Source organism: Microcoleus sp. S13_C3, from assembly GCF_036700905.1.
Classification (GTDB): Bacteria; Cyanobacteriota; Cyanobacteriia; order Cyanobacteriales; family Microcoleaceae; genus Microcoleus.
In genome coordinates, this window is the sequence record NZ_JAUBPT010000022.1 from 1 (window position 1) to 55323 (window position 55323).

General features: G+C 45.4%; 63 protein-coding genes. 38 read left to right on the top strand and 25 right to left on the bottom strand.

The genetic code is table 11. The features are described 5' to 3' along the window. Window positions 1-146 precede the first annotated feature (146 nt). Both secF and QUA16_RS08825 read left to right on the top strand, forming a co-directional pair. Complete coding sequence (gene secF, locus QUA16_RS08820) at window positions 147-1115, top strand: protein translocase subunit SecF (protein ID WP_333102753.1); 969 nt, start codon at window positions 147-149, stop codon at window positions 1113-1115. A 247-nt stretch (window positions 1116-1362) separates the two neighbouring features. Further along, entirely contained in the window at window positions 1363-1743 is a 381-nt protein-coding gene (locus tag QUA16_RS08825) for a hypothetical protein (RefSeq protein WP_333102754.1), read from the top strand. Between the two features lie 200 nt (window positions 1744-1943). Here the strand turns inward: QUA16_RS08825 and QUA16_RS08830 are convergent, their stop codons facing one another. From QUA16_RS08830 to QUA16_RS08840, 3 genes are all read right to left on the bottom strand, one after another. Further along, entirely contained in the window at window positions 1944-3428 is a 1485-nt protein-coding gene (locus QUA16_RS08830; RefSeq protein ID WP_333102755.1) for an ATP-binding protein, read from the bottom strand. Window positions 3429-4125: 697 nt separating this feature from the next. Further along, entirely contained in the window at window positions 4126-4305 is a 180-nt protein-coding gene (locus QUA16_RS08835) for a hypothetical protein (protein WP_333102756.1), read from the bottom strand. Between the two features lie 24 nt (window positions 4306-4329). Further along, the gene (locus QUA16_RS08840) at window positions 4330-4455 is read right to left on the bottom strand and encodes a hypothetical protein (RefSeq protein WP_333102758.1); all 126 of its coding nucleotides are present in this window, start codon (window positions 4453-4455) and stop codon (window positions 4330-4332) included. A 398-nt stretch (window positions 4456-4853) separates the two neighbouring features. Here QUA16_RS08840 and QUA16_RS08845 point away from each other — a divergent pair, with 398 nt between their 5' ends. Then, a complete protein-coding gene (locus tag QUA16_RS08845) occupies window positions 4854-5252 on the top strand; it encodes a DUF4342 domain-containing protein (protein WP_333102759.1) in 399 nt (132 codons plus the stop codon). Between the two features lie 604 nt (window positions 5253-5856). Continuing rightward, entirely contained in the window at window positions 5857-6699 is an 843-nt protein-coding gene (locus tag QUA16_RS08850; protein WP_333102761.1) for a hypothetical protein, read from the top strand. A gap of 446 nt (window positions 6700-7145) precedes the next feature. Here the strand turns inward: QUA16_RS08850 and QUA16_RS08855 are convergent, their stop codons facing one another. Together QUA16_RS08855 and QUA16_RS08860 are read right to left on the bottom strand one after the other, a co-directional pair. After that, the gene (locus QUA16_RS08855) at window positions 7146-8531 is read right to left on the bottom strand and encodes a hypothetical protein (protein WP_333102762.1); all 1386 of its coding nucleotides are present in this window, start codon (window positions 8529-8531) and stop codon (window positions 7146-7148) included. A gap of 955 nt (window positions 8532-9486) precedes the next feature. Continuing rightward, complete coding sequence (locus tag QUA16_RS08860) at window positions 9487-11016, bottom strand: YifB family Mg chelatase-like AAA ATPase (protein WP_333102763.1); 1530 nt, start codon at window positions 11014-11016, stop codon at window positions 9487-9489. Window positions 11017-11282: 266 nt separating this feature from the next. Here QUA16_RS08860 and QUA16_RS08865 point away from each other — a divergent pair, with 266 nt between their 5' ends. The 3 genes from QUA16_RS08865 to lnt all read left to right on the top strand — a co-directional run bounded on the left by QUA16_RS08865 (window position 11283) and on the right by lnt (window position 15424). Then, window positions 11283-11630, top strand: coding sequence for a histidine triad nucleotide-binding protein (locus QUA16_RS08865; RefSeq protein WP_172188364.1), 348 nt, complete (start codon window positions 11283-11285; stop codon window positions 11628-11630). A gap of 548 nt (window positions 11631-12178) precedes the next feature. Beyond that, window positions 12179-13261, top strand: a complete 1083-nt coding sequence (gene psbA, locus QUA16_RS08870; protein WP_333102764.1) for a photosystem II q(b) protein — start codon at window positions 12179-12181, stop codon at window positions 13259-13261. Between the two features lie 666 nt (window positions 13262-13927). Further along, window positions 13928-15424 (top strand): apolipoprotein N-acyltransferase, encoded by a 1497-nt coding sequence (gene lnt / locus QUA16_RS08875; protein WP_445252152.1) that lies wholly within the window; start codon window positions 13928-13930, stop codon window positions 15422-15424. A 214-nt stretch (window positions 15425-15638) separates the two neighbouring features. Here lnt and QUA16_RS08880 read toward each other — a convergent pair whose 3' ends face one another. Further along, window positions 15639-16544, bottom strand: coding sequence for a bestrophin family ion channel (locus QUA16_RS08880; RefSeq protein WP_333102765.1), 906 nt, complete (start codon window positions 16542-16544; stop codon window positions 15639-15641). Window positions 16545-16911: 367 nt separating this feature from the next. Here QUA16_RS08880 and QUA16_RS08885 point away from each other — a divergent pair, with 367 nt between their 5' ends. After that, a complete protein-coding gene (locus QUA16_RS08885; protein WP_333102766.1) occupies window positions 16912-19062 on the top strand; it encodes a DHH family phosphoesterase in 2151 nt (716 codons plus the stop codon). A gap of 118 nt (window positions 19063-19180) precedes the next feature. On the opposite strand, the gene psb30 is transcribed toward QUA16_RS08885, so the two are convergent. After that, the gene (gene psb30 / locus QUA16_RS08890; protein WP_333054512.1) at window positions 19181-19321 is read right to left on the bottom strand and encodes a photosystem II reaction center protein Ycf12/Psb30; all 141 of its coding nucleotides are present in this window, start codon (window positions 19319-19321) and stop codon (window positions 19181-19183) included. 350 nt (window positions 19322-19671) lie between these two features. Between psb30 and QUA16_RS08895 the strand changes: the two genes are divergently transcribed. The 5 genes from QUA16_RS08895 to QUA16_RS08915 all read left to right on the top strand — a co-directional run bounded on the left by QUA16_RS08895 (window position 19672) and on the right by QUA16_RS08915 (window position 22103). Beyond that, window positions 19672-20040: a YkgJ family cysteine cluster protein gene (locus tag QUA16_RS08895; RefSeq protein WP_333102767.1), complete on the top strand. Its 369-nt coding sequence runs from the start codon at window positions 19672-19674 to the stop codon at window positions 20038-20040. Window positions 20041-20216: 176 nt separating this feature from the next. Continuing rightward, entirely contained in the window at window positions 20217-20726 is a 510-nt protein-coding gene (locus QUA16_RS08900; protein ID WP_333102768.1) for a YcxB family protein, read from the top strand. 191 nt (window positions 20727-20917) lie between these two features. Beyond that, on the top strand, window positions 20918-21241 hold the full coding sequence (locus QUA16_RS08905) for a hypothetical protein (protein ID WP_333102769.1): 324 nt from the start codon (window positions 20918-20920) through the stop codon (window positions 21239-21241). Window positions 21242-21471: 230 nt separating this feature from the next. Further along, the gene (locus QUA16_RS08910; protein WP_333102770.1) at window positions 21472-21759 is read left to right on the top strand and encodes a YggT family protein; all 288 of its coding nucleotides are present in this window, start codon (window positions 21472-21474) and stop codon (window positions 21757-21759) included. 89 nt (window positions 21760-21848) lie between these two features. Beyond that, window positions 21849-22103 (top strand): hypothetical protein, encoded by a 255-nt coding sequence (locus QUA16_RS08915; protein WP_333102771.1) that lies wholly within the window; start codon window positions 21849-21851, stop codon window positions 22101-22103. 17 nt (window positions 22104-22120) lie between these two features. Here the strand turns inward: QUA16_RS08915 and QUA16_RS08920 are convergent, their stop codons facing one another. From QUA16_RS08920 to QUA16_RS08940, 5 genes are all read right to left on the bottom strand, one after another. Beyond that, a complete protein-coding gene (locus QUA16_RS08920; protein ID WP_333102772.1) occupies window positions 22121-22552 on the bottom strand; it encodes a hypothetical protein in 432 nt (143 codons plus the stop codon). A 107-nt stretch (window positions 22553-22659) separates the two neighbouring features. Next, window positions 22660-23655, bottom strand: a complete 996-nt coding sequence (locus tag QUA16_RS08925; protein WP_333102830.1) for a shikimate dehydrogenase — start codon at window positions 23653-23655, stop codon at window positions 22660-22662. Continuing rightward, on the bottom strand, window positions 23648-23779 hold the full coding sequence (locus QUA16_RS08930; RefSeq protein WP_333181099.1) for a hypothetical protein: 132 nt from the start codon (window positions 23777-23779) through the stop codon (window positions 23648-23650). Before QUA16_RS08930 ends, QUA16_RS08925 begins: the two co-directional genes overlap by 8 nt. Window positions 23780-23902: 123 nt before the next feature. Then, the gene (locus QUA16_RS08935) at window positions 23903-25267 is read right to left on the bottom strand and encodes a P-loop NTPase fold protein (RefSeq protein WP_333102773.1); all 1365 of its coding nucleotides are present in this window, start codon (window positions 25265-25267) and stop codon (window positions 23903-23905) included. A gap of 516 nt (window positions 25268-25783) precedes the next feature. Next, on the bottom strand, window positions 25784-26464 hold the full coding sequence (locus tag QUA16_RS08940) for a type 1 glutamine amidotransferase domain-containing protein (RefSeq protein ID WP_333102774.1): 681 nt from the start codon (window positions 26462-26464) through the stop codon (window positions 25784-25786). Between the two features lie 108 nt (window positions 26465-26572). Here QUA16_RS08940 and QUA16_RS08945 point away from each other — a divergent pair, with 108 nt between their 5' ends. Continuing rightward, window positions 26573-26941 carry a LysR family transcriptional regulator gene (locus tag QUA16_RS08945; RefSeq protein ID WP_333102775.1) on the top strand — a complete coding sequence of 123 codons (369 nt, stop codon included), beginning with the start codon at window positions 26573-26575 and terminating at the stop codon, window positions 26939-26941. Further along, complete coding sequence (locus tag QUA16_RS08950; protein ID WP_333102776.1) at window positions 26932-27255, top strand: substrate-binding domain-containing protein; 324 nt, start codon at window positions 26932-26934, stop codon at window positions 27253-27255. The genes QUA16_RS08945 and QUA16_RS08950 overlap by 10 nt, the downstream gene beginning before the upstream one ends. Before the next feature lie 67 nt (window positions 27256-27322). Here the strand turns inward: QUA16_RS08950 and arr are convergent, their stop codons facing one another. From arr to QUA16_RS08965, 3 genes are all read right to left on the bottom strand, one after another. Beyond that, window positions 27323-27757 (bottom strand): NAD(+)--rifampin ADP-ribosyltransferase, encoded by a 435-nt coding sequence (arr, locus tag QUA16_RS08955; RefSeq protein ID WP_333102777.1) that lies wholly within the window; start codon window positions 27755-27757, stop codon window positions 27323-27325. 31 nt (window positions 27758-27788) lie between these two features. Then, the gene (locus QUA16_RS08960) at window positions 27789-27980 is read right to left on the bottom strand and encodes a hypothetical protein (protein ID WP_333102778.1); all 192 of its coding nucleotides are present in this window, start codon (window positions 27978-27980) and stop codon (window positions 27789-27791) included. A gap of 81 nt (window positions 27981-28061) precedes the next feature. Beyond that, entirely contained in the window at window positions 28062-30839 is a 2778-nt protein-coding gene (locus QUA16_RS08965; protein ID WP_333102779.1) for a phycobilisome rod-core linker polypeptide, read from the bottom strand. A gap of 657 nt (window positions 30840-31496) precedes the next feature. Here QUA16_RS08965 and QUA16_RS08970 point away from each other — a divergent pair. Then, complete coding sequence (locus tag QUA16_RS08970; RefSeq protein ID WP_333102780.1) at window positions 31497-32723, top strand: class I SAM-dependent methyltransferase; 1227 nt, start codon at window positions 31497-31499, stop codon at window positions 32721-32723. A 582-nt stretch (window positions 32724-33305) separates the two neighbouring features. On the opposite strand, the gene QUA16_RS08975 is transcribed toward QUA16_RS08970, so the two are convergent. Next, a complete protein-coding gene (locus QUA16_RS08975; RefSeq protein WP_333181100.1) occupies window positions 33306-33617 on the bottom strand; it encodes a hypothetical protein in 312 nt (103 codons plus the stop codon). Window positions 33618-33745: 128 nt separating this feature from the next. Then, the gene (locus QUA16_RS08980) at window positions 33746-34027 is read right to left on the bottom strand and encodes a hypothetical protein (protein WP_333102781.1); all 282 of its coding nucleotides are present in this window, start codon (window positions 34025-34027) and stop codon (window positions 33746-33748) included. 253 nt (window positions 34028-34280) lie between these two features. Here QUA16_RS08980 and QUA16_RS08985 point away from each other — a divergent pair, with 253 nt between their 5' ends. The 8 genes from QUA16_RS08985 (at window position 34281) to QUA16_RS09020 (ending at window position 37670) form a co-directional block, all read left to right on the top strand. Then, complete coding sequence (locus QUA16_RS08985) at window positions 34281-34457, top strand: hypothetical protein (RefSeq protein ID WP_333102782.1); 177 nt, start codon at window positions 34281-34283, stop codon at window positions 34455-34457. Window positions 34458-34549: 92 nt separating this feature from the next. Beyond that, window positions 34550-34816 (top strand): hypothetical protein, encoded by a 267-nt coding sequence (locus QUA16_RS08990; protein ID WP_333102783.1) that lies wholly within the window; start codon window positions 34550-34552, stop codon window positions 34814-34816. Window positions 34817-35065: 249 nt separating this feature from the next. Next, a complete protein-coding gene (locus QUA16_RS08995) occupies window positions 35066-35821 on the top strand; it encodes a hypothetical protein (protein WP_333102784.1) in 756 nt (251 codons plus the stop codon). 236 nt (window positions 35822-36057) lie between these two features. Next, window positions 36058-36282 carry a DUF433 domain-containing protein gene (locus QUA16_RS09000; RefSeq protein ID WP_333102785.1) on the top strand — a complete coding sequence of 75 codons (225 nt, stop codon included), beginning with the start codon at window positions 36058-36060 and terminating at the stop codon, window positions 36280-36282. Next, window positions 36279-36611, top strand: coding sequence for a DUF5615 family PIN-like protein (locus QUA16_RS09005; protein WP_333102786.1), 333 nt, complete (start codon window positions 36279-36281; stop codon window positions 36609-36611). Before QUA16_RS09000 ends, QUA16_RS09005 begins: the two co-directional genes overlap by 4 nt. Window positions 36612-36734: 123 nt before the next feature. After that, window positions 36735-37100: a DOPA 4,5-dioxygenase family protein gene (locus tag QUA16_RS09010; protein ID WP_333102787.1), complete on the top strand. Its 366-nt coding sequence runs from the start codon at window positions 36735-36737 to the stop codon at window positions 37098-37100. A gap of 151 nt (window positions 37101-37251) precedes the next feature. Next, window positions 37252-37455: a type II toxin-antitoxin system HicB family antitoxin gene (locus QUA16_RS09015; protein ID WP_193972043.1), complete on the top strand. Its 204-nt coding sequence runs from the start codon at window positions 37252-37254 to the stop codon at window positions 37453-37455. Next, window positions 37452-37670 (top strand): type II toxin-antitoxin system HicA family toxin, encoded by a 219-nt coding sequence (locus QUA16_RS09020; RefSeq protein WP_333102789.1) that lies wholly within the window; start codon window positions 37452-37454, stop codon window positions 37668-37670. Before QUA16_RS09015 ends, QUA16_RS09020 begins: the two co-directional genes overlap by 4 nt. A gap of 37 nt (window positions 37671-37707) precedes the next feature. On the opposite strand, the gene moaA is transcribed toward QUA16_RS09020, so the two are convergent. After that, entirely contained in the window at window positions 37708-38697 is a 990-nt protein-coding gene (gene moaA, locus QUA16_RS09025; protein ID WP_333102790.1) for a GTP 3',8-cyclase MoaA, read from the bottom strand. A 176-nt stretch (window positions 38698-38873) separates the two neighbouring features. On the opposite strand from moaA, the gene QUA16_RS09030 reads away from it, so the two are divergent. From QUA16_RS09030 to QUA16_RS09070, 9 genes are all read left to right on the top strand, one after another. Then, window positions 38874-39323: a nitrate reductase associated protein gene (locus tag QUA16_RS09030; RefSeq protein ID WP_333102791.1), complete on the top strand. Its 450-nt coding sequence runs from the start codon at window positions 38874-38876 to the stop codon at window positions 39321-39323. Between the two features lie 469 nt (window positions 39324-39792). Further along, the gene (locus QUA16_RS09035) at window positions 39793-40254 is read left to right on the top strand and encodes an ATP synthase subunit I (RefSeq protein ID WP_333102792.1); all 462 of its coding nucleotides are present in this window, start codon (window positions 39793-39795) and stop codon (window positions 40252-40254) included. Window positions 40255-40309: 55 nt separating this feature from the next. Then, window positions 40310-41068 carry a F0F1 ATP synthase subunit A gene (gene atpB / locus QUA16_RS09040; protein ID WP_242717111.1) on the top strand — a complete coding sequence of 253 codons (759 nt, stop codon included), beginning with the start codon at window positions 40310-40312 and terminating at the stop codon, window positions 41066-41068. Between the two features lie 128 nt (window positions 41069-41196). Further along, window positions 41197-41442, top strand: a complete 246-nt coding sequence (gene atpE, locus QUA16_RS09045) for an ATP synthase F0 subunit C (protein ID WP_006631105.1) — start codon at window positions 41197-41199, stop codon at window positions 41440-41442. A 97-nt stretch (window positions 41443-41539) separates the two neighbouring features. Beyond that, window positions 41540-42025, top strand: coding sequence for a F0F1 ATP synthase subunit B' (locus QUA16_RS09050; RefSeq protein ID WP_333102793.1), 486 nt, complete (start codon window positions 41540-41542; stop codon window positions 42023-42025). Between the two features lie 87 nt (window positions 42026-42112). Continuing rightward, window positions 42113-42640 carry a F0F1 ATP synthase subunit B gene (locus tag QUA16_RS09055; RefSeq protein WP_333102794.1) on the top strand — a complete coding sequence of 176 codons (528 nt, stop codon included), beginning with the start codon at window positions 42113-42115 and terminating at the stop codon, window positions 42638-42640. A gap of 3 nt (window positions 42641-42643) precedes the next feature. After that, window positions 42644-43189, top strand: a complete 546-nt coding sequence (atpH, locus tag QUA16_RS09060) for an ATP synthase F1 subunit delta (RefSeq protein ID WP_333102795.1) — start codon at window positions 42644-42646, stop codon at window positions 43187-43189. Window positions 43190-43300: 111 nt separating this feature from the next. Next, window positions 43301-44818, top strand: a complete 1518-nt coding sequence (atpA, locus tag QUA16_RS09065; RefSeq protein ID WP_333102796.1) for a F0F1 ATP synthase subunit alpha — start codon at window positions 43301-43303, stop codon at window positions 44816-44818. A gap of 382 nt (window positions 44819-45200) precedes the next feature. Next, the gene (locus QUA16_RS09070) at window positions 45201-46154 is read left to right on the top strand and encodes a F0F1 ATP synthase subunit gamma (RefSeq protein WP_333102797.1); all 954 of its coding nucleotides are present in this window, start codon (window positions 45201-45203) and stop codon (window positions 46152-46154) included. A gap of 432 nt (window positions 46155-46586) precedes the next feature. On the opposite strand, the gene QUA16_RS09075 is transcribed toward QUA16_RS09070, so the two are convergent. Together QUA16_RS09075 and QUA16_RS09080 are read right to left on the bottom strand one after the other, a co-directional pair. Beyond that, the gene (locus tag QUA16_RS09075) at window positions 46587-47138 is read right to left on the bottom strand and encodes a Uma2 family endonuclease (RefSeq protein ID WP_333102798.1); all 552 of its coding nucleotides are present in this window, start codon (window positions 47136-47138) and stop codon (window positions 46587-46589) included. A gap of 172 nt (window positions 47139-47310) precedes the next feature. Further along, window positions 47311-47613 carry a DUF2442 domain-containing protein gene (locus tag QUA16_RS09080; protein WP_333102799.1) on the bottom strand — a complete coding sequence of 101 codons (303 nt, stop codon included), beginning with the start codon at window positions 47611-47613 and terminating at the stop codon, window positions 47311-47313. A 63-nt stretch (window positions 47614-47676) separates the two neighbouring features. On the opposite strand from QUA16_RS09080, the gene QUA16_RS09085 reads away from it, so the two are divergent. Continuing rightward, complete coding sequence (locus QUA16_RS09085) at window positions 47677-48051, top strand: hypothetical protein (RefSeq protein ID WP_333102800.1); 375 nt, start codon at window positions 47677-47679, stop codon at window positions 48049-48051. Between the two features lie 29 nt (window positions 48052-48080). Here the strand turns inward: QUA16_RS09085 and QUA16_RS09090 are convergent, their stop codons facing one another. The 3 genes from QUA16_RS09090 to QUA16_RS09100 form a co-directional block, all read right to left on the bottom strand. Further along, complete coding sequence (locus QUA16_RS09090) at window positions 48081-48293, bottom strand: helix-turn-helix domain-containing protein (protein WP_106149042.1); 213 nt, start codon at window positions 48291-48293, stop codon at window positions 48081-48083. A 146-nt stretch (window positions 48294-48439) separates the two neighbouring features. Then, window positions 48440-48652, bottom strand: coding sequence for a helix-turn-helix transcriptional regulator (locus QUA16_RS09095; protein ID WP_333102802.1), 213 nt, complete (start codon window positions 48650-48652; stop codon window positions 48440-48442). Window positions 48653-48706: 54 nt separating this feature from the next. Next, window positions 48707-48919, bottom strand: coding sequence for a helix-turn-helix transcriptional regulator (locus QUA16_RS09100; RefSeq protein ID WP_333102803.1), 213 nt, complete (start codon window positions 48917-48919; stop codon window positions 48707-48709). Window positions 48920-49115: 196 nt separating this feature from the next. Here QUA16_RS09100 and QUA16_RS09105 point away from each other — a divergent pair, with 196 nt between their 5' ends. Together QUA16_RS09105 and QUA16_RS09110 are read left to right on the top strand one after the other, a co-directional pair. Next, window positions 49116-49559 (top strand): hypothetical protein, encoded by a 444-nt coding sequence (locus QUA16_RS09105; RefSeq protein WP_333102804.1) that lies wholly within the window; start codon window positions 49116-49118, stop codon window positions 49557-49559. Window positions 49560-49632: 73 nt separating this feature from the next. Then, window positions 49633-49947, top strand: a complete 315-nt coding sequence (locus QUA16_RS09110) for a hypothetical protein (protein ID WP_333102805.1) — start codon at window positions 49633-49635, stop codon at window positions 49945-49947. A 36-nt stretch (window positions 49948-49983) separates the two neighbouring features. Here the strand turns inward: QUA16_RS09110 and QUA16_RS09115 are convergent, their stop codons facing one another. Further along, window positions 49984-53571: a tetratricopeptide repeat protein gene (locus QUA16_RS09115; RefSeq protein WP_333102806.1), complete on the bottom strand. Its 3588-nt coding sequence runs from the start codon at window positions 53569-53571 to the stop codon at window positions 49984-49986. A 168-nt stretch (window positions 53572-53739) separates the two neighbouring features. On the opposite strand from QUA16_RS09115, the gene QUA16_RS09120 reads away from it, so the two are divergent. Together QUA16_RS09120 and QUA16_RS09125 are read left to right on the top strand one after the other, a co-directional pair. After that, window positions 53740-54039, top strand: a complete 300-nt coding sequence (locus tag QUA16_RS09120; protein WP_333102807.1) for a BrnT family toxin — start codon at window positions 53740-53742, stop codon at window positions 54037-54039. Continuing rightward, on the top strand, window positions 54036-54236 hold the full coding sequence (locus QUA16_RS09125; RefSeq protein ID WP_333102808.1) for a hypothetical protein: 201 nt from the start codon (window positions 54036-54038) through the stop codon (window positions 54234-54236). The genes QUA16_RS09120 and QUA16_RS09125 overlap by 4 nt, the downstream gene beginning before the upstream one ends. A 31-nt stretch (window positions 54237-54267) precedes the next feature. On the opposite strand, the gene QUA16_RS09130 is transcribed toward QUA16_RS09125, so the two are convergent. Further along, entirely contained in the window at window positions 54268-55215 is a 948-nt protein-coding gene (locus QUA16_RS09130; protein ID WP_333102809.1) for a hypothetical protein, read from the bottom strand. Window positions 55216-55323: the final 108 nt, after the last annotated feature.

A 55323-nucleotide genomic window follows, 5' to 3' on the forward strand; every position in this document is an offset into this window, starting at 1 on the left:
TGTTGACTGTTGACTGTTGACTGTTGACTGTTGACTGTTGACTGTTGACTGTTGACTGTTGACTGTTGACTGTTTTTTAACTAACTTTTTCCTTCCGTTACATCGCGTATATTGCTCGTTGCCAAACTTCCTTCTTCCTTCAAATTATGAAATTCAGTGTAATCAAACAGCGATCGATCTGGTGGAGTATTTCCGCCGCTATAATCCTCGCAGGTATAGTGTCGATGGCGATTTCTTGGAGTCGTCCCGACATCCGGGCACCGCTGCGCCCAAGTTTAGATTTTGTCGGCGGCACTCGCCTGCAATTTGAGCTCGACTGCACGAAACCGGAAAATTGTAAACCCATCGATCTTGCTGCTGTCCGCGAAGTCCTGGACGCCCAAGGTTTGGCAGGCAGCAGCATTCAAGTTATCGGCAAAGAACAGCGCGGTTTGTCGCTACGCACGAAAACTTTGGATGTCGAACAACGTACTAAGTTGCAAACAGCATTGAACGATAAAATAGGCGCTTTTGCCCCGAAATCTACTCAAATTGATACGGTTGGGCCTACCCTCGGTAAACAATTATTTACTTCGGGATTGTTGGCTGTATTTCTTTCCTTTGCTGGAATTACTATTTACCTGACATTCCGATTTCAGTTAGATTATGCCTTTTTTGCTTTTGTAGCTCTGTTTCACGACGTGTTCATTACTGTGGGTATTTTCTCAATTTTAGGTTTAGTTCAAGGTGTGGAAGTTGACAGTTTATTTGTAGTGGCAATCTTGACAATTATCGGTTTTTCTGTTAACGATACAGTGGTAATTTACGATCGCGTGCGCGAAGTAATCAAGCTAAATCCGGGACAGTCGATCGATCAAATTGTCGATGATGCGGTCATGCAGACGCTGGGAAGGTCAATTAACACGACGATGACAACGCTGCTGACATTGTTTTCAATCTTTTTGTTTGGCGGCGAAACCCTCAAATACTTTGCTTTAGCATTGATTGTCGGCTTTATTGCGGGTGCGTATTCGAGTATTTTCATTGCCAGCACGCTGCTAGCTTGGTGGCGCAGTCGCACCGGCCACTCTATCCCCGTCCCCGCAGAAGGAATCAACCAGTCAGAGGAAGTTTAATTGACTGTTGACGGTTAACTGGTGACGGTTAACTGTTGACTGTTGACTGACTAATAATAAATCATCAATAATCAATCACCAATGATAAATGGCAAATGACAAATGACAAATAATATCATGTCGAATCGAGCGATTAAAAGGGCGGGTTTTTGAGATTGTCAATTATTGGCAGATATTTTTCGTGAACCCGCCCCTACCGTATTAGGGGTAATCGACCGGACATAATATAACAAATAACAAATAACAAATGACTACTGACCAAACTTTTGAAATTGAAGTCCAAAGGCTTCACAAACTAACAGTTTACGGCCGCTGGTTAACAGTGATAGTGCTGTGGATTAGCGTCGGTTCTTTGAGCATTTGGGGTTTGCGCCGCGAAATCGCTTTGTGGTTAGAACACTTCACTTGGGCGGCGGTGCGCTACGGTTTATCTTTTAATCGTTGGCCGACTCTCGGTTTGGGTTTGTGCTTGGGAATGACTTTAGCAGTGCTAACTTGGCAAAGTCGCAATATGGTGCGAGGATTGCCCCTGCGGGAAAAACAGGGTTTGGAACAACAAGTTCGCCGCATTCGCCAACAGGGGCCGAGTCATCCTTTGTGGAAGTGGGTTTGCAAAGGTTCGCGGTAGCCGACGGGCTTTATTCTTTAGTCTCAAGCCAGAGGAACCAAAATTTGACAAGAAGCGGTTTCAACAGCCGAGTCCCTAACTTTTATTGCTCCTTCCTTCTTCCTTCTTCCTTCTTCCTTCTTCAGACTTCCTTCGGACTGACATCCGTTACATCCGTTACATCCGTTACAAAATCCGTTGCCGAACTTCCTTCTGCTATATCACGCAAAGCGAGGCAAAATCTGTGCTAGGGAAGACTGTTGAAGCGGAATTTCGATCGCAAATTCTGCTCCTTTTCCCGGTTCCGAAAAGCACTTCAATGCGCCGCCGTGTTGGTTGACAACAATTTCATAGCTAATCGACAGTCCCAAACCCGTTCCTTGGCCGACCGGCTTAGTAGTAAAGAAAGGGTCAAACAACCGCTTCCGAACATCTTCTGTCATCCCAGGGCCGTTGTCAGAAATTTTAATTATTACCTTTTTTTTCTCAATTAACTCGGTGCGAATCAGAATCGTAGGAATCAGGCGGGTAGAGTTAGAAACTGATGATTGAGTCGTTGTACAAGACTGATTTGGGTCGCATAAGTGCGACTTTTTTTGGTTGTTTTTATCTACATTTTCGTATGTATTAGACTCAACAAGAGCGTAAATTGCATTAAGTAAAATATTCATAAAAACCTGATTTAGCTGTCCGGGATAGCACTGCACCAGCGGCAATTCGCTGTATTCTTTGTGAATTTCGATCGCCTCCTGTCCCGGTTTCGCTTTAAGCTGGCTTTGCAACAGCATAATCGTGTTGTTGATACCGTCGTGAATGTTGACCTGCTTCATTTCAGCTTCGTCTAATCTGCAAAAATTCCGCAGCGACAAAACGATGTCGCGCACTCTTTCTGCACCTTGCTGCATAGAATTTAAGACTTGCGGCAAGTCTTCTAGCAAATAATCGAGTTCGATTTTTTCTGCTTCCGCTTCAATTGCTGCGATGGGCTCGGGACAGTGCTGTCGGTAGATGTCAAGCATCTGCATTAAAGCTTGCGTGTACTCTTTAGCGTGGTGCAAATTGCTGTAGATAAAGCCGATCGGATTGTTGATTTCGTGAGCTACTCCTGCTACTAACTGCCCCAAAGAAGACATTTTCTCTGTTTGAATTAGTTGAGTTTGAGTGCGCTGAAGTTCCAGCAGGGCAAGTTCGAGCTGTTGGGCTTGATGTCTCAATTGCGCTTGCGACTCTCGCATCGCCACGGTTGATAACTCGTGAATTTGCAACTGAGAAAGCAGCAGTTGGTGTACGTCTAAAAGTTTGTAAGTTTCCGGTTCTACTTGTACTACAATTGGTTCGTGGATTAATTCGGGCGATCGCTCCAAAGACTGCCGCACTGCTGTCATAATTGAGGTTTCGCGATCGAGAACCAACATATCCGTTTTAGTAAAGCGGTAGAGTATGAACAAAGGCTGTTGAGAAAATAACTCCAAGCTGTAGGGGCGGCTCATGTGTTCAAAATAACGCCGCCGCGAAATCATCCCTATAAACTTTCCTTGCTGAGTGATGATGATGCCCGGAACTAAAGGGTTTGCTTGAAAAATTTTAGCAACTTCGTCCCCCTGACACTCAGATTCTAGGAAAAAGTCGTACAGGGTTAATTCCTGTAGAGTCGATCGCAAACCAAGCGGCGATTTTAGGGGACTCAACCCGTCAGTTTCATACACTGCTCCCTCCTTTGGTAATTGGCAGTTGCGGTTGGCTGCTGGAGTCTTGCCTACTATTTAGACGGCCTTTTCAACTCTTTTTATAGCTTAGTCATCAACTTCCGTCTGCTCCCTGGAATCCCGTTAATTCAGCAGGATTTTTTTTGTCTTAAATCGTGCTGGTGTCCCCCGAAACGATATTGCAGGTTAGATTGATTTAGCAGCAGACACCCCTTTGAAACTTGACTATGTAGTAAATTTTATATATCCAAGATTTTGCTAATCCGAATATAACAGTCATAACTATTTTTAATGTTTGATGACATTAACTTGGTTCAGATGGATAGACATCTGCGAACTGTGGCAGTACATTTCGTATTACCCCTTGCGTAAAATTATATTACAATAAGACAAGAATAGCGACAAATCAGCAGCAGATCGCCCGATTTTAAAATTCAGGCAAAACAGGTTTCCGGCAATTGCCAATTAATCTCAATTGTCAGTTTTTTTGCACAAATGCCGCACTCAACCCGAAGATTGTATTGTAGGTAGTCTTCCAGCCAGGGACAGCCGATTGCGAGCAATTTGTCAAGTTCGGCAGATTATACTTTAGCCGCATCGACACTCCAAAGCCTCACCGACGAAATTTTTCCCGGCAGATGCTAAAGTTGTGCGATCGCAGCTAAAACTCACATTCCACACATCCGCTTGATGTGCCTTAAAAGTTTCCAGAAAAGTACCGTCGGGCCACCAACTTGAGATTCAAATTCTGTCGCTGGCAAATCCGACACGGAGAATCAAGAGGAAGCAGAAAAAATAATTCTATTTTACCCGACTTTTCCCCAACTTCAACTTCAATTTGAGGAAGTTGGTTTGGTTGCGGTAATATTTCGATCATTATTTCTTCTCCTCCCCCTTGATTTTAGGCAATTCTCATTAGAAACTCTAAGATGTTGATTTGAGGAACATCGGGGGGTGGGGTTTGGTTGGGCGATCGCACTGAGCTAAATTGAAATGACATTGGAGGAAAGTAAGCGACGGTTTCCATGTGCGGTTTCCCGAACTAGAGGTGGTAACTGTATACACGGCGGGGCGATCGTACTTTCAGTACAATGTCAGTATTTCAACCTGTACACCTGTTGAGCCTCAGTCTGTGAGAGTGTGAAAGTCGCTCTCATCCTTTCGTTGTCTGGATTGGAAGTTTTCCAAGGGTTAGGTGGCGCGAGGGTTAGAAGCAGACAGTTAACTAAACGGCACAAGGGAAGTCGGCCGCTAACGCCCACTGAGGAAGGAGTTTAGACTCTCACCGTCAAATCTCAATAGAGAAAAGCACCATAGCACCCCCAGCAATATCACCCAAAAGAATGATTGATAGAAAAAAAGTTGCGTGTTATATTTTAATATAATTCTATACAAAAATACTTTTACCTAAAAGGAGAACAAAAAATGGACACACCTACAGATCGCGAACAAGAACCAGTCGGGACAAGAGAACTCGAATCAATACCTGTATCTGAAAAAGTTTCGTCCCAAAAAGTTAATGACGTTAATTTTGAAACGACTCCTTTAGAAACCCCTACTTATACTCAGGAAAAAGTTAGCGTCGAGGAGGTAAAAATTAACGGAGACGATTTGGTTGCTAAAGTTAAAGAACTGATTCACGAAGGAAATATCCGCCGCATCATTATCAAAAATGAAGAGGGACGGATCTTAGTAGAAGTTCCTTTGACGGTGGGAGTAGTTGGTGGAGTCATCGGTGCGGCATTGTTTCCCGTCATTGCAGCAGTAGGAGCGATAGGTGCATTAGTCGCTCACATGACCATCATCATTGAAAGAACAGAATAAAAAAAATTCAGTTGTTAGTAAGGCTCCTGTCCGGTTAATATCCCGTAATCAAGCTTGTTGGTAGTGAGTACGACTATCCTCTCTTGATAGATGAGAAAAAACTTGTCTTTACTACTAAAAACTTAATTGTGGTTATCTAACCGGACTTGAACAAATTTCAAGCACAAACTGGCTTTATAAATATAGCAAGCGTTGCAGGAGTAGTAAAATTTTTACTACTCCTGCAAGGCTTGCTATATGCTTGCACAGCAAGCATTATAAATAACTCATTTAGCGGGTATTCTTTGTTGAAGTCCGGCTAATCCTATTCCTTTGGAGACTTGGGCAATCACTCTGGGGGTAGAGCCTGGTTAATATATTGGCGAGTTAGATTGGATACAAATGAAGGAAAAACCAAAAGTTCTCTAAACTCCCGAAGCAGAAAGCTGTTAAGCATTTAAACTGGGTATGAGAAAAACGCCCAACGTTTACACGTGAATCTTGTCTGAATCTTGACAGTGAGTTGAAATAAGTGATTCAAATGCTCAACAGCTTAGCTCAAGTTTTCAAACCAGAGCATCTCCTACAGACAAATATTTTTTGAAGAGTTGTGGCGAAGATAATTATGAAACCTAACGAAGAAAATAGTTCTAGCCGTGAAATTCATCAAGAAGTTCACACCGATGCAACTAACGGTCACGTCAGTACAACGCGAACCACTACAAGTGTTCCGAGTACAACTGCGAAGGCTTCTAAAGAAGCAGCTCATCACCAAGGTTATGTACAGGGTGAAATTGCCGAAAACCACCGCCAACTTGGAGTCCAAGAAGTCCGCGATAACGAGAATGCTGGTCGCGGGTTACTGTTAGGGATTCTTCTTACTTCTTTGGTAGGCTTAGTTCTGGGCAGTGTATATTACTTCAGTCGGGGTGAGGAGGCTCCTACTCCTACTGCTGCTCCTGTGATTGTTGTACCGAAAGCGAATCAGCCCTCAGCAACACCAGCTCCGACTCGGACTATAGAGAGAGAAAAAACGATCATTCAAAAGATTGTTCCGGTTCCGGTTCAACCATCTCCAGTTCAAAAGGGTACGCCGAGTCCTCAACCAAGTCCAGCTCAAAAGGCAACTCCGGCTCCTCAAGCAAGTCCGGCTCCCAATATCAATATTACAATTCCAAATTCACAGCAGCAAGATGCACCCGATCAGCAAGCAGCGCCGTCTCCATCTTCGCCGTCAAATAATACCAATACTACGGTTCCGAATTCGCAGAGGGAGCCAGCTTCCACTCCGCCAACTGCTGCACCTGAGAGTTCAGCTACTCCATCTCCAACTCAAGGTGAGGGCGCTCCTGGAGCAGGTACCAGCGGCGACACTAATACCGAAAGCCGGAGCGATTCTAATCCTACGGATACGGTTGTACCTGATAGCAACTCCGGCGCAGAGGGTGCGACTGGTTCACCGCAATAGAAGTTGGATGTCGAATTAGTCAGCCTGGGGTTCAAACCCCAGACTGATAGCTCAAGTCCTTTAAAGCTGATATCTGGCACCAGTCTCAAGAACAGGCTTTCCGGCCTGTTCCACAAAGAGTAGATTTGCTTGTGGGGAGTAGGGGTTGGGCTTCTAGCCCGCCCAAAAAAGGATTATTGAGAATGGTGCAACATATTAGTTAAAGAGGACTTTTTTTTATGGTTTAAACTGAAATCTGGCACCATTCTCAATTAGCCTGCTATAGGCGGGATCTCCTGCCCAAAACCTACTCCCCACAAGAAAAGAAAACTCATTCTTTGTGAAACAGGCCGGAAAGCCTGTTAAGCGAGAATGGTGCAACATCTCAGACTAACCGGACATTGTGGCTGAACTCAAGAAACCTGGTTTCTGCGGTGGAAAACCTTTTAAGAGTGTGCCAACCTATCCTAAGAAACTGTTTGGTGAACTAATTTAACTTTCCCTAAAGCCGTCTTCCTGCTGTCAAAGAGTTTCATCACGCCGGAGGTGATGGTCTCGATGACATCGGGAGCGCAGTAAGAGAGAAACTCTTCCGAAGAACTAGGATCTGCAAAAAACTCTTGAGCTTTCTTCAAAAAGTTTTCTGTTTCAGCAAAGCCGATAGATTTGATAATAAACGTAGAAACCGGGGAGTTTTTAATATCATAGCGCGATTCTTGATTGCGTCCTATTTCTAGCAGGTCTAACACTTCTCTTTGCAACTGACTGTCTAAGGGGTAGGCGCTCTGTCTGTTGGGCAAGTAATCCTCCAAAACCGAGGTTTTAAATCCTGGTGTGCGTAATTCTCCCATCATAGTTGAAAGCGGAATATCGCGCCCCAAACGGTAGGAAAGAGCTTCTAAAATGGCGATGGTAATTAGCTTTACCCCCAGATAAAGTTTAGCAACTTCGATATTTTTGCGAGTTCGGGCAATCAGGTTAGCGTAGGTTTCCTCGTCCGGCTCTTGCATAAACTGCTGGAAAACCAGTTCGGGTTTGAGGAAGTTCAAAAATCCTTCCATTTTTTGCAGAGACCTGCGATATCCGGCAACAGTATAGGAATTAACATTGGTCAATTCGTGGTTGGTTTCTGGCATCAAATTCCAGGTATTGTCTAAAAAATTAGAGGAATTGGGAGAGGCAAAATTCTCGACATCTCTATTGGCTAACCTGACAGAACGCTTGACAATTTCTACAATTTCTGCATAGCTCCATCCCAAGTTAAAATCGCGATTCGCACTTGCCAAACGCTGGTGCAAAAGTTCGATCGCACTCAAACCGCTGGGCGAAACGGGACGAAAAGGAATAGTAGCTTCGATGCAAGCGGCGATTTCGGCGATCGTACTAGGTGGCAAAAAAGGCTCCAAAGATTTGGCAGCAATAACGGCACTCAAAAATTCGTTTTGGCCGCCAAACGGAGAGAGAGTCTTGCCGGGAATAAACCCAAATACTGAGGCCACTAGGTGATACATGGCATCGTCGGGCAGTTCGGTTTCATTTCTAATAACTAACTGCGATCGCACCTCTTTGACAAAAGGACAAAGGGCGCTGCTAATATTGAAACTAACGCCCTGATCGACTTGCACGTACACGAGGTCGTGAAACAGCGCAGCCAGCACCTCGATCGGATCGACTGACCCCCCAACCTCAAAAATGTGTTCCGACGTGTGAAAGTAGCGCCAAGGCCCTCTCATCGTTTGAATAATTAGCTCTGCTATCTGCTCGAGCTTTGGAATGTCTACTCGACCTCCCAATTGCTCGATCGAGCTTACCAAGCAATCCAAGCACCGTTTTTGTTCTGCGAAAAGCTCCATTTACACACCTCCAGTGCATTCCCTGATTGTCTTGCGTTTGATTGCATGGTATCAAAACGCGCTGCGATCGTGCCATAATTCGTCACTCAAAAATTTCAAATTTTAGGGTGAAACAGGGAGAGGGGGCGAGAGAAAGAGGAAGAGCGAGGCAGAGCGAGGGAGAGCGAGGGAGAGAGAGAGCGAGAAATTAAATATTAAAAATTCTGCCGTTGTGGATCTTCGGGCAACTTGGGCGATCGGTATCATAAATTACAGTAAAAATGACATAAACTGGGTATAAACTTGATGAATTTTTGATGAAATTATGATGGGTTTTTGACAAAAGCTGTGGGTGGGTGGCATTGACACCAGCTTCAAGCTGCAGTGGTCTAAATACTGCGTGTAGCCTCAGAATAAGATTCCTAGACGTGCTGATAAACCTCTTGATATTTGCGCTGATACAATTGAGTTGATTAGCTTTCGGGCAGTTGGTCTAAAGCTTCCTATCGCCACTTTAACTGCTGCCTTGGTTTGCTGTCGCCTCCCCCAATCTAACACAAACAGAACTTACACAACTGTCACCAGTGATCCTGGCACCATGCAGCACAAAATCAGATAATAAACATGGGAAAATCGGGGGGTTTCAGTGGCTCAATTAAATAATTGGACAACATCAATCGACCTTAAATACCCGCTTAATCCCTTAGTCCCCCTCTGCTGGGACTTCGTATGTTTAGAAGTGATTTCAATCGCCGAATCAACTGTTATATTCCCAACTTTTTTAAGAAGTCGGGGATCGGGGGATTGTGTCTTTTGAGCCGTTGCTGACCAAGAATTTCTTGATCGTACCCCCCACGTGATTTATCCGTGGAATCAATCCCAAATCGAAAATCGAAAATCCTCAAGAAAGAGCATTTATCCGTGGGGTCGCCTCTAAAATCTAAAATCTAAAATCTAAAATCTAAAATCGATTGACTTACTGCATCCGATCGATCGTCCGATACTGCACCGCCTCCGCCACATGATTCGTTTTCAAGCTTTCATCCCCCGACAAATCAGCAATAGTTCTAGCAACCTTCAAAATGCGATCGCTCCCCCTCGCCGACAGCCCCAACTTCCGAATCGCCATCTCCAATAAATTCCGAGAAGCATCATCCAACTGACACCATTTATTAATGTGACTGCTTTGCATCTGGGCATTACAGCGCAAACTAGATTCCGACTGAAAACGGCGAGTTGCGAGTTCTCGCGCCCGCTGCACCCTCACCCGCACAGGTTCCGACTCCTCCCCCGTCGGCTGTCGCGTAATTTCCTCGGGTTTCAAACGATTTACGGCCACTTGCAAATCAATCCGATCCATCAAAGGCCCCGAAAGTTTAGCCCAATATTGCTCCCTCTTTTGCGGCGAACAAGTACACTGTTGAATCGAATCGCCGTAATAACCGCAAGCACAAGGATTCGTACTTGCAACTAAAGTGAATTGCGCCGGAAACATCACCGATTGTCTCGTCCGAGAAATCGTCACATAACCATCTTCCAGCGGTTGTCGCAAAAACTCCAAAACATCTCTTTTAAACTCAGTTAATTCATCCAAAAAAAGAATGCCACGATGTGCTAAAGAAATTTCGCCCGGACGCGGAAAACTGCCGCCACCTACCAAAGAAGGGCCGGATGCCGAATGGTGAGGACTGCGAAAAGGTCGATCGCCCACCAAGCTTCCCTTATCCTTCAGCAACCCCGCCACCGAATGAATCTGAGTTACATCCAAAGCTTCATCAAAAGTCAGCGGCGGCAAAATACCCGGCAAACGCCTCGCCAACATCGTCTTACCGCTCCCTGGCGGCCCCACAAAAATTAAATTGTGTCCCCCCGCCGCCGCAATTTCCAAAGCCCGCCGCGCGTGAATTTGCCCCTTTACATCCTTTAAATCTAGACCAGAAAACCGGGTTTTGGCTAACTCTTCTCTACCGTTTACTTCTACAGGCGAATAAACTTCAGGATTGTTCAAAAAATCAGTAACTGCAAAAATATTCTCAAAACCATAAACAGATATTCCGTGCACCAAAGCCGCTTCTTGCGCGTTACCAGCCGGTACAACCAACCCCGAAATACCCATTCTTTGAGCAGCAGCGGCGATCGGCAAAACCCCAGCCACAGGGCGCAAACTCCCATCTAAAGAAAGTTCCCCTAAAAACAAATAATCTCCCAAAAGTTGAGCGCTGACTTGTTCTGATGCTGCTAAAATGCCAATGGCGATCGGCAAATCAAAACTCGGCCCTTCCTTCCGCAAATCCGCCGGAGTCAAATTAATCACAATACTCCGCATCGGAAAAGCATATCCAGAATTTTTTAGCGTAGCCTTAACCCTTTCTTTAGCTTCTTGCACCGCAGAATCGGGCAACCCCACAACGACGATTTTCGGTAGCCCCCCTGACACATCAGCCTCAACACCCACCTTTACCGCGTCAATTCCAACGATCGATGCACTCCAAACCCTAGCAAGCATTTTTCTTTATCCTTAATTTGCCTGTCCTTGATTCATCATCTATTATGATTAACAATGACTAATGAATATCGGGAGAGGCGAGAAAAACTTTTCCTTGCCTCTTCTTTTTCTCCTCTTCCCTCTCTCCTGCTGAGTCTTCCCTCTTCCCACTTCCCCTTCTCCCTTCCGCCTTCTGCCCTCTTCCTTCTGCCCTCTTCCGTCAAACTCCATCCGTTAAATCCGTTACATCCGTTACACAATCCGTTGCCGAACTTCGTTAACAACCCATGACAACTCAAGAAACGCTTTTCAGCAAAATCATCCGCAAAGAGATTCCCGCAGACATCGTTTATGAGGACGACTTGGCCCTCGCGTTCCGAGATATCCATCCGCAAGCACCCGTCCACATCCTCGTCATCCCCAAACAGCCTATTGCCAAATTAGCCGATGCCGAGTCTGAAGATCATGCTCTCATGGGACACTTGCTGCTGACTGTCAAGCGGGTAGCAGAACAACTCGGACTTAGCAACGGCTATCGCGTCGTCATTAATAGCGGCAGCGACGGCGGCCAAACTGTAGACCACCTGCACCTTCACATTCTCGGCGGACGGCAGATGAAGTGGCCCCCAGGCTAAAGGCTAATTTTTACGCACAACTTGCGGACTCATCCTCAGAAACCCGGTTGATTTCTATTGCCCAGCGCCTCAGAAACCGGGTTTCTTTTTTCGTCAATAAACCCGGTTGATTGGCTCTGATTGAGAATGCAGCCCGATCGCACTAGAAACCCGGTTTTCACTATTCTCCAGATAAAAATTTTCCCTCGCAGAATCCACAGGGTATATGTGAATAAATATTAAAAATTCTCTACCCCAGACGTAATTAACAGATATTTAAACAGAAAGAGAATCGACCTGAAAAAAATAATTTGCTAAAACTGCTGAACCCATCTACAGCTAATAGATTCAGTTCTTCAGGTCGCTATATTTAACCTGTTATGTGGGTAATATTGCTTTGTAAAAAACTACAAATATTTACCAATAATCCAGTTTTTGTAAATGTTTGTAAAATCTTTAAATTGTCAGCAGTAATCCCTTGGCAAACTAGAGTGAATGGTGTTACTAATATAAGCGTGGGGCATCCCCACAACGAACCTTGAAAATTCAATTAAGCCATCATAAACCAAATGACAACAACCGTACAGCGTCGCGAAAGCGGCAACGTTTGGGAACGGTTCTGCGAGTGGGTAACTAGCACTGAAAACCGGATTTACATCGGTTGGTTCGGCGTCTTGATGATTCCTACCTTGCTGAGTGCCACCATCTGCTACATCATCGCCTTCATCGCTGCTCCTCCAGTGGACATCGACGGCATCCGCGAACCAGTTGCAGGTTCCTTGATGTACGGCAACAACATCATTACTGGTGCTGTTGTTCCTTCATCGAATGCTATAGGCTTGCACTTCTATCCCATCTGGGAAGCAGCTTCCCTCGATGAGTGGTTGTACAACGGCGGCCCCTACCAATTGGTAGTATTTCACTTCCTGATTGGCATTTTCTGCTACATGGGTCGTGAATGGGAATTGTCCTACCGCTTAGGTATGCGTCCTTGGATCTGCGTCGCTTACTCTGCACCTGTTGCAGCAGCAACCGCAGTATTCTTGATCTACCCGATCGGACAAGGCAGTTTTTCTGACGGTATGCCCTTGGGTATCAGCGGCACCTTCAACTTCATGATCGTGTTCCAAGCCGAGCACAACATCCTGATGCACCCCTTCCACATGTTGGGAGTTGCTGGTGTCTTCGGCGGTGCTCTGTTCTCCGCCATGCACGGTTCCTTGGTAACATCTTCTTTGGTTCGCGAAACAACCGAAACTGAATCTTTGAACTACGGTTACAAATTCGGTCAGGAAGAAGAAACCTACAACATCGTTGCAGCCCACGGCTACTTCGGTCGGTTAATCTTCCAATACGCGAGCTTTAACAACAGCCGTTCTTTGCACTTCTTGTTAGGTGCATGGCCAGTTGTCGGTATCTGGTTTACCTCTTTGGGTATTTCCACGATGGCCTTCAACTTGAACGGTTTCAACTTCAACCAATCGATTATCGACTCGCAAGGTCGCGTCATCAACACTTGGGCTGATGTCATCAACCGCGCTAACTTGGGTATGGAAGTAATGCACGAGCGCAACGCTCACAACTTCCCCCTCGACTTGGCGGCCGGTGAAACAACTCCCGTAGCTTTGGTTGCTCCTTCCATCAACGGCTAAATTTAGCTTTTGATTAACAAAAAGCGCTCCTAGAAATAGGGGCGCTTTTTGTTTGAGCAAGTATAATTTGATAGATTTTTTTCTGTTAAATCCGTTAAATATCACATCTTGCACCATTCTCAGGAACAGGCAAGATGCCTGTTCCACAAAGAGTGAATTTTCTTGTGGAACAGGCATCTTGCCTGTTCATAAAAAGCTTATTGAGAATGGTGCAACTTCTCAGTTGAATCCGTTAAATCTATTAAATCTCGTACACTGCGCGTTTCCGAGCTTCCTTCTTCCCGATCGATCTGATATATTGATTAAGAATTATTATTTTTGGCAATCATCAAAGTGGCGATATTTAACAGGCACAAATTTGAAAAACTCGTGGTTCATAAATCCAAAACATTAGCCTGGGCGATCGCACTTTTCAGCGGCATTTTGATGGCATTGACAACCGCACCAGTAAATGCTTGGCTATTGGCTTGGGTAGCATTAGCTCCGCTGTGGGTTTTGGTTGTCAGTTATCAAAAGCCAAAAATAGAACAACAAAAACAAAAATTTCTCTTTCTTCCTTCTTTCCTCAAAATCCATCCGTTACATCCGTTACAGAATCCGTTGCCGAACTTCCTTCTTCCTTCACTGTGGGGAATTGGCTATCACGGATTAGCCTTATCTTGGATTATGGGAATTCACCCGATGACTTGGTTGGGAGTTCCTTGGTGGCCGAGTTTGGCGATCGCACTTTTTTGCTGGGCATTCATCACCCTCTGGGGAGCAGCCTTAGTCGCCGTTTGGGCGTGGCTATTTGCGATCGCAATTTCCAAAATTAGTGGCACAGGCATCTTGCCTCTGATTTCCCAAAAAATTAGTGGCACAGGCATCTTGCCTGTGATTTCCGAAAAAATTAGTGGCACAGGCATCTTGCCTGTGATTCCCCAAAAAATTAGTGGCACAGGCATCTTGCCTGTGATTCCCCAAAAAATTAGTGGCACAGGCATCTTGCCTGTGATTCGCGTTTTAATTGGCACAGCTTTGTGGTGCGCCTTAGAAAGTATTTGGAGTACAGGTTCGCTGTGGTGGACATCCCTATCATATACCCAAAGCCCGCACAATTTAGCAATATTGCACCTCGGTCAACTCTCCGGGCCCAGCGCAGTAACAGCCGCTATTGTAGCAGTAAATGGCTTAATCGCCGAAACTTGGCTCGAAGGAAGAAGTCAGAAAGAAGAAGTCAGAAGAAAGAAGTGGATTCCTTATATTTTGCCTGCGAGTTTGTGTTTAGTTTTGCATATTGCAGGATGGAGCTTATACAACCGCCCATTGAATCAAGAAGCTGCAACCGCTTTAAAGATTGGCATTATTCAAGGCAATATTCCTAACGAGATTAAGTTTGACTCAGCGGGTTGGGGGCGCGCTTTGGAAGGTTACACCACTGGATACAAACAGTTAGCCGACAGGAAAGTCGATGCTGTGTTAATTCCAGAGACGGCTTTGCCTTTTATCTGGACAAACGAGTATCAGCGTTCTACTCTTTCCTTTTACAAAGCTATTCTCGAACGCGGCGTTGTGGCTTGGGTTGGAGGATTCGGACAGCAAGAGAATAGTATCACTAACAGCTTATTGGCGATCGATCGCACTGGAGAAATTGTCGGTCGCTACGATAAACTAAAGCTAGTGCCTTTAGGCGAATATATCCCTTTTTACGAAATTTTAGGCGGGATTATTAATCGGCTTTCCCCCTTAGATGCTCATTTAGTAGCCGGCAATTCTCAACAATTGTTTGATACGCCGTTTGGTCGCGCCATTGTCGGAATTTGTTACGATTCGGCGTTTGCTGAAATTTTTCGATATCAGGCGGCGAAGGGAGGCGAATTTATGATCACAGCTTCCAACAATGCCCATTACAAACCCCCAATGTTGGCTCAACATCACGCTCTAGATGTGATGCGGGCAATTGAGACGGATAGATGGGCAGTTATCGCAACTAATACGGGTTACTCTGCTTTTGTAAATCCTCGCGGCGAGACGGTTTGGAAGTCTGGAATTAATACCTATGAAGTCCGAGATGCTACTATTTATCGGCGGCAAACTCGGACTTTGTACGTGCGGTGGGGAGATTGGCTGACGCCTGTATTGTTAGTATTGGCTGGGTTAATGCGGTTAATTGTTAGAAATTAACCCGTCGGTTATACGATTTTAGATTTTCGATACCAATCTAAAATCTAAAATCGTCGGACTTTGTACGTGCGGCGGGGAGATTGGCTGACGCCTTTATTGTTAGTCTTGCCTGGGTTAATGCGGTTGATTGTTCAAAATTAACCAGAAGATTTTAGATTTTATCTTTTATATACCAATCTAAAATCTAAAATCTAAAATCTAAAATCGAATGACTCTACTTATCTTTCACGCGCTCGTGAATGCTAGGAGATAAAGAAATTAAATCGTCGATATTGCGCTGCATGGTAGCACAAATATTGGTCAAAGGCAAATCATTGGTATCGTGCCCGAAGGGATTTTCTATTTCAATGCCGATTTCTTCGATGCCGAACAAAGTAAAACTAATTAAAGCCACAACTGGGCCGGTTCCCCAAGCCAAATCTTGCACCATTTGAAAGGGCAATGCCAAACAGTAAAGCAACAATAGTTGTTTCAGGTGAATCGCGTAAGCCAAAGGGATAGGCGTCTTCAAAATCCGCTCGCAGCCGCCTAATACATCAATCATAGAGTTGATCAAGTCCTTCATACCAGTTAACTGATAGACATCGAGGCAATTGCGCTCGTACTGATCGTGCAAGTAATCCTCAATCCAAAAGGCAATTTCTAACGGGGGATTGTGCATCGATTTGAGATGTTGGTACTGCGCGGAGGACATTAACGGCTCTAATTCTGGATTTACTGATTCTTGCCGCAAGTGCAGTTTCATCGCCACTGCAAAGGCAGGTAACAGGCGCAGGGCTGACTTTTTGAGTTGGATATCCTGCGGGTCTTTTTCCTCAATTGCTACCCAGATTTGGCGCGCCAAATTGCGGACGTTGTTGATTAAAGTACCCCAAGCTTTTCGACCTTCCCAAAATCTGTCGTAGGCTGTATTTGTCCGAAAAACTAACAGTAAACCCAGGACAATACTCGGTACAATACTCGACAAAGTTGGCAAGGAAACCGGCAACTTAAAAAAGTGCAGCAGGGAAATAAAAACTCCAAAGCCACCGCACAGCAAAACGCGGGGCCAAATTGACGGAATCACAGACACCCGAACCTGTAATGCACTTTTAAACCAAGGCGGTCGATCGCCACTCATGCAAGTCTCCTCATTAAATTAGTAGTCTGTCCCCTAGGGCGGGCAGCGCAAACGCCTGCTACACTTAGTTCTGCGGTTCCCGCCAGTCGATTTGAGATTCGAGATTTTAGACTGACTCCACAGATAAATCTGGGGGGTTTGAACTAGAGTCTAAAATTTTTTGGTCTTCACGACTGCTGTCAGGGCTTGTATCCCTCTTGGGGTGCGGTGAGAGCTTCCGAAAAAAGCTTTCCTACAAACAACCTTTGGATTTTACCCAAAAAACTCATCAGCATCAATCTAAAATCTAAAATCTAAAATCTACAATTGATTGACGCAGTGACTTAATTCGGTAAGATTAATCATGTATCTTTAAACCTCAGCTTCCGTGCAAGAGCTACCGACATCTGTGCCCCCGCATTTTCACCGATTGCCAAACCAACGGTGGCAAATTTATTCGCCTCAACCACAGCAAGCCGAACAGTTTGCCACTGAAATCGGTTTGTCGCCCTTGCTGGCACAGGTACTGATTAACCGGGGAATCGATTCGCTTAAAGAAGTCCAAGGGTTTATCGAACCGGAATCTCTGGTTTTGCCCCCACCAAAAGATGAGTTTCCCGATTTGGCTGCGAGTGTCAAATTGTTGCGGGAGGCGATTTCGGGAGGGCAAAAAATTGCGATTTGCGGCGACTACGATGCTGACGGGATGACGAGCACGGCTTTGTTGCTGCGAGCTCTCAGGACTCTGGGGGCGAATGTGGATTATGCTATTCCGAGCCGGATGCGAGAAGGTTATGGGATTAACGATCGCATTGTAGAAGAATTTCACTCCGAAGGTGTCGCTCTCATTCTCACGGTTGACAACGGAATTGCAGCCTACGGCCCGGTTGCCAGAGCGCGAGAACTCGGTGTCAAAGTTATTATTACAGACCACCACGATTTACCCCCAAAACTGCCGCCGGCAGATGCTATTCTCAACCCGAAATTAATTGCGGAATCTTCACCTTATCGCGGTTTAGCTGGCGTAGGCGTTGCTTATGTTTTGGCTATTACTTTGGCGATTGATATGCAGAAAGTTGGGGGGTTGGTGAATCCGCTGCTGGAGTTATTTACTTTAGGAACTATTGCGGATTTAGCGCCTTTGACAGGAGTTAATCGGCGCTGGGTGAAGCGGGGTTTGCGGCTGTTGCCTCACTCGCAATTGGCTGGTATTCAGGCTTTGATTCAGGTGGCTGGAGTGCAGCCGGGAAGTGCGGAAAGTTCATCTATTCTCAACTCAAAACTCAAGGGCGGGCACGGGGGCACCGCCCCTACTCAAAATTCCTTAAAGCCTGAAGATATTGGTTTTCGACTTGGGCCCCGGATTAATGCTGTGGGGCGGCTGGCTGATCCTCAAATTGTGATAGAGTTGCTGACTACGGACGATCGCGAATTAGCTCTCAAAAACGCGATGCAGTGCGAACAAATCAATCAGCGCAGGCAGGAGTTGTGCCAAGAAATTGAGCAAGAAGCCATTGCTTGGTGCGAGAAAAGTGAGCTAGACTTGCAGCAAGAACGAGTTTTAGTTGTGGTGCAACCGGGTTGGCACCACGGGGTGATCGGGATTGTAGCTTCTCGGTTAGTGGAACGCTACGGCGTACCTGTGTTTATTGGTACTTTTGAGGATGAGGGCGGGCACGGGGGCACCGCCCCTACAACCTCATCCTCCTCCGTGCCCCCGTGCCCGCCCGCTAAAATTATCAGGGGTTCGGCGAGGGGAATTCCTGAGTTTAATGTATTTGACGGGCTGAATTTTTGCGCGGATTTATTAACTAAATTTGGCGGACACAAAGCGGCTGGCGGTTTTTCGATGCCGGCCCAGAATCTCGAACAATTCCGCAATCAACTGTCAATTTTTGCCAATCAATGTTTGCAGCCGGAACACTTAAAACCGCTGGTTTCAGTTGACGTGCGAGCGGATTTGGCTGAGATTAATCTTGACCTTTACCGACAAATTGATGCTCTGGAACCTTGCGGGATTGAAAATAAGGCTCCTGTATTTTGGACGCCTAATGTTTGCATAACTGAACAGAAAATTGTGGGTAAAGGAGGTCACGTTAAACTAACTGCAAGTCAAGATGGAAATGTATCGGCTAGTGTGAAGGCGATTGCTTGGCGTTGGGGGGAATATTTTCCTTTGCCTCGGCGGGTTGATATTGCTTACCGATTGCGGGAAAATAGTTTTAATGGCAAGACATCGGTTGAGTTAGAATTGTTGGGCGCTCGGCTACCGGCAAATGCTGCTACTTCGAGGCTGCCGAGGTTCGGAAAAGTTGAGTTTGATTATTGCGATCGCACTTATTCTTGCAGTCTGTCTCCTGCAGGATCGATCGAAGAATTGAGAATTCGCAACTCTCAAGGGCAAGTTTTGGCTGTCGCACCCGGACAAAACATCGGTTTGTTAGGCAACTCCCGCAAAGATGCTAGAGAAGTGGATGTATCTCTACCTTTTTTTGAGAATTTGATTCAAACTGCTAAACACGCCCTGGGTATTGGATAACTCGGTATTTGATCGGAAATCTCGTGCAGCAGCGAAAATTGGCGATCGAGCGTTGTGAATTTTGCCTAATTTAAAACTCAAAACTCCCAACTATCGATCGCCGCCTAGCGTGCTATAATTACAGGTCGCCGCCTTTAGCAGCCAAGAGAAAAATCACGATCGGGCCAGAAAGCACGACGGCTGCGAGTAAAGCTACCTGAACAATGAGTTGGTAGTCTACACCACCCATACCACTGAAAAGATCGGTTATAAAGTCCATTTGTCCTCCTGACTGTAGTGATTAAGTCTAGATTGTTGCATTAGAAAATCCGCTTCTGATTTTACCGGGCGATCGACCATATTTTTTAAGGAACTTTACAAAATTCAACAAAATGTAAACTACGATCGACCTCTCAGTCACAGGAAACCAGGGATTTGATGCCCCTTCCCGGAAAGTCCCCCCAATCTCAAATCTCAAATCTAAAATCGAACCGCCCCTTCGGGATCTCCGTCCCCGGCGCTGGCAATTGATATACTTGAAGAGCCCAAATCTCCTAAAGTTTGGCATTTTCCACATAATGCTCCGAATCTAAAATCTAAAATCTAAAATCTAAAATCTAAAATCAAACTATGGCTACTTGGCGTTGCGTAAAGCAGTGCGGTGCTTGTTGTTACCTCGACCCAACAGAGCGCCCAGACTTAGACGAGTATTTATCAGAAGACGAATTAGCGCTCTATTTGAGCTTAGTCGGAGAGGACGGTTGGTGTATCAATTTTGACAGAGCGACGCGAGAATGCGGAATTTATGCCGATCGACCGCGCTTTTGTCGGGTAGACTCAGAGGTGTTTCAGGATATGTACGGCGTTGAGCCGACTGAATTGAACGATTTCGCGATCGAGTGCTGCTTGGAACACATTGAAGATCTTTATGGCGATCGATCTTTGGAAATGATCCGTTTCAGGCAAGAAGTCGGCATTCTGGCTCATCCTGGCAACTGATCGAGTCATCAAACAAGCAGGCGCGAAACACAAATCTTGTAGGGGCGGATTTTACAAATTGTTTGGGGGAACTGACTAATCATCTGTAAAACAAACTTATGGCTCTGTTTCTTTCAAAAATAGGAGTATAACTTCTGGATAGACTACCAAGTCTTCAATCAGGGAAAATTAAACTAATGATTACTTTACAATGTAAGTTAAAACCGGAAGACTACATTAAAGCACAGTATTTGCATATGCAACCAAGCCCCTGGTTAAAGTATCTTGGCATTACTTTGTTGAGTTTGTGCTTAGTTGTTTTGGTTGCTTCAGCGCCTTCATCAGTCTCCTTGACTACTACTTTTAGTGCTTTTGCTCCTATATTCCTTTTGGGTTTGTTGTATGCGTTTATTCTATTTGCTGTTATTCCTTGGAAGGTGCGTCGAATATTTGCACAACAGAAGACACTTCATGTTGAATATCAAACCGCGATCTCTCCCGAAATGATTGAAAGCACCTCTGAAAATGGAACTATGAGGATGCGTTTGTCTGATTTTCACAAGTACAAAGTTGGCAAAGACCTAATTCTTCTGTATCATTCTCAAGCGTTATTTCATATGTTTCCGCGTCGTTTTTTTGCATCAGAGGAAGATTTCAAAACTTTTCTTTCTTACCTTGAAGCTAATCTTGGTAGTCCAAAGCGTTAGTGGAGAGGCAATTATGCCAACAAAAGTTTGTGAAGGCTGAGTTAAAGAGTTAAATCGACTGAATCTTTTAAGATACAAGGTGCGGGTTTGGTTAAAATCTCGAATCGGAGCGGCTGTATGGTTGCAAAATCTGCCCCCTCGTCTCGTTAGAATAGAAAAATCAAGGAAATATAGCGCAGTTGAGTTGAGTAATGAGCAATCGAGACGGTTTTACAGGGGGATTTATTGCTGGGGCTGCGGTTGGTGGCCTAGTCGGCGCAGTTTTGGGGGCGGTGCTATCGAGGCGCGCTGCGGAGGCTTTGCTGAGTGAACCTTCAGAAGCAAAGACAAGAAAGATCCGCCAGAGGAAAGCCGGTCAACTCGAAGCCGACAGTATGGAAGTAGCAAGGCTGAGTTTAGAAGATAAAATTGCTCAGCTAAATCAGGCAATAGATGACGTGCGGCTGCAACTCGGCGACGTAAACGGGAATGCGCCGGCGCCCGGCAGCGAGGGTTCGACCGCCAAAGACTCCTGAATCCCTTTAAAATTTTAGATTAGTCGGGCCGATCGATGCGCGCTACTGACATCTTGCACCATTCTCGCTTCACAGGCCCGAAAGGCCTGTGAAGCCAAGAGTGAATTTTATTCTGGGCCGTTACTCTTCTAGCCCGCCCGTAAACAGCCTCATGCTCCCCCTCTCCCCCACCTATGCTAAACTTTAAGTTAAAGTGTCTGTAAACTTTACTCAAACTACAAGCAAAATTTATGAGTTCTTCCATAGGCCTTTTGGCAACCACGCTGTCCACATTTCTGCAAATCTATGTAGCCCTGATGATTATTCGGGTGCTGTTAAGCTGGTTCCCTAACATTAATTGGTACGACCCCCCGTTTTCGATTTTGAGTCAGTTAACAGACCCTTACCTCAATCTATTCCGATCGATTATCCCCCCCTTGGGAGGGATTGACTTTTCGCCACTAATTGCGTTTTTTGTACTGCAGTTCGGCTCGGAATTCTTGATCGGTCTTTTGACCAGCTTGCAAACATCCTTGTAGTTTGAAAAGCTTAAGTTTTTCAGCATCGAGCGTAAATTGTTTTGCCGACCTAGCTGCCGACAACTAAATTTTAGATTTGACATTTTTAGATGAACTCCCCGGTTGAAAAGGTGGGGAGTTCATCTTACATGAGAAATGAGAAATTGCCAGCCACTCAACAATCTCCTATCAATTCCGGTGTTACCGGAATGATGGGGAGTGGGGAGTGGGGAGTGGGGAAATGTGGAATTATTGACCTTGACTTTATCATTCCCATCCAACCAGAAACAATCTCAAATCTAAAATCTCAAACTGCATCGCAATTTCACGGCCAGCCAACCCAAAATCTCAAATCAGCAATCTAAAATCTCAAATAGTTTCGTTAGCGGCGAACCACGCCCGTAAAACCTGTAGCTTTAAATTGCTTGAGCTTCAAAGGTGTTCTCTGATTGGCTGCAACGGAAATTCTGAGCTGAAAATCGCTAACTCCGGGAGGAACTACTTCTATAGAACCCAACCGAGTCCGGTTTTGCATCACCGGATTGTCGTCAGCATCATAAATGCGGCCGAAAATATCGGCATTGACAACTGGTTTGCCCGTGCTATTTTCAGCTTTCCCAGTAATCAAAAAGCAGGTAGCTTCCATAGAACTGCCGCTGGTGACTGTTCCTTCTCCCATTTCGGCCGGACATTCGCGATAAGAAAGGTCGGAAAGTTTAATCTGCGTCAGAGCCCAAGCAGGTGGAGTGAATACCAAACTAAAAATTCCGATTAGGCAAGTAGCAAAAAAAAGGCTGATAGCTCGAAATTTCATAAATGGCGGGGGAACTATATTTTAATTCTCAGCTTAGCGCGAATTTGGCCTCAAATTCCTGCTTATAGGAATTATGAAAACTACAGCTACTTTTTGAAGAAATGGCATTAATCTAGACCTAAATGCTGACGTAAAGCTTGGCGCATCACATCAAGTGGGACGGATTCTTGATCCAGCCAAATTTTTAAGGCGGCTGCTCCTTGTTGAACTAGCATTTCGAGTCCGTCAATAGCTCGCGCTCCCCTAAGCTGTGCATCTTTGAGAAACTGGGTAGGATTAGGGGTGTAAATTAAATCATAGACGATCGCACCTGCTGAAATTCGATCGAGCGCACCAGCCGCAACCGGCGACTTTTCCCCCTGCGGATACATCCCCACAGGCGTCGTGTTCACCAGCAAATCTGCCTGCGAGATTAAGCTTGACAAATTATCCCAAGTATGCACCTGCAAATTATGCACGGGCATCGGAGAATTGACCCAACTCTGCTGAAATTCCGCTAAATTTTTTTCGTTGCGGCCGACAACGTGAATCTCTGCACATCCCAATTGAGCGCATCCAGCTACAACAGCTCTCGCAGCCCCGCCATTCCCCAAAATTACTGCTACTTTCTGACTCCAATCGGAACCCGGAGATCCCCCTAAATCCCCCTTAAGAAGGGGGACTTTGACACAATTCTCCCCCCTTTGTAGGGGCGGTGCCCCCGTGCCCGCCCTACGAGGGGGATCTGAATCTGATTGGAAAGTTTGAAAACCCCCCGTTTGCAGCGGCGCGAGAAAGCCTTCAACGTCAGTATTTGTGCCGCACCAACCTTTATCAGTTAGGTATACGGTATTGACTGCGCCGATCGATCGGGCGATCGGGGAAACTTCCGACAACAGTGGTAGGATTGCTTGTTTGTGCGGAATCGTGATGCTAAATCCCCGAACGCCGATCGCCGCAAATCCTGCAAGAGCAACCTTTAAATCCTCTGGTTTTACTGGAAACGGCAAATAAACAAAATCGACTCCCAAGTGGGAAATAGCAGCATTGTGCATCGCCGGCGACAGAGAATGTTCGACGGGATGACCAATTACTCCCAACAGTTTAGTAGTGCCTTTAATCATTGTTGTTAGTTGACTGTTGACTGTTGACTGTTGACTGTTGACTGTTAACGGTTGACTGTTGAGAGTTGACTGTTGATCGGGCAATGCTGTTGACTTTTGACTGTTGACTTTTGTTAGTTTTCATAGCACATCCTGCTACAATAACGCCCTTATTCTTTAGTCCGCTAGAAGTGAACTTCGTTTGACCGAAGAGCGATTTCAACCGTCAACTGTCAACTGTCAACCGTCAACTGTCAACTGTCAACGGTCAACTGTCAACTGTTTGTCGAAACTCTTTGGCGTCAGCCAAAATCGGATTGACATCAAACCAGTAATCCTCGCCGTAACGGTATTCAAACACCCAGAGACTCCGCAGCAATATTTGGTATTTAGTTTCCCCGTTCACAGTTTTGGTAGCGGATACTTGGCGCAGCAATTGCCACTCATCAGGTTCGATCGCCAAAGTAAGCTGGTGGCGGCGCTGGACGATCACATTTTCCAAAGTTTCCCGCGACAGAGGAGGGTCTTGTTTCTGCAGACAGCCATACAGTAGTTGCAGCAAATTGCGGACATGACCCCCGCTGACTCGACACAGGCGATCGAGAGTTTCCGCAGAGTCGAAAACTTGGCCCACCAAAGCATAGCGCTGCGAAGGATGCACCGTCGGAAAGGCACGCGCCAGAACCATCTGCCGCAGCAATTCCACACCCTCAGAGCACTCAGAACCGTCGCTCAACTGCACCGGCACCATCGGCAAAACCTTCGGATCTACCCCAAATCGATTGGTCAACTGGCCCAAATCGTTAGAGAAAATCAGCACCAAAGGAATTGTATACACGACGTGGCAATTTAGTCTTGCCAACTGTTCGCCGCGATCGACAAACAGGTATTCCGGCTGCAGTCGCCCCGTCGGTTTCGCGCACAGGTGTATGCGATCGAGATTGTCGATAATTACTACAAGTCCTTGTTTCCCCTGGCGTTTGAGTTCTTGATTAGCCGGCTCCAGCAACTCCTTATTCAGTGCATCTAAAATTACGTTAGTTCGCGGCTCCAAATATTGCCTCAACTCCGATCGCAGATTCGGAGCATCTTTCGCCTTAGCAGTAATTTTGCCAATTCCCAACGCCAGAGAAAATTCTCCCTCCGTGCTGGCATTTATTTCCCCTAAACCAGGGACATTAGCTTCAGCGCTCAAGTCTATTTGAGTTTGAAAAACATCAGCAACCCCTTTGAGCAAAGCTTTAAAACCCGTCGGTTGCAGCTTGATTTTCATTTTCTCAATGCTTTCGCTCACCTGACGAGCAACGCTCAACAAAATGTCAGTGATATCTACATCTGCCATGTCTAAGTCTTTACTCGACTCAAAGTAAACAACATGAAATCCTTGTTGCTGCAATTGAGCTTGCAGCCGCAGCAATTCTGTTGATTTACCAGAGCCGATGTGACCGGTGAATAGTTGACAGGTAGGTGCATCGGGGGACAGACGGCTGATGGTGCGCTCCAATTGTTCTACGATCGTGCCGCCCCGCACTGATGAGAAATCGATATAGTATTGTCGGTCTTCTTGATTTGCTACTGCCAGGGTGTAGCTGGGATTGCAGGCGCTATAAAATTTCTGTAAATTTAGTTCCATACCCTGTTCGCTCAAAACTACATTATGCCCTAATAGCTTATTCGTTTCGCTACTTTACGAATCAGAACAAGTGGCTTGTTTATTGGGCTGTTTTATTTTGCGGTCAATTTCTTGATGTAGCTCATACAATTTTAGATTTTAGATTTTAGATTTTAGATTTTAGATGGGTAAGGACTCATCACTATCGGGGTTTGGTTATTCCCTCCCTGGCTATTCTTTTTTTAAACTTTTATCATCATACGCACTCACCAATTATACCTAATTTTTGCCTACAGGGAATGAATGGAAGTCACTAATACCCCCATAAATAAGTAATTTATCCTCGTACAGCGAGCGCGACTTCATTGGCATCACAGACGAAAATTTGGCAGTAATGTTCTCGGATCACAGTTGCTATTTGAGTACGGTTAACCGAATACAAAAAGGGTCGGTGTTAGATCGATATACCCAGATCCCCGACTTCTCAAAGAAGTCGGGGATCTAATAGAAAAGCGTTTTACATTTAATTAGAGCGACCTACTTATTTTTGAGCAATTCTACCATTTTGTGACCGACACCTGCTGCAGAAGCGGGATTTTGGCCTGTGACGAGCCTCTCGCTCGCGACAACATGAGCCTGAAAATTAGGAACTTTCGTAAAATTAGCGCCGCGTTCAATTAATGTCGCCTCCAGCAAAAAGGGCACTATTTCAGTCAGTTCCACAGCGGCTTCCTCTTCATTAGTAAAAGCAGCCACAGTCTTATTTGCAACCAGGTATTCACCATCCGACAACTTAAGATTAACTAACGCCGCCGGCCCGTGACAGACAGCACCCACAATGCCACCTGCTTCGTAAATAGCAGCAGCAATCGCAGCAAGTTCCTGGTTATCGGCAAAATCCCACATTGTACCGTGTCCCCCAGCGTAGAAAATAGCGCCATATTCTGCGGGGTCAATTTGTGCAGGATTGAGAGTATTTTCCACTCGCGCCACCTGTTGCAAATCCTCTAAAAAAGCCTTATTTAGCGGATCTTCTAAATCAACCCCAACCATTGGAGCTTTACCGCCTTTGGGGCTGACAAAATCTACCGTTAATCCAGCTTTAGTAAATGCGTCCAAGGGATGCGTCACCTCTGGGAGATAAAAACCCGTTTCTTTACCAGTGTCGCCGAGAGTATCGTGGCTGGTTAAAACAATCAGAACTTTTTGGCTAGTCATCGTCTATTCCTCTTACTATCAGGTGTGTTTGTGCCTGTTGTTCTAATCCTAGGTGGAATTTATCTAAAATACAAATTATAAAATTTTAGAGCTGGTATAAATCTATTTATGATTAACTTTGAATGGTATCGCAGCTTTATCGAGGTTTACCGCGTGGGAACCGTATCGGGGGCCGCCCAAGTTCTCCACCTCACGCAACCGGCTGTTAGCCAACACGTCGCAGCAAGAGAGTCAGCTTTGGGAAATCCCTTGTTTCAAAGGACTCCGAGGCGGATGGTTCCCACGGAAGCGGGACAAAGACTTTATACTCAAATTGCTGGTGCGATCGAGAAACTCGAATCAATTCCCCACAAAAACTCAACATCCCAAACTCCGCAAACAATCAGAATCGGTACGCCCCAAGAATTTTTTACAGAGCAAATACTGGGTAAATTACCACAGGACGATCGCACTTTTTACACGGTACAATGCTGTTAACTCTACCTTGGATTGCTTACAGTGAAGAATTGCCGATCGCCCGCCGCTTTTGGCGCGTGGTGTTTGGCAGAAGAATCGACGTTCATCCCAAACTAATTATTCCCGATTTAAGAGCAATTAGACAAGCCGTTGAATCGGGATTTGGCTTTAGCGTTCTTCCCGACTACTTGTGTAGCGATCCGGTGAAAGAAAATCGCTTGACACTTGTGCTTAAACCTGCACAGGCTGTTACCAATCGCATCTGGCTGGCTTTTCGGAAATCTCAAAGACAGTTACCAAAAATCCAACGGATGTTAGAATTTTGCAAATTTTAATAAGTCTATAAAGTTTTAATCCCCTCGCGGGTAAAAGTGAATTGCGACTTTATTTTCACATTTTTGCTCAATCCTCGATTGCCTCAATACCAAGTTGCTTAAGTCGCTCAAGATGCTCCTTCATGGCTTTGAGCTGTTCTGGGGTGTGTCCCTGCCAATCTGTAACCTCACCAGAAACCCGTAGCGGATTCCGAGAACGGTATGACTTTGTTGGGTTTCCAGGGAACTTCTTGTCCGTCAAATTGGGGTCATCTTCAATCGGACCAGTCGGCTCTACTATATAAATTCTGTCTGGTCCTTCGCCCAAGGCAAGTTCAGCTCCCCAAATAGCAGCATCCAAGGTGGCGGTTAGATACACATAGGATGCCTTCTTCCTCTTACCGTAGTTTGAATTAAAGCCGGGTTCAATCAGGTCTCCCTGCTTCAGATTTGCCTTAGTGCCATGATAGAACTTTTGTGAACTTAGGTCTATTGACTTGTCCTCACTTCTGTTTGTTATCATTGTCGTTTCTTTGTGAATGTCTTTTCTTTTACTACACCTCAGCAGGCTGTTTTTCTTGAGTCTTGAGACACTCCGTTGCCGATTTCGATTCAGCCTGCGCTTCCTCCGACTGAGTAGCTAGCCCATCCTGATAAGCCTTTTCATCACCACCAAAGGAAGCTAGGGATGGAGCAAGGCGGTGAGCCTTGTTCAACCAGACATCTTCAGGTGTTAAAGGTAACATCACCAAAAATCCCCCGCTACAGCATTACCATAGCGAGGGATTTTTGTCAACCTAGAAAATCAACTTTCTTGCAGTTTGTTGTTAGCTTCTGTCAGTAGCAGCTACTGGTTCAAAGCTTGGAACCACCAACTCACCATTCTGCTTAGTGAGTTGATTGTACAGCCTTTCAGTATTCGGGAAATTCGCAGCCGGCAGAGTCGGGAAGCGACGGTAAGGAACAGTATCCTCGCCAAAGGCCTCGGCATATTCAACGCTGTTCAACATCGCGTTGATAAAGCCCTTAATCCCTTTACTTGCCAAGATTTGGTTGTACGTCCGAATCTCCGCTTGATTGCGGGGAGCGCGACCCAAGAAGTGCTTGGTTCCCAACTCAATCACCTTAGTATTGGGATAAGGTGCGTAGAACTGTTTGATGTACAGCGATGAGCAACCCAAAGCTTCAATGAACTCCTTGAGATTGATTTCATTGTTGCCCAGTTTGCTTTCCAGCGCCGTGAATTCATTCTTCACAACATACGGGTTGATGTCGCGCTCAAAAATTTGACGGTAAGCAGCTTGAATTAAAGTTTTCAAAGCTACCTTGTCCGAAGTAGTCGTCAGCTTGAACACCTTAGTTTGTTCGCGCCGCCTGCTGACACCTTGAGCGAGGCTATTTTGTAACTCGAATTCGCCGCGATCGAGCGCAGTGCCGAGTTCGATAAATCGAGGAGTTTCGGGCGTCTGAGCTTGGAAATTTTGCTCAGCGACGGAACCCGATCGCATCGTCCGCATCGACAAACCACCGGGAGTTACATAGCGCTCGTAGGGAACTGTATCTTCCCCAAAAGCTTCGTTGTACTCCATGCTGTCCATGATGCTATCGACGAGCGCGTAGAAACCCTTCTTGGCGCAAATGTCAAAGTAAGCGTTCATTTCCTGACGGCCATAGGTAGGGCGTCCCAGGAGTCGGCGGTGAATGTACTCGATCGCCTTACAAACGTAGAGCTTGCTCCAGTACATATTGCGGAACACGTCAGACTTCGCCAACATCCGAATAAACTCGCGCATCGGAATCTCGCCGTTTTCCAGCTTAATTTCCGCCACCTTTTGGCGCTGGCCGTCGAACACGTCGCGACCAAACACTTGCAGGTAAGCAGCCCGAATCACCGCTTGGGTGGAACTTTCGGTAAATTTGACACTGGAAGCATTGCTGTAGCTGCTGGAGACACCGCGGGCAGTTTTCTTGGAAGCAACATAGTTGCTCGGTAACTGGTCTAATTTAAAGACCTTGGGGCCCAGAGAACCAGGAGCAGCACCGCGAGCCGCCGGATTGCTCAACTGATTGTCAATACCTGCACCTTGACGGATCAGGATGCGGCGAGTGTCTTTGCCGAAGGGAGCCGGACGGCTCTTGGGGTTGCGAGTTTCTTTCGGGAAAATCGCGCCGAACTGAATTTCTAACGGGTCATTGCCAACACCGTAAACGTGCTGGTCTGGCAGAGGCTGGTTGTAGCCAGCAAACAAGGTGATGAACTGAGGAACCTTGCGGAACGGAGCGCTGAAATTGAACAAATCAATTTGCGGGCCCCAGTTGCGACACTCCTGAGCTTCTTGGCCCAAACCGCGCAGGTAAGGCACTGTTTCTTCGCCGAAGTAGTCGGAATATTCTTGCGAATAAACCATCGCGTCTACGAGGGCTGGCAGGCCGCCTTTGCTGACGATCGCAAAATACTTGCTAAATTCCTCCCGCGAGCTCAAACCGCGGCCGAGGAAGTGGCGGGCGGCAAGTTCTACAGCGCGGCTGTTGACAAACGGCTCGTAGAATTGCTGACGGTACAGAGGAGATTTGCCAAGGCGGCGAATAAACTCTTTCATCGAGATTTCGCCATTTTTGACCTTGGATTCCAAGTCAGAAATGCTTTGGCTGTATGCGCGGCTAATGTCGCGCTCGAATACTTGGCGGTAAGCTGCTTTGATTACTTCTATCTTTTCGGCCGAAGACAGACCGGTTTTCATGACGAATTTCGATCGGCGCTCGGCTGCGTTGAAGTAGATTTGAGGCAGTTGCAAGCCTTGCTGGTCGTTGCTTTCGCGCTGACGCACCTTGTCTGAAGGTGTGGGAGCTTTGAATTCGGTAATTGCTACGTCGAAATACTGTCCGACGATCGCCGCGGCCTCTGCATTGTTTTTGAAATAGCCCAAGGATGCTGCCTTCATTTCCTGCATTGCCACAATTGTGGCCGCTGAAGAGCAAGCATTTTCGATGATTTCCCGCAATCCGCGCACGTTCACCGAAATAATGTTCGGGTCGCCAGCTACGATCGCGTAGGTGATGTAACGCAAAAACCAGCTCAAATCCCGCAGAGATTTGGTCATGTTGCCCGGGCCGTAGCGCGAGACATTGATCGGCTGAAATCCTGCTGGGATTGGGCCGCTGTAGCCGCCACCGTTGCCAGAAAATAGATTTCCTAGCCCCAAGAAACCACCGCCACCGCCACCGCCGTTGCCGCCACCTGCGCGACCTTCAACGTAGGTAACAGTTCCCAGTTTCATGCCTTCAGAGACATTGCCCGATCCGCCGCGAGCCGCACCTGCTACAGCCATCGCAGGTTCTTGTGGTCTTTCCAAAAATGCCAGCGGGGAACCGCCGGTAAAAATCCGGTTGGCTGCGCGGGATACTATCAGTTCCGAGTTTTGGGTCAGCGTCGCAGAGATATCGATCCGAAGAGCCCCTGAACTGAAATAACTTGCCAGTTCGCTGAGTTCGCCCCGCTGTAGAAAGCGGTCTTGCTGTTCTGCTTGCGAAATTGTTGCGACCGGTACAGTTTGATATAGTTGCGGACGCGCAACCGAGCTTCCACCACTTGCTTTTACAGTCATTAGACTCCTTAGCTCCCTATCTAAATCGTTGCAGCATTTAACCAGACTAACCTTGCCTTCTCATGCAGGTCAAAGTAGGTATTTTTGCTTTGTTTACTTTTTGCCTTTACCTGTCACGAGGTTCGGGCGCGCTTACTTTCTTAGATTAAAATGTTTTGGTTTCATCTTTCTGCCTGCGGGGAAATGTCCGATCCGAAGGCAGGCACGGGGTACTCCCTCCGCTGCACTCCGCCGGCATACCCGTGGAAAAAAAGACTCGGCAGGAGAGTTGCCTTTGGGCGATCGCAGCCAGTGCCTTGAATTAAAGGAAAAGAAAATCAAAAATTTTCTTCTGCCTGTTTCGGGGCTGTTGACTTTCTGCGGAAAGACGCCTCCGCTTTACCCGACAGTTCAGCGGTGGGCTATTGACAGTCCTTGTTTGTTAAAAAGCCTGTCGAGATTTATTGTATAGATTTAAGAGAGCTTATATGAGAAAAAATGATAAGTTTTATTACGCACAAGCTGTCAACCGATTTTAGATTTTAGATTTTAGATTTTAGATTGAAGAATCGACCCCACCGATAAATCCGGGGGGCGCGGATCAAATTGCTGTCGGTCAGTGGTCAGCGGTCAGTTGTCAGTCCAATCCCGAATCCCCAAGCGCAACAAATGTCACCTATGGATACTACGCCTGATATCAGTGCTGCCGTGCGGCGGCTTTACGATACTTTCCCTTTCCCGCCCGATCCTTTGTCAGATGAACCGCCCCCTGGGTACAACTGGCGCTGGAGTTGGCCTGATGCTTACAATTTTTGCACTGGCCAAAAGCCGCCCAAACTCGATATTCGGATTTTAGATGCTGGCTGCGGCACTGGTTCGAGCACTGATTATCTGATTCACCTCAATCCTGAAGCTTCGGTAACGGCGATCGACCTGAGTGCGGGTGCTTTGAAGGTAGCACAAGAACGCTGTCGCCGATCTGGAGCGCGCGAAGCAGATTTTCGCCACCTCAGCCTGTACGATGCCGCCGAGTTAGAGGGTGAGTTTGATTTGATCAACTGCGTGGGCGTGCTGCACCACTTACCCGATCCAATCCGGGGCATTCAAGCGCTGGCGGCGAAGTTGGCGGAGGGCGGTTTGATGCACATTTTTGTGTATGCTGAGCTCGGACGCTGGGAAATTCAACTGATGCAAAGGGCGATCGCACTTCTTCAAGGCCCGAAAAAAGGTGACTATCCCGATGGTGTGAAAGTCGGTCGTCAAATCTTTGCTTCTTTACCAGAAAACAACCGTCTTGTCAAGTACGAAAAACAGCGTTGGGCAGGAGAAAATCAGCGAGACGAATGTTTTGCTGATATGTACGTTCACCCGCAGGAAATTGACTACAATATTGAGACTTTGTTCGAGTTAATTGACGCTTCGGGATTGGAATTTATTGGTTTTTCAAATCCGGGATATTGGCAGTTAGAAAGACTTTTGGGCAAAGCGCCGGAATTGATAGAAAGAGCTCAGGGTTTGAGGGAACGGGAGCTTTATCGATTAATTGAATTGTTGGATACGGAAATCACTCATTACGAGTTTTTCTTGGGCAAAAAGCCTGTTAATAAAATTGATTGGTCGGACGATAAGGCACTTTTGGCGGCAATTCCAGAGTTGAGTGGTTGTATGCACGGTTGGCCTAGTCAACAAGTGTTTGATTGCAACTACCAATTGCTCAATTTGTCAAGTGCGGAATTTGAGTTTTTGCAAGGTTGTGTACCCCCCCCAGACAGGGCGGGCACGGGGGCACCGCCCCTACAAGGTGGTGGGAAGAGTGTTGGGGAGATTTTGGGGAATGTGGAGATTGGATTGGATGAAGTGCGATCGATCTTATCAAAACAGCTAATTTTGCTAACACCAAGTTGAGTCGTAGGGTGCGTCAGTCGCCGTTATTTTCGCGAAAAATCGATAATCTACGAACTGACGCACCTTACTTTAACTGATGTGGAGATTGGATTGGATGAAGTGCGATCGATCTTATCCAAACAGCTAATTTTGCTCACACCAAGTTGAGTCGTAGGGTGCGTCAGTCGCCGTTATTTTCGCGAAAAATCGATAATCTACGAACTGACGCACCTTACTTTAACTGATGTGGAGATTGGATTGGATGAAGTGCGATCGATCTTATCAAAACAGCTAATTTTGCTCACACCCGGTAAAATCTAAGGGCGGGCAAGATGCTTAACTCCTACTCCCCACAATCAAATTAGCTTGTTGTGGAACAGGCATCTTGCCTGTTCTTTGCTCGGAGTATAATTTACAGCATATTCCATGTAGATGTGGTACACACAATCTTCTAGCCCGTGTAAGGTGCGTCGCCACCCGTCAATCTGTAAGTTTTATCGACCAATATTTCGCAGCGACGCACCCTACAGATTAACACCACACAATATATTTATAGTGTACTTCATGAACCTGGAAAAGGCTGTATGTTAAATCCCCAATTAATCAAGGCTTTACAGTTGGAGGATTAACAGCCGTAATTTGTGAATAACGAGCGAAATCAGCAATGTTAAAAGTTAGGATATGGGTTAAACCATGAACTAGCATAGCAGCAACTAGCCGCGCATCATGAACATTGACACCTATAACCTTATACGTTATCACCCGTCGCTCCCATTCTTGATAAATTGCTTCGGTATCCAACAAGAGAGGAAAAAGCTGTTTTAAGCGATTAATTTCTGCCTCGGCTTCTGTTGCAGTACGCCCTAATCCATTTCTCTGGATCGGGCGCGTGCAAACGTTCCAAAACTCGATCAAATTTTGGGGTACGATATAAAGTTCCCGCGATCGCGCAGAGTAATCACGGCATTAACGGCATCAGGATTCATTGAGTGTGCTGTATCGATGCTACGCAGCAGTATGTTTGTATATACGAGAAACGGCATTTAACCTCTGTCTCCATAAATGCTCTCTCTGCTAATAGCTTCATCTGAAAGAGTGGGGAGATTTAGGGTATGATGACTGTCAACCCATTCTTGAAATGCTATTGACCATTCTGTTGGGGTAGCTGTTTCATAAAGTGGACGTTGTTGAGGTTCAATTAGCTGTTTGAGCATCGCATCTAGTAATGGTTTAATCTGATCCGCCGTGCGGCTGGTGATTTTTCCCAAAACTTGAGTAATCGTCTGTATCTCTTGTTCGTGAGATTGCTGAAGATTGTGCAGCATAATTATCCTTGAGTGCAAGTTTTTGGGCTGATGATAGCGGGGTCGATCGCACTTTTTAAATTGATTTTAATATTATAACTCTAGCGCCAAGCCTAGGAAGTAGGCGATTGCTCGTTCCCAGGCTCCAGCCTGGGAACGCATTCCAGGAGGCTCTGCCTCCTGTTTTTGTCGGCAAGCGAGGCAGAGCCTCTGGATCTCGGTTCCCAGGCCACAGCCTGGGAACCAGTTACTCCGTCGAAGTATCCCAAATGGATTGACACAGGCCCCCGTCTGCGGCTACGCTTTGAAGTTAGAGGTTGCTTTGCTTGTAGAGGAAGTAGCCGGCGTCGCCCAAAAATCTAGTTGCACTGCCCAAAGCTGCTACCAACAGCAATGGACAGCTAACCGCCAAACTGGTATGAGCAGTCTGGAGGCTAACGGAGTATCTTAACATCCTCTGTAGCCGCCCTGCTATGCGTTGAAAAGCGGGGCGGCTGGGTTTTTGGGTTTTTCTAGAAAACCTAAAACCAGGAGAACATAATTATGTCACAGGAATTCTTGCCTGACGACAACAAATTCGTTAGCGCAGCCCTCGAAGAGGCTCGGCCAAATGACGACTCAGCAGCAGAATCGGAACAGGATGTGGTGTGTGTAACGGTGACAGGTTCGCAATCGGGTGTCAGGGAAACCATACTCACTTTGTACCGCCTGGGATTTGCCGAAGTGGGCGATTGGAGTCCCGTACAACGTGCAGCTAATCCGAAGCAAGTGATGAGTGTGCTGATTCGCCGTCGGAAGCGCAAAGCGTAGGTGTTTGCTCGTTCCCAGGCTAGAGCCTGGGAACCAGTTAATTAAGAAGACCAACAAATATCAGGCACGTTACTTTACTAAATCAGGATAAGAGCATATCTTAATTTAGAGGCTGAAACCCCTTTAAAAAAGCTAGGCGGGGAAAGGCACATTTCCCCGCCTAAGCCTTGTAACCATTGGAAAAATGATGTTGTGTTACATGAACACTTTATGTGTTATGTTAACTTTTTTGAATATTTGAGAGGCATTATGGGAGAAGCAAAACGAAGAAAAAAAGCGCGTGGTTTAGGAAAAACGTCTACTACACAACAAATCTCAACATCCTCAAACATTTTTTATAGGACTCTTCACCAAATTTCAGAAATTGAAGATGTTGAGTTTCAACAAGCTCGTGAAAATTCACCATATTTAGCGTTACTGTGGTCTGCTCTGGTTACTTTTCACGATCATATTGACAATTACACATTATTAGGAATTGTAGATTTTTGGCAAAACTACTGGGAAAAAGCAGCATATTTATTAGGTGCAATAGAACTTAGCGAGCATCGACATCTATTATGGGTAAGTAATATAAAAACCATGAGATTAATGATTTTAAAAAAGTTAGAAAAATATTTAAAAAACGATAACCAATATTTTTTAGAACATGGAACCACACCTTTTTCATCTATGGCTGAAACGACAATAGAAGTAGCACTGGCTATGTATCGTCCCACCGATTGTATTATTTACTATGGGAAAAAGTTAGCAGTTTATAAAGGGTACGATAGTATAGACTTACAAGGAGAATTAATGATAGCTGTTAAACACGTTATCGGATGCTGGAGTCTTTATCCTTTCCCACAGACATTGAGTGTTCCTTTTTCTGATTACAAACAAGCTAAATTAGCATTGAAAAATTTTCCTACATCATTGAAAGGTGAGTTAGTGCATTATCATTCTAGTAAACTTGCGAAATTATTGGGATTAACAATTAATGGTAATTACGCCTATTTAATTAAATAACGTCGATCGGAACTGCCGCCAATTTTGGAGTCTTAGTGGTGGCAAACCCTACTAAATTCAGCAGACATCAAAGCCTGTCTTGCTTTTGCCGCAGACCATGAGAAAACTGATCTGACCTGGCTATTTCCAACGTCAGGGTTTTTTTATCCCTACTTGCTCAAACCTGAAATCCTGACCTAAACAAACCAGGATTATTTGCAGTTATAATTACGCTTATTAGTACAAAATATTGCTTTATGGACTACCACGACCTCATCACAATTGAACCGGGAAAACGCAGTGGCAAACCATGTATTCGGGGAATGCGAATCACCGTCTACGACATCTTAGAATATCTCGCCGGTGGCATGACGGAAGCAGAAATTCTGGAAGATTTTTCAGAATTAACTTCGGCAGACATCAAAGCCTGCCTTGCTTTTGCCGCCGATCGTGAAAAAAAGTTATTTGTGGCATCCCTGTGAAACTGCTATTCGACGAAAACCTCTCCGACCGAATTCTTCAGAGAATTATCGGTTTGTATCCCGATTCTGTTCATGTCAAAACATTAGGACTGACAAATACTGATGATGCAGAAAATTGGGAATATGCAAAGACAAATGATTTTGTAATTGTTTCCAAAGATTCTGACTTTCATCAACGGAGTTTACTTTACGGTCATCCTCCCAAATTTATTTATCTCCGTGTTGGCAATTGCTCAACATCTAAAATTGTTCAAATTCTGCGAGATGAAATCGACATCATTACTCAGTTTGGAGATAGAGAAGCAGAGAGTATACTGGTATTGTCCTAGCATGAAACCAAAAAAGCAAAGACTGAGGACATATCAACTTAAGGAGTTTACAGGAGTGAATAAAATATCCAGCAAGTTAAGCTAATATAAAGTTGTTGATCTCTGCTCAATAATCCACTGAAAATGATGAAAGAAGACACCATTAACATCGTTGGTTTTCATGGACATATTTACTTCGACGCTGATAATCGCGATGCCGCAGCGCGTGTACGAGAAGGATTGACTCAGTTTGAGGTGCAGCTTGGGCGTTGGCATGACAAACCCATTGGCCCCCACCCCCAAGCAATGTATCAAGTTGCATTTTTACCAGACCAGTTTGGCAAAGTCGTTCCCTGGTTAATGCTGAATCGTGAGGGGCTCGATATTCTCATTCACCCTGAAACAGGCGACGATGTGGCAGACCACACGAAACATTCTTTGTGGCTAGGAGAGAAACTAGAGTTGAATGTCGAATTTCTGCGACCTAGGACAAGCAACGCCAGCTTATGATCGATCCGCGCGCAAGGCGAGGGCGTTTCTCCAGACTGACTTATCCCTGATAATAGATAATTAGCCACCGATTTGAGACATAGTGCGGCTGTAATTTCTTGTATTTACTAATAATAGTTATAATATCCTTAACACATGACTGAATAAATGTATGAAAATTAGAGCAATCATCCATCCCGCAGAAGAAGGTGGCTATTGGGCTGAAGTACCTGCACTTCCTGGGTGCATTACCGAAGGAGATACTATGGAAGAAGTGATGGCTAATTTAAAAGATGCGATTGAAGGTTGGCTCGATGTTGCTAATAGTCGTGAAGCAATTGCCTCCACAGATAAAATTGTTGAAATTGCTGTATGAAATCTATTTCAGGGAAGCGACTGTGCAAAATAGTAGAGTATAAAGGTTGGGTTTTGAAAAGAGTTACTGGCAGTCATCATATCTATGAAAACGCCGAAATAGAACAAATTTTGTCAATTCCAGTTCACCGGAATCAAGATTTGAAAGTTGGAACCTTAAGAGCCTTGATGAAAATAGCCCAGCTATCTGAGGAAGATTTACAAAGTTTGTCTTAGGTATAATCTATTTTGAGAGCGTTCGATTTCGGGCAGTTCACCCGCCGATTTGAGACATGGTGCGGCTGTAATTTCCTTGAGTAGTTCCCGAATCTCGCTGCTTGAAATTAATCTCCGGTTTAATATTCAATATCTGCTGCACTCGATCGCGCAATTCAACCGTAGACACCCCATCCCGTAAAGCAGTTTTTAAGTCAATTTGACCCGTTTCGTTGAGCAGACAAGGCCGCAGCCACCCGTCAGCAGACAAACGCATCCGGTTGCAGCGATCGCAAAAACACTCAGACATTTGGCTGATAAATCCTAAAGTGCCTTTCGCCCCCGGAATTTGAAACACATCCGCCGGCCCATTTCCGCGCACTCCCGACTCGGCTAACCCGTATTTGTCGCTAATTTGTTGCCGCAATTCTGCTGATGCTACCCAACCTTTATCGCCAAATAAATCCCCATTCCCGATCGGCATAAACTCAATAAAACGGACGTGCCAATTCCGGTTAATAGTTAATGCAGCCAAATCCAATATTTCGCTGTCATTCACACCGGGAATTACCACAACATTCAGTTTCAGCGGGTCGAATCCTGCTTGATAAGCCGCTTGAATTCCCTCCCACACCTGCGTCCATCGCGATCGTCCCCGACTGCCAATTATCTTATCAAAAGTCTCTGGTTCCAGGGAATCCAAACTAATATTAATCCGGCGCAAACCAGCATTGTAGAGATTTTCCGCCATTCCCGCCAACAAAAAGCCATTAGTTGTCATTGACAAATCTCGCGTTTCCGGCATCGAGGCGATCGACCTTACCAAATCCACCACCCCAGGCCGCAGCAGCGGTTCCCCACCCGTCAAGCGAAACTTGGTAAATCCCACGGGTATAAAAACTTCCCGCAGCAGAGTTAGCAATTCCGAGTGAGTTAACAACTGCTGCTGCAATACATAGTCCAACTCGCTACCTTCCGGCATACAGTAGAGACAGCGGAAGTTGCAGCGGTCTATCAAGCTAATCCGAAGGTAGTCTACGGGATTCATGTCAATAGTTTGTAATATTATTTAATTATAAATGCTGACTCGATTTTCTGCAATTATTGATAAAGAGCAATAAACCTGCATCAAATTCTTTTCACCTTCCCCATCCTCTCTTACTCTGCGCCCTCTGCGCCCTCTGCGGTTAATAAAAAAAATCTCATTCACAAATTTGTATATTTATGTTCTTTGAATTTGAAGCTGACTTTGTAGAAGCCCTGCGCTGCATTCCGATGCAGGTACGTCTCAAATTAGATACTTGCGGCATTAAATTAAAGTTGCAGGATTGGAATCATTTTAACCAAGCAGAACGTCAAATGCTTGTAGAGAAACCTTGCTTGACACAAGCAGAAATTATCGATTATCGAGAAAAGCTAAATCAAATATTAATTCAACAGACAGGCAAACCGGGAACAGATTTGGCGGTTGATGAAAATCCCCCGTGGATGGATGCTGCAACTGTACCGGAGTCTGTTTCTGCAAAAGCGCAAGAGCTCGGCGTGACAATTACTTTGGCACAGTGGGCGAGTTTGCAGCCGCTACAGCGATTTGCTTTGATTAAGCTTAGTCGATCGAGCCACGAGAATAAAAACTTTCTCCCGGCGCTTCAAGAGTTTAAGGTTATTGAATGAGGTCAAGTTTTAACTGACATCTTGCACCATTCTCAATTAGCCTTTTAGGAACAGGCTTTTCGGCCTGTTCCACAAGAAAATCTACTCTTTGTGGAACGGGCCGGAGAGCCCGTTCTTGAGAATGGTGCAAGATGTCAGTTTAATCAACTCTTCTAGGGCACACAGGGCCCAGAGGCAGACAAGGGAGAATTACCTCATCGATTCGGGCGATCGGCCTCTGTCCCCATCTCACTAAGTGAGACTTAATTAGTGAGAATCAGGAGAACAATGTGTAATAAAGTGCGATCGGGCGGTTGGAGAGGTAGGGTGAGGTCGATCGGACATTTAACGGGTTGAGGTTTCCGAAGCGCCAGACACCAAATTCCGAAAATATGATTAATTTTATTTTAAGTATTGTTACCGCCGCGTGGTATGATTTTTCTGAGTTTGCAAAGCACTCGCCTGCTACCTGCATTAGTTTCTGAGCTTCGTGAACACGCAAAACACACCCACCGAACCCACACCAGCAACCGAGGATATTCCTCAAGCTGGCACTGTCTCGACAGTCTCGACAGTCTCGTCCGAGACAACGAATCCCATGCAAGACTTTTATCGCCTCCAACAAGAGTTGTTGGCGTACACCCTTGCTTTTACGGCGATTATTTTTATCTCCGTTTGGATTTTTTACTCGCTCAATATTGCCCTGAATTATTTGCTTGGGGCGAGCACAGGTGTGGTTTACTTAAAGATGTTGGCTAGAGACGTTGAACGAATCGGCAGCCAAAATCAGCGCATCAGCAAGACAAGGCTCGGTTTGTTTTTCGCGGTGATGATAGTAGGAACACAGTGGAATCAGCTACAGATTTTACCGATATTTTTGGGATTTCTGACTTACAAAGCTGCGCTGATGGTTTACGTGATCCGAAGTGCATTAGCACTAGATTACAGGTAAGTCAGGTAAGAAGAGCAAAACTCAACTCATCGATTTGTATGGGGAAGCCCGTTGAATGGCAATGCTTGACGTTCTAAACACCTTTAATCGTTTCCCCCTCGCCAAATTGGAAGTTGGCCAGCAGTTGTACTGGCAACTGGGCAATCTGAAAGTGCACGGGCAGGTTTTTCTAACCTCGTGGTTTGTAATTGCTGTTTTAGTCGTAGTTTCGATTTTAGGAACCAGCAAAATCCAGCGAATTCCCAGCGGAATGCAAAATTTTATGGAGTATGCGCTGGAATTTATTCGGGACTTGGCTAAAAACCAAATTGGGGAAAAAGAATATCGCCCTTGGGTACCGTTTATTGGTACATTATTTCTGTTCATCTTTGTGTCAAACTGGTCTGGTGCTCTAATTCCTTGGAAGCTGATTAAGCTGCCATCAGGCGAATTGGGAGCTCCTACCGCTGACATCAACACGACGGTAGCATTTGCACTGCTGACTTCTCTAGCATATTTTTATGCAGGTCTCAGCAAAAGCGGCTTGGGGTATTTCGCCCACTATGTTGAACCGGTACCTTTTATGTTGCCGTTCAAAATCATAGAAGATTTCACTAAGCCTCTGTCCCTAAGTTTCCGTTTGTTTGGCAACATTCTTGCGGACGAATTGGTGGTCGGAGTGCTAGTCTTGCTAGTGCCTTTATTTGTTCCTCTGCCAGTGATGGTTCTGGGACTATTTACCAGTGCAATTCAAGCTTTGATTTTTGCTACCTTAGCCGCCGCCTACATTGGTGAAGCTCTAGAAGGCGGTCACGGCGAAGAACACCACGATTAACTAACGATAAACGGCGAAGAATGAAGGAGGAAAAAGAAAAATTCTGAACTCAAACTTCCTCCCGTTAAATCGGACAATTCTGTAGACTATCTGTTCTCAATTTTGTACTTTAGATAAGGAAAATCATCATGAACCCAACAGTTGCTGCCGCTTCCGTAATTGCCGCCGCTTTGGCAGTAGGTTTAGCTGCAATCGGCCCTGGCATCGGTCAAGGTAATGCAGCAGGTCAGGCTGTAGAAGGGATTGCCCGTCAGCCGGAAGCAGAAGGTAAAATTCGCGGCACCTTGCTGTTGAGTTTGGCGTTCATGGAAGCGCTCACAATTTACGGTTTGGTCGTAGCCCTAGTGCTGCTGTTTGCCAACCCCTTCGCATAATAATTGGAAATTTTAGATTTGAGGTTTTGGCGATTCTAATCCAAAATCTCAAATCTAAAATCGATTAAGCGAATTAGATGGAAGCCGTCAAAAAATCATGATGCACTGGACAGTATTACTAGCAGTTGAAGAAGCGGCTAAGGAAGGGGGACTGTTTGATATAGATGCTACGCTGCCTCTGATGGCGGTGCAGTTTTTAATTCTAGTCGCAGTCTTGAATGTAATTTTTTACAAGCCGCTCAGCAAGTCAATTGACGATCGCGCCGATTACATTCGCAACACTCAAGTCTCCGCCCAAGAACGCTTGGCAAAAGCTCAGCAACTAGCGCAGCAGTACGAGCAAAAACTGGGAGAAAGTCGCAAACAGTCTCAATCAGTAATTGCTGCTGCTCAAGCTGATGCCCAAAAAATTGGGGCAGCAAAAGTAGCTGAGGCTCAACAAGAAGCTCAAGTCGCGCGAGAAAAGGCTGGGCAAGAAATAGAGCAGCAAAAGCAAGAAGCAATGCGCTCACTAGAACAACAAGTAGACGCGCTCAGCGGTCAAATTCTCGAAAAGCTATTAGGGCAGTCGTTGGCCAAATAGCGAGACCGAAGAGTTTTAGATTTTTGATGGAATCTCAAATCTAAAATCGCTTCACCCAATCTGCACGCGCAATTATGGAAGAGTATCATGGGGACTGTTTTATTGCTAGCCACAGAAGCTAGCGGCGAAGGTGGTTTCGGTTTAAATTTCGATATTTTAGAAACCAACCTGATTAACCTGGTCATTATTATTGCAGTGCTGTTTTATTTCGGGCGCGGATTTGTAGGTAAAATCCTGACAGAGAGGCGTTCGGCCATCCAAGAGGCGATTCAAGAAGCAGAAAAACGCCAAAAAGATGCAGCAGCAGCTCTAGCAGAGCAACAGCAAAAACTGACTCAAGCGCAAGCAGAAGCGGAACGAATTCGGGCCGCTGCTGAAGAAACTGCCCAGAAAGCAAAAGAAACAATTCTAGCTCAGGCAGCGCAAGACGTAGAACGCATGAGAGCAACAGCAGGTCAAGAGTTGGAAGCGGAGCGGGAAAGAGCGATCGCCCAACTGCGATCGGCGGTTGTATCTCTGGCATTAGCAAAGGTGGAAAGCCAGCTAAAAACTAGCTTGGACGACAGCGCTCAACACCAATTAATCGATCGCAGCATTGCGTTACTGGGAGGCTAAAACGTGAGTACAGTCAGCACAGAAGTCTTACAGCCTTACGCATCTGCCTTGATGTCACTGGCTCAATCCAACAATCTCTCAGAGAAGTTCGGCGAAGATATTCGTTCCTTACTGAGCCTGCTAGAAGGTTCGGAAGATTTGCGTCAATTTTTAGCCAATCCGCTGGTAAAACCGGATGCTAAAAAAGCCGTGATTCAGCAAATAGCGGGTGAAGAAATGAGTCCCTTGATGCACAGCTTTCTGAAGCTATTAGTAGACAAAGGAAGAATTCTTTTTTTAGAAGGGATTGGCAAACAATACTTGGCAAGGCTCCGAGAACTAAACCAAACAGTATTGGCTGAAGTTACATCGGCAGTCCCGCTTTCAGACGCTCAACAGCAGACTGTTCGCGAGAAAGTGCAGGCGATGACCAGCGCTAGAAGCGTAGAAATTGAAACCAAAATAGACGCAGATTTAATCGGCGGTGTGGTAATCAAAGTAGGCTCTCAAGTAATTGATGCCAGCCTGCGGGGACAATTGCGCCGTCTAGGAATTCGCTTGAATTCCTGAGAGTTAATAGCTGATGACTATTAGCTAATTTAATTAGCAGTTAACGGTTGGTAGTTTTGAACAACTGATAACTGACAACTGACAACAAACAACTGACAAAAAACAACTGACATGGCAGCAATCAGACCTGACGAAATTAGCAGCATTATTCGCCAGCAAATTGAACAGTACGACCAAGACGTAAAAGTCTCTAACGTCGGTACTGTTCTGCAAGTAGGCGACGGCATTGCTCGGATTTATGGCTTGGATAAAGCTATGTCTGGGGAATTGCTAGAATTTGCCGACGGCACCGTGGGCATTGCACTGAACCTCGAACAAGATAACGTGGGTGCAGTGTTGATGGGCCAAGGCCTCGGCATTCAAGAAGGTTCGGCAGTTACTGCTACTGGCAGAATTGCTGAAGTCCCCGTGGGTGAAGCAATGTTGGGACGGGTAGTTGATGCTTTGGCCCGTCCGATTGACGGCAAAGGAGAAATTAAAACTACTGAATCTCGCTTGATTGAATCTCCGGCACCGGGGATTGTTTCTCGCCGTTCTGTTTACGAACCGATGCAAACAGGAATTACCGCTATTGATGCGATGATTCCGGTGGGAAGAGGACAGCGGGAACTGATTATCGGTGACAGACAAACCGGTAAAACTGCGATCGCGATCGACACGATTATTAACCAAAAATCGGAAAACGTGATCTGCGTTTACGTAGCGATCGGTCAAAAAGCTTCTACAGTAGCTAACATCGTCAACGTCCTCCAAGAAAAGGGCGCGATGGACTACACGATCGTAGTAGCAGCCAACGCTAGTGACCCCGCAACCCTGCAATACTTGGCTCCCTACACAGGTGCTAGCTTAGCCGAGTATTTCATGTACAAAGGCAAGCACACTTTGGTCATTTACGATGACCTTTCCAAACAAGCACAAGCTTACCGCCAAATGTCCTTGTTGCTGCGCCGTCCTCCCGGTCGCGAAGCTTATCCCGGAGACGTGTTTTACCTGCACTCTCGCTTGCTAGAACGTGCTGCTAAATTGAGCGACGATTTGGGCGAAGGCAGCATGACTGCTTTGCCAATTATCGAAACCCAAGCTGGTGACGTTTCTGCTTACATTCCGACGAACGTAATTTCGATTACCGACGGTCAAATCTTCCTTTCTTCTGACTTGTTTAACTCTGGTTTGCGTCCGGCTGTAAACCCCGGTATTTCTGTATCGCGGGTAGGTTCAGCGGCTCAAACTAAAGCAATGAAAAAAGTAGCCGGTAAGGTGAAATTGGAATTGGCGCAGTTTGAAGAACTGGCAGCATTTTCTCAGTTTGCTTCTGACTTGGATAAAGCTACTCAGAATCAATTGTCGCGCGGTCAACGCTTGCGGGAACTGTTGAAACAGGACCAAAGTTCGCCTCTGCCAATGAACGAACAAGTGGCTATAATCTATGCCGGTATTAACGGCTATATGGATGACATTCCTGTGGAAAAAGTCAGCAAGTTTACTGTTGGTTTGCGCGACTATTTGCGGACTAGCAAGCCGAAGTACGGCGAAATTGTTCAAGGCGGAAAGGCCTTGACTGATGAAGCTGAGAAGCTGCTGAAAGAAGGCATCACTGAATACAAGCAAAGTTTCTTGGTTTCTGCGTAATTAGTCTTTAGTCATCAGTCATTAGCGGGTGAAATTGTTAGGGACACGGCTCTTGGAGTGTCCCTAGATTAAGGACACGGCATTGCCCATTGGTGTCAAAAAACAGGTTAAGCCCGCAGTCCGACAGGGGTTAAAACCCCTGTCTCAAAGCAAAAGTCCTCTGAAGAGGACTGAAGAAATTATTAGTCCTCTTCAGAGGACTTTCGCTATTAGACAGGGACTTCAGTCCCTGGCGGGCTTTCGGCTTAAGTTGACACGAATGGGCAGTGCCGTGTCCCTACGGTGGGTTAAAAAATGCCGTTTCTCGATCGCGCACAAGCTTAAAAATTGATGACTAGGAACTAAGAACTCAGAATAAAAGCTAAGAAAAAAGGAGAAAGTTATGGCAAATCTGAAAACTATTCGCGATCGCATTAAGTCGGTCAAGAACACTAAAAAGATTACAGAAGCAATGCGCTTGGTGGCCGCTGCAAAGGTGCGCCGCGCTCAAGAACAGGTGACTGCTACTCGGCCTTTTGCCGATCGACTGGCAGAGGTATTGTACGGTTTGGCGGAACGCTTGCAGTTTGAAAACCTGGATTTGCCGCTGCTGAAAAAACGCGAAGTGCGATCGGTGGGACTGTTGGTAGTTTCGGGCGATCGGGGTTTGTGCGGCGGCTACAACAGCAACATCATCAGATACGCCGAAAATCGCGCTAAGGAAATCAAAGCGGAAGGCTTAGACTACAAATACGTGTTGGTAGGACGCAAAGCTACTCAGTATTTCCAGCGCCGCGAACAGCCGATCGATGCTACTTACGCTAACTTAGAACAAATTCCCACAGCACCGGAAGCGGCACAAATTGCTGACGAATTGCTTTCTTTGTTCCTGTCGGGAACTGTGGACAGAGTTGAGCTAATTTACACCAAGTTTGTGTCGCTAATTAGTTCGCGTCCGGTAATTCAAACTTTGCTGCCCCTCGACCCCCAAGGTTTTGAAGTGCAAGACGATGAAATCTTCCGCTTGACGACGAAAGGCGGAGAGTTTCAAGTATCGCGCGAAAAGGTTGCTGCACCTACTAAGAAGAGTTTGCCCCGCGACATGATTTTCGAGCAAGATCCGGCGCAAATTCTGGATGCTCTTTTGCCATTGTATTTGAACAACCAATTGCTGCGGGCTTTGCAAGAGTCTGCTGCTAGCGAGTTGGCTGCGCGGATGACGGCGATGAACAATGCTAGTGAGAATGCTAGCGATTTGATCGGTAGTTTGACACTGACTTATAACAAGGCGCGGCAAGCGGCAATTACTCAGGAAATCCTGGAAGTTTGCGGCGGTGCTGAGGCTTTGAATGGTTAGGTTAGGGTTGACAATTTGTTGATTTTATGGTATGCGTCTGGGGAAACTCAGGCGCTTTTTTTAGTGAAAATACAAAAAAATTCGACGATCTAAACTTACCTTGATATAGCGGTTCTCAAGCGTGGTGAGGTATGGGGGCGAGTCCTATGCCTATGCCCTATGCCTATGCCCTATGCCCTATGCCCTATGCCCTATGCCCTATGCCCGCGAGAGCACCTCATGTTACTGAGAAAGGCTATATATCCCACATTCCGCACCGAGACTGTCACAATCGGTTTTTTCGGGAGTTGGAGCGAAAATTAAGTTTTTTTTTATACAAAGGCACCCATCGCTCGCTCGTGGCAACGATCGGGAGTTTCAAGCGATCGAATAACCAAAATTCGTAGTGTGCCAGTTGGGGGTGCGGAATGTGGGATATATGGTGGCAATAATTTATCTGTTCATTAGTTGAGAAATATGGATGGTAAGATCCGGAAAAGCAAGGGGTTCAATGGTGCCAGTTCGGAAAGTATTTCGCTGCTGGTAAAAATCGCCTTCCGGGAAGCGAAACACAATTAATTGTCGATCGCGCAGGTTAACAACCCAATATTCTTGAATTCCGGCTGCTGCATAAATCTTGCTTTTTTCCTCTAAGTCTTTACTCAAACTGGAATCAGCATATTCAATCAGCCAAAAAATGTTTTCTGGATAGGGGTGATGTTCCAGGTAGATATCGTTGAGAGGTTGAACGACGGCAATATCGGGTTCTGGTTCTGAGTTATTTGGCAGAGTAATCGGTCTGGCTTCGCGAATTTGGGCTCTCGTAGATAATGCGACTCGCAATCGGTTGGCAAATCGATCGCTAAAATAAGTATGCGCCGTTCCTTCGGGGACCATTTCGACTATTACTCCATTTAGTAATTCAACTTTGCGATCGTTTAAAATGCCGGCTTCGATCATTTTATGGTAGTGATCTATTGTCCATTTTGCTGTAGTTAATGTCATCGCGATCGCTCCTTGCTTATATAGCGGTTCTCAAGCGTTGTGAGGTATGGGGTGAGTCCTATGCCTATGCCCTATGCCCTATGCCCTATGCCCTATGAGCACCTCATGTTACTGAGAAAGGCTATATCTCACTATGACTTTTTGCTGAATTAACTTATTTTAGGCGATATACTCATGTTATATCGAATTTTTTACGTTCTTCTAACCACAACTGAAAAGACTTCTGACTTTCTCCAGATGGTTTACCGAGAATAATATTTTTGATGCTAATGTCTTCGTCAATATCAGGCCAGTGGATTCCATCATTTCCACCAATAAATCGCCAATTATTGCGTTCCTTTGGTGTGCTATGCAATAGCCGAGGATACCAAGCTAAAGGAACAGAAATAGTACGACCATCGGATAGATCGACTGTTAGCGCGTCGTCTGTAACAACTACGTTTTGTGCTTGGGGGATTTCTAGCAACTCAACCATTAAAAAAGTTATTATTTCAGGATATGTGGCAAGATTACCAAGATTAAAGGAAAGGGAGGAAAAATGGCAAAAAAAATCTGGATTGTCTACAAAACCGAAAGCATGAGTGCTCCCGGCTGGGAACAACGTCAGCTTATGCCGAGGGGCGGTCTCACTAATATACTTTGGGAAAATTGGACTTGGGAAGAAAACCCAGAAATTCCTCAAGTAGGGGACAAAACCCGCGATTATGAAAATTTATCTGACCCCGGTAATGGAGTCACCCACGGGAAAGATGGAGATTGGGTAGTTACTCGCGTTCAGCAGTTTTCTGCTTCCGATACTGAGGAGCGAATTGTGGTGTGTTACTGTTCTTACCAACCTGTTACATCTGATTGGGAAGCGCTACAACGGGGTGAGTCTGTCAATCAGATGCTAGCAACTGTCGAGCAATATTGAGTGGATAATTAGTTCGTAAAAGCGATCGCTCACTCCTGCACAATTTCCACCAAGTCTTCAATCATCACATCAAAGGTTCGGGCCAATTTGTGTATGGAAATGAAGTCAATGGTGGACACTCCCGGACAGCGGGCGTAGTGTCTGACGGTGCTGTAAATTACTCCCGATCGCTCTGAAACTTCTTTCAGCGTCCAACCTTTCTCAGCAGCGAATTCTCTGACTTTTAGCCTGACTAAACCCATACTTGACAAATGATGGTGTACCATCATAGGATAGTTTTATCCCAAAAAGCGATCGCCCCAAGGTCTGCACAACTGACGGTCGATCGCCGATTCAAATCCCTTGAAAAAGGATTTATCTATGATATTAGCCTGGTTTCAGCCAAAAGCTACTCTTTGACGACCTCAACCAAATCTTCCACCATCACGTCAAAAGTACGTGCCAACTTCAGCAGACAAGTAAAATCAAGCATTGCCATTCCCGGAGAACGTGAATAGGTGGTGAGTGTGCTGTAAATGACTCCCGATCGCTCAGACACCTCTTTGATCGTCCAGCCCTTCTCAGCAGCAAATTCTTTAACCCGCAATCTAATTAAACCCATTGACAAAAAACTAGATTTACTCTGGGATAAAATTTTATCGTAAAGAGTGATCGCTCACTCCTGCACAATCTCATACAAATCTTCGATCAACACATCAAAAGTCCTCGCCAACTTGTGCAAGGCTGTCACGTCAACTGTTGCTAATCCGGGCGATCGGGCATAGGTTCTCAGCGTGCTGTAGACTACGCCCGATCGCTCTGAAACCTCTTTGATCGTCCAGCCTTTCTCAGCAGCAAACTCTCGAACCCGCAATCTAATTAAACCCATAACCTCTTGACAGATGATTGATATAAGTCATACAATTATACTGTAAAAAGCGATCGCCCCCAGGTCTGGAAAACTAAAAGACGATCGCCTATCAAAGTTCAAATCCCATCAACTGGGATTTATTAACCATCTGAAATTCCCATCAAGTGGGATGTATCAACCATTGAAAATTCCCATCAAGTGGGATGTATCAACCATGTTAGCAAGCTTTCGACCAAAATCAACCCCCAGACACAGATTGAGCCGGTTTGTGACGAAAGAGGCGATCGCGCGGCTGCTGAAAATCAAGTTAGAACAAATATATCGCTTCGAGTGCTGGGCGCATATCCTGTACGTGCACGCCAAAGGGATGAGTCGGTTTGTGAGTTATGCCGACTTTCCGCCTGTTTTGGGAGTGGAATCGCCCTCTGGTTTAGATTTTGGTTATTGGAAGCGCCGTTGGGCGAGTCAGAAAGAGAGACACGCGCCGGATTTTTGGGTGGATTTTTATGCGGATAGATTTCACAAAGCTGTTTGTGTTTCTGAATTGTTGGAGTGGGGGGAATTGGTGGGGGTGATTAAATTGATGTTGGGGGCGATCGGTGTAGATTCACTGCGAAAGGTTTATGCACAAGAGAAATCTCTGCTGGAACATTTCTAAGAAGAGCGATCGACTAAAAATAGAAGCAAACTGTCATAAAATATTGATTGAACAAAGTAAAGGAAGAAGAAGAATGACAACCGAACGCTGGACAGATGAAATGGTGGATGATTTGGCTTCCACTGTGGATGACTTGGCTTCCACTGTAGAGCAAACGACTCGCAATATCGAACAAACTAACCGCAATGTCGATATGCTTGTAGGTGCTGTCAATGCTATTTTAGAAAGAGACTCTCAACGGAATGAAGAAATGCGGCTGCGGGATGAAGAAGCGCGACGGCGGGAGCGAGATTTTCAACAGTACAAAATAGAAAATGACCAACGATTTAATATTCTGCTCGAAGAAGTCAGATTTCTCATCAGAAAACTGGGAGAGAATCAAGGATAGATTAGCAAGGAACCTTTCTAAATGCTGTTGTTTCTCCTACGCCAAACCCTGCGATACAAACCCTGACCAATTATATGGACTGACAAACGGCAATGCTTGCCGACAAAGCAAATCTAATCGCAATCGCACATTTTTGAGACTTTCTGCTTGCTTTTCTCCTTTTTGTTGCTCAAAATAATCCTCTAACTGCCGTTTATATTTAGCATAAAACTCATCGCCTGTCAAGCTTCGTAGCTTCAATTGTGCTTTTCGTAGCGCTTCCGAACGGCTATTATGCTGCTTTTCCTGATAATATAAAATACAAAACAAAGCCGTTGCTAAATCATCCACAGCCCACAAGGTACTGACCACATTTCGCGCCCCCGCACAGAGGAAACCGCTAGCAATGGAGAGCGGATCGTCGGTAATTTGGGTAAAAGTTAAATTAGTTTCGCAGCAGGATAGAAACACTTCAGCTAAGTCGGTAAATCTCCAGGTAAAAACACGACCGAGGTTGATATCGCCATCAAATAAATGCAGTTTTGATTCTAAGGAATTATTCAGATCGGCACTGGCGTGATGGCTGGAATGGAGGACTTGCACTTGGTTGAGTAAGTTGTGATAGTTGCCGATAGTTGCTTGCTGATCTTGGAGGCGAGAATTTTTATCAATTTGGTGCATGGTTGCCAGGGTTTCGCACTCGTAGCCAGTGAAAACTAGGTCGCCTGTGGCATTTTCGACGATTCCCATTGTGGCTGGTTTGAGGTTGCCTCGCTGGTGGCAAAAGTTGAGTATTTGGCAACTGGGAACGATGCGGAGGCGGAATTTATCGCTGAGGTATTCGGGTTGTTTTTGGGGTGGGGTTTTGGCAGGGGTGATGGTGGGTTTGCTGAGAGGTTTTAAGCCGCGTGTTCTGTCGGAAGCTGTCTCGCTTTGGGGAATGGGAATCTCGTTTAATGGTAAGGCAGCAAAGGGGATTTGATGCAGGTACAGGTGAGGGATGATAATCAGTTCTTTGATGTCATTGAGATGTTGGGAAATTAATTGATTAATTTGCAGGCGGTTAGCGAGTTCGTGGAGAAATTCACCCATTTGATTTTGCCATGCGGTTGGCTTTTCGGCATAAGGTTTTAACCAGTTGTTGAATAGCCAATCTTGCAACGTTTCAAGTCCTTGACCTTCGCAGGTGTGGAGTTGGGTTGATTGATTTTGCCGCAAGATGAAAATGTGGGTATGTTCATCAGTGGTGTAAAAATTGAGGATGGCGGTTTCGGGATCGGGAATTAAGGCTTGCATCTGGTCGAAACTGAGGGGGGCTGGTTGCAATTGAGCCGCCAAAACTTGGTCTTTGCTGCGAATTTTTAGCCAAGCTTTCTTTTTTTCATCTTCTAATTCTTGAATCTTTTCGATGATAGCGTCGCCGTTGGGGATTGGTTGGCGAGTTGCTGGGAGTGCTTTCATTTCGTCATTGTCAGAAATACGCAAGCGATCGCTTTGTTGTTGCAGGCGATAGTATTCTTCGACTTCGAGGGGAATTTCGCCTTGGGGGTAGAGGTCTTTGCTGGCGAATAAGTCGGCGAGGTGGCGCGATCGGGAACGGTCTGCGGTTTCGACGGCTTTATCGTATTGTTTGAGGTTGATGTAGCATTGGACGGCGTTGGCGTAAACTGAGATGGCTTCTGCAATGATTTTTTGGCGGCGATCGTCGGTGGTTGAACCTTTGCGGAGTTGTTCGACTGCTTTTATGGCGGGTTCGTATCCTTCTAAGGCGAGTTGCCAGTCGCCTTGGGTAAAGCCGATGTTACCGAGGTTTCGACCGGCTGCGAAGCATTCGGGTGGCATAGTTTTGGAAGTAGCAATTTTGAGGGAGTCTTGATAGTTCTTAATAGCTTTCTCTGTTTGCTGCAATCGGCGGTAAACGATGCCGATGTTGTTAAGAGAATTTGCTTCCCCTTGGCAATTTTTGATTTCCCGTTTAATAGCTAAAGACTGTTCGTGATAATCAATCGCTCGTTCATATTCTCCCAGAGAGTCGTAAGCAATGCCTAAGCCTCCCAGAGAACTTGCTTCCCCTTGACGGTTTTTGATTTCCCGTTCAATAGCTAAAGACTGTTCGTGATAATCAATCGCTCGTTCATATTCTCCCAGAGAATAGTAAGCATTGCCTAAACTTCCCAGAGAACTTGCTTCCCCTTGACGGTTTTTGATTTCCCGACTAATAGCTAAATGCTGTTCGTGATAATCAATCGCTCGTTCATATTCTCCCAGGGAATAGTAAGCATTGCCTAAATTTCCCAGAGAAGTTGCTTCCCCTTGACGGTTTTTGATTTCCCGACTAATAGCTAAATGCTGTTCGTGGAAACCGATCGCTCGCTCATACTCTCCCAGAGAATAGTAAGCATTGCCTAAATTTCCCAGAGAACCTGCTTCCCCGAGGGGGTCTTTGATCTCCTGCCTAATAGCTAAAGACTGTTTGTGGTAATCAATCGCTCGTTCATATTCTCCCAGAGAATGGTAAGCAATGCCTAAACCTGCGAGAGAACTTGCTTCCCCTTGACGGTTTTTGATCTCCTGAAAAATGGCTAAAGACTTTTCGTAGAAAACGATCGCTCGTTCAATTTGTCCTAAAGAATAGTAAGCATTACCTAAAGCTGCTATAGAACTTGCTTCCCCTTGACGGTTTTTGATCTCCTGAAAAATGGCTAAAGATTGTTCGTGATAATCAATCGCTCGTTCATATTCTCCCAGAGAGTCGTAAGCAGTGCCTAAACTTCCCAGAGAACTTGCTTCTCCTTGACGGTTTTTGATCTCCTGAAAAATGGCTAAAGACTGTTTGTAGAAAGCAATTGCTGGTTCATTTTTTCCCAGAGAGCGGTAAGCATTGCCTAAACTTCCTAGAGAACTTGCTTCCCCTTGACGGTTTTTGATATCCTGAAAAATGGCTAAAGATTGTTCGTGATAATCAATCGCTCGTTCATATTTTCCCAGATAGTCGTAAGCAGTGCCCAAGCCTCCCAGAGAAGCTGCTTCCCCAAGAGGGTTTTTCATCTCCTGAAAAATGGCTAAAGACTGTTTGTAGAAAGCGATCGCTCGTTCATATTCTCCCAGGTAGTTGTAAGCAAGGCCTAAATTTTCCAGAGAACTTGCTTCCCCTTCGCTGTATTTGATTTCCCGACTAATGGCTAAAGACTTTTCGTGGACAGCGATCGCTTGTTCGTATTCTCCCATAGAACAGTAAGTAATGCCTAAATTTCCGAAAGAACTCGCTTCCCCTTGACGATCGTGAATGGCTTGATAAATGATAAGGCACTGTTGCCAGCACTGAAAAGCGACAAGAAAATGGCTAATGTAAAATTGCTCACTACCCCACTGTAATAAAATATCGGATGTCTGTTTTCTGATTGCTGTCGGCTGCTGGTTAGTACCTAGAAATTCTCCCAGTTGCAAGGCAAGGTAAATTAAAAAATTAACCACATCTTGGTTGCCACTGTCATCAAATTCTTTAGCAACCGCGATTATCGTTTGCAAAAGTCCGGGGTCGAGTAAGTCAAAGTGTGCGTTTAGTATTTGTTGTTCTTCCCCACTGGGGCATTTGAGCAATTTTTGGATAATTTGCCAATAGGCGGCGCTGCGATTTTCGTACATTGTTGTTTTTCTTCTTTCTATGCGAACGTGGGGAGTATTTGGGATGCTATCTGATAGCCGCTCGACCAGGTTTGTTAAACTATAAAATGTTCAAAAATCACATTATTGCATAAACTCATCATTTATGTTATGATTTAATTCCACCTTAACTTACCATAATAAATTGCCTTGGATTATAACTTTGATTGGAATCCAGCCAAAGAAAAGCAAAATATTCGCAAGCATCAATTAAATTTCCGTTTGGCATCAACTGTTTTTCGCGATCCTTCTCAATTAACAATCTATGATGAAGAACACAGTCAAGATGAAGATAGATGGATTACCATAGGCTTAGATGAAACAGGAGTTTTAAGGGTTGTTATCCATACCTTTGAACAAACCGATCGCACCTCCTGTATAATTCGGATTATTTCAGCCCGTAAAGCTAATATCACTGAAAGCCAAGCTTATCAAGAGAGGAAATTATGAAATCAGAGTATGACTTTTCCCAAGCACAACAAGGCAAGTTTTACCACCCTGATGCTACGTTTCATTATCCCATTTATCTCGAACCCGATGTCGAGGAATTTGTGACTAAAATTGCTGAGCATAAAAAGATTGAGGTGCAAGTTTTGGTCAATGAATGGCTGAGAAATAACATTAAACTCATTCAAAGTATTGAGTAGGTGAAAAACCAGATTTCTTTGAAAAACCTAGTTACGGTTTTTCCACAACCTCAAAACATTGATAAAAGACTTGCCAATTGCCTTGTTTTTCCAAGTGTTCAAATAACTCTTTAAGCCGTTCAGCATTCCATTCCGGTAAAGCTTCCTCTTCACGGGGAATCAACCAAGGTAAATTTAAAGGCTTCTCCACTGCTATTGCTAAAAATTCTTCCTTTCCTAGTTCTTCAAAAGAAAACATTTCTTTATTATCATCTGCCACAGAACCCTCTTGAGGCAGCGTCATCGGTGGTTGATTCACACCATTAGGTGCATATCCCAAAGATGGACAGAGTATATATTTCATCTCAGCACTGCGATACAACAAAAGCATTTGATAGTTAGGATATGCCAAATCAACCCTCATCGACAACGGCTGATTAATTGGAATTGTGGGGTCAACTTTTCGTGCCGAAGACCGAGGCGATAGCGGCTTAAGTGCTCTAGTACCAACTCCCACTGATGCCATTTCTTGCTCAGTTAAAAACTGTATCCAATCGGGAGCCGTTTTAGCTTGTTTCTTTAAAATCTCCCAACCATTAATGTCAACCCACCGCAGGTATTTATGATTCCACAGCCACTTATAAGCCTCTTTCCAAGGACTAAATTTTTTCTGACTCTCTTGATCTTCTTTTCCTTTAAGTGTCCCTCCTGCTTTAAGATTTAACAGCGCCTCAATATTCACGCCATCCGCTTTCATCTCTTCTCCGTAGGCTTTGTGAAATACCTTAATCACTTTCCCAATGGTTTGATTTATTTTGTCTTTGCAATAAACTACTAAATCATCTTCCATTAGTTTAGCAATTTCTTTATTAGTGCTTACTCTGTTGTCCGGGTGATTCTCCGGGGCGAATCGCCGAAGAAAACAAGCCTTCTCCTCACTCAGGTTTCCAGGAAATAGCGATTCAGCGATTTGGTTGTGAAAATTTTGCTTAAGATTCATACATCCACTGCCATAACTCAGCCTTATCAGCTTATCTTAGCAAGCTTGTCTCTAGCGGGCAACTCCTTAGCGTAAGTCATTATTTAAAATAATTTGCCATAATTAGAC

What these genes read in the sequence shown, in the direction of transcription:
- QUA16_RS08860 (WP_333102763.1), bottom strand. Translation starts at nt 11,016, where the DNA reads ATGCTTGCTAGGGTTTGGAGTGCATCGATCGTTGGAATTGACGCGGTA.
- QUA16_RS08845 (WP_333102759.1), top strand. Translation starts at nt 4,854, where the DNA reads ATGGACACACCTACAGATCGCGAACAAGAACCAGTCGGGACAAGAGAA.
- QUA16_RS08915 (WP_333102771.1), top strand. Translation starts at nt 21,849, where the DNA reads ATGAACTCCCCGGTTGAAAAGGTGGGGAGTTCATCTTACATGAGAAAT.
- QUA16_RS09115 (WP_333102806.1), bottom strand. Translation starts at nt 53,571, where the DNA reads ATGTACGAAAATCGCAGCGCCGCCTATTGGCAAATTATCCAAAAATTG.
- QUA16_RS09080 (WP_333102799.1), bottom strand. Translation starts at nt 47,613, where the DNA reads ATGGTTGAGTTGCTAGAAATCCCCCAAGCACAAAACGTAGTTGTTACA.
- QUA16_RS09000 (WP_333102785.1), top strand. Translation starts at nt 36,058, where the DNA reads ATGGACTACCACGACCTCATCACAATTGAACCGGGAAAACGCAGTGGC.
- QUA16_RS08965 (WP_333102779.1), bottom strand. Translation starts at nt 30,839, where the DNA reads ATGACTGTAAAAGCAAGTGGTGGAAGCTCGGTTGCGCGTCCGCAACTA.
- QUA16_RS08855 (WP_333102762.1), bottom strand. Translation starts at nt 8,531, where the DNA reads ATGGAGCTTTTCGCAGAACAAAAACGGTGCTTGGATTGCTTGGTAAGC.
- QUA16_RS09085 (WP_333102800.1), top strand. Translation starts at nt 47,677, where the DNA reads ATGGCAAAAAAAATCTGGATTGTCTACAAAACCGAAAGCATGAGTGCT.
- atpE (WP_006631105.1), top strand. Translation starts at nt 41,197, where the DNA reads ATGAACCCAACAGTTGCTGCCGCTTCCGTAATTGCCGCCGCTTTGGCA.
- QUA16_RS09110 (WP_333102805.1), top strand. Translation starts at nt 49,633, where the DNA reads ATGACAACCGAACGCTGGACAGATGAAATGGTGGATGATTTGGCTTCC.
- psb30 (WP_333054512.1), bottom strand. Translation starts at nt 19,321, where the DNA reads ATGGACTTTATAACCGATCTTTTCAGTGGTATGGGTGGTGTAGACTAC.
- QUA16_RS08905 (WP_333102769.1), top strand. Translation starts at nt 20,918, where the DNA reads ATGAGCAATCGAGACGGTTTTACAGGGGGATTTATTGCTGGGGCTGCG.
- psbA (WP_333102764.1), top strand. Translation starts at nt 12,179, where the DNA reads ATGACAACAACCGTACAGCGTCGCGAAAGCGGCAACGTTTGGGAACGG.
- QUA16_RS08940 (WP_333102774.1), bottom strand. Translation starts at nt 26,464, where the DNA reads ATGACTAGCCAAAAAGTTCTGATTGTTTTAACCAGCCACGATACTCTC.
- QUA16_RS09095 (WP_333102802.1), bottom strand. Translation starts at nt 48,652, where the DNA reads ATGGGTTTAATTAGATTGCGGGTTAAAGAATTTGCTGCTGAGAAGGGC.
- QUA16_RS09020 (WP_333102789.1), top strand. Translation starts at nt 37,452, where the DNA reads ATGAAATCTATTTCAGGGAAGCGACTGTGCAAAATAGTAGAGTATAAA.
- QUA16_RS09090 (WP_106149042.1), bottom strand. Translation starts at nt 48,293, where the DNA reads ATGGGTTTAGTCAGGCTAAAAGTCAGAGAATTCGCTGCTGAGAAAGGT.
- moaA (WP_333102790.1), bottom strand. Translation starts at nt 38,697, where the DNA reads ATGAATCCCGTAGACTACCTTCGGATTAGCTTGATAGACCGCTGCAAC.
- atpA (WP_333102796.1), top strand. Translation starts at nt 43,301, where the DNA reads ATGGCAGCAATCAGACCTGACGAAATTAGCAGCATTATTCGCCAGCAA.
- QUA16_RS08900 (WP_333102768.1), top strand. Translation starts at nt 20,217, where the DNA reads ATGATTACTTTACAATGTAAGTTAAAACCGGAAGACTACATTAAAGCA.
- QUA16_RS08895 (WP_333102767.1), top strand. Translation starts at nt 19,672, where the DNA reads ATGGCTACTTGGCGTTGCGTAAAGCAGTGCGGTGCTTGTTGTTACCTC.
- QUA16_RS08960 (WP_333102778.1), bottom strand. Translation starts at nt 27,980, where the DNA reads ATGTTACCTTTAACACCTGAAGATGTCTGGTTGAACAAGGCTCACCGC.
- QUA16_RS08970 (WP_333102780.1), top strand. Translation starts at nt 31,497, where the DNA reads ATGGATACTACGCCTGATATCAGTGCTGCCGTGCGGCGGCTTTACGAT.
- QUA16_RS09030 (WP_333102791.1), top strand. Translation starts at nt 38,874, where the DNA reads ATGTTCTTTGAATTTGAAGCTGACTTTGTAGAAGCCCTGCGCTGCATT.
- QUA16_RS09050 (WP_333102793.1), top strand. Translation starts at nt 41,540, where the DNA reads ATGATGCACTGGACAGTATTACTAGCAGTTGAAGAAGCGGCTAAGGAA.
- QUA16_RS08950 (WP_333102776.1), top strand. Translation starts at nt 26,932, where the DNA reads ATGCTGTTAACTCTACCTTGGATTGCTTACAGTGAAGAATTGCCGATC.
- QUA16_RS08980 (WP_333102781.1), bottom strand. Translation starts at nt 34,027, where the DNA reads ATGCTGCACAATCTTCAGCAATCTCACGAACAAGAGATACAGACGATT.
- QUA16_RS08990 (WP_333102783.1), top strand. Translation starts at nt 34,550, where the DNA reads ATGTCACAGGAATTCTTGCCTGACGACAACAAATTCGTTAGCGCAGCC.
- QUA16_RS09010 (WP_333102787.1), top strand. Translation starts at nt 36,735, where the DNA reads ATGATGAAAGAAGACACCATTAACATCGTTGGTTTTCATGGACATATT.
- QUA16_RS09075 (WP_333102798.1), bottom strand. Translation starts at nt 47,138, where the DNA reads ATGACATTAACTACAGCAAAATGGACAATAGATCACTACCATAAAATG.
- QUA16_RS09070 (WP_333102797.1), top strand. Translation starts at nt 45,201, where the DNA reads ATGGCAAATCTGAAAACTATTCGCGATCGCATTAAGTCGGTCAAGAAC.
- QUA16_RS09015 (WP_193972043.1), top strand. Translation starts at nt 37,252, where the DNA reads ATGAAAATTAGAGCAATCATCCATCCCGCAGAAGAAGGTGGCTATTGG.
- QUA16_RS08865 (WP_172188364.1), top strand. Translation starts at nt 11,283, where the DNA reads ATGACAACTCAAGAAACGCTTTTCAGCAAAATCATCCGCAAAGAGATT.
- QUA16_RS08930 (WP_333181099.1), bottom strand. Translation starts at nt 23,779, where the DNA reads ATGAAAACTAACAAAAGTCAACAGTCAAAAGTCAACAGCATTGCCCGA.
- QUA16_RS08880 (WP_333102765.1), bottom strand. Translation starts at nt 16,544, where the DNA reads ATGAGTGGCGATCGACCGCCTTGGTTTAAAAGTGCATTACAGGTTCGG.
- QUA16_RS09100 (WP_333102803.1), bottom strand. Translation starts at nt 48,919, where the DNA reads ATGGGTTTAATTAGATTGCGGGTTCGAGAGTTTGCTGCTGAGAAAGGC.
- QUA16_RS08945 (WP_333102775.1), top strand. Translation starts at nt 26,573, where the DNA reads ATGATTAACTTTGAATGGTATCGCAGCTTTATCGAGGTTTACCGCGTG.
- QUA16_RS08835 (WP_333102756.1), bottom strand. Translation starts at nt 4,305, where the DNA reads ATGATCGAAATATTACCGCAACCAAACCAACTTCCTCAAATTGAAGTT.
- QUA16_RS09105 (WP_333102804.1), top strand. Translation starts at nt 49,116, where the DNA reads ATGTTAGCAAGCTTTCGACCAAAATCAACCCCCAGACACAGATTGAGC.
- QUA16_RS08840 (WP_333102758.1), bottom strand. Translation starts at nt 4,455, where the DNA reads ATGGAAACCGTCGCTTACTTTCCTCCAATGTCATTTCAATTTAGCTCA.
- QUA16_RS08920 (WP_333102772.1), bottom strand. Translation starts at nt 22,552, where the DNA reads ATGAAATTTCGAGCTATCAGCCTTTTTTTTGCTACTTGCCTAATCGGA.
- arr (WP_333102777.1), bottom strand. Translation starts at nt 27,757, where the DNA reads ATGATAACAAACAGAAGTGAGGACAAGTCAATAGACCTAAGTTCACAA.
- lnt (WP_445252152.1), top strand. Translation starts at nt 13,928, where the DNA reads ATGGGAATTCACCCGATGACTTGGTTGGGAGTTCCTTGGTGGCCGAGT.
- QUA16_RS09055 (WP_333102794.1), top strand. Translation starts at nt 42,113, where the DNA reads ATGGGGACTGTTTTATTGCTAGCCACAGAAGCTAGCGGCGAAGGTGGT.
- QUA16_RS09130 (WP_333102809.1), bottom strand. Translation starts at nt 55,215, where the DNA reads ATGAATCTTAAGCAAAATTTTCACAACCAAATCGCTGAATCGCTATTT.
- QUA16_RS08925 (WP_333102830.1), bottom strand. Translation starts at nt 23,655, where the DNA reads ATGATTAAAGGCACTACTAAACTGTTGGGAGTAATTGGTCATCCCGTC.
- QUA16_RS08910 (WP_333102770.1), top strand. Translation starts at nt 21,472, where the DNA reads ATGAGTTCTTCCATAGGCCTTTTGGCAACCACGCTGTCCACATTTCTG.
- QUA16_RS08995 (WP_333102784.1), top strand. Translation starts at nt 35,066, where the DNA reads ATGGGAGAAGCAAAACGAAGAAAAAAAGCGCGTGGTTTAGGAAAAACG.
- QUA16_RS08935 (WP_333102773.1), bottom strand. Translation starts at nt 25,267, where the DNA reads ATGGAACTAAATTTACAGAAATTTTATAGCGCCTGCAATCCCAGCTAC.
- secF (WP_333102753.1), top strand. Translation starts at nt 147, where the DNA reads ATGAAATTCAGTGTAATCAAACAGCGATCGATCTGGTGGAGTATTTCC.
- QUA16_RS08825 (WP_333102754.1), top strand. Translation starts at nt 1,363, where the DNA reads ATGACTACTGACCAAACTTTTGAAATTGAAGTCCAAAGGCTTCACAAA.
- atpB (WP_242717111.1), top strand. Translation starts at nt 40,310, where the DNA reads ATGGCAATGCTTGACGTTCTAAACACCTTTAATCGTTTCCCCCTCGCC.
- QUA16_RS09125 (WP_333102808.1), top strand. Translation starts at nt 54,036, where the DNA reads ATGAAATCAGAGTATGACTTTTCCCAAGCACAACAAGGCAAGTTTTAC.
- QUA16_RS08850 (WP_333102761.1), top strand. Translation starts at nt 5,857, where the DNA reads ATGAAACCTAACGAAGAAAATAGTTCTAGCCGTGAAATTCATCAAGAA.